A 55,821-nucleotide genomic window follows, 5' to 3' on the forward strand; every position below is an offset into this window, starting at 1 on the left:
GTGTAGCACGGGGGTTTCTTGGGGTGGGGGTTTTGGGGGGTTTCTTGGGGTGGTTGTCCCCATCCCCCCTGTTGTCCACAGGGGAGGGAATGGGGGGTTGATGGGTGGTTGGTGGGGTGTGAGCGTGGGTTGTGCCCGTTGAGCTGACTATCCCTGGGGGAACTTCATGGCTGACCAACTTCCGCTTGTGGTTGCTGGTGATGAGACCGTTCTTGATGAGATTCTGCGTATTGCCGCCGCTGCGGGCTGTGAGGTCGAGCGGGCGGCTGATCTGACTGCCGCGCATGGGCGGTGGGCCGGTGCGCCGCTTGTTGTAGTCGATGAGGATGCGCTGCGAGCCGGGCATCGGTTGCCGCGTCGCGGGGGTGTGCTGCTGGTCTGCAAGGGGACGCCTACTCCGGAGAGTTGGGAGCAGGCTTTTCTTGGTGGCGCCGAGCAGGTTATTTCCTTGCCAGAGGGGGAGACCGAGCTCATTGGGGCCTTTGCCGATGTTGTCGAGGGGCCGGCGGAAGGGCGCGGCTCCGTCATCGGTGTCATTGGTGGCCGGGGCGGTGCTGGGGCTTCTGTGCTCGCTGCGGCCGTCGGGCTGGCCGCGAATGCGGATGGCCGTGGTCTGCTGGTCGACTGCGATTCGTTGGGTGGCGGGATCGATCTTGTGCTCGGTGCCGAGGGGGTGGACGGTCTTCGCTGGCCTGATCTTCAGGTGTCCGGACGAGTGTCCATGCCCTCGCTTCAGGAATCCTTGCCACGCCTTGGTCATCGCGAAAATGGGCTGAGTTTCCTTTCCTGCGGAACAGAAGGCCATGATCCGACCGCGGATGCGGTCACCGCCGTCATCGCGGCGGGTCGCCGGGCCGGGCGCACCGTCGTCTGCGACCTGCCCCGCCACCTCTGTACGGGAGCGGCCGCGGCGGCGGGCGAGGCCGACTTGGTCGCGCTCGTCGTCCCGGCCGAATTCCGGGCCTGTCTCGCGGCCAAACAGGTCCTGCGGCGGCTCGAGCAGCGAGCTTGCCGGATCGGGATCGTGGTTCGGGGGCCCGTGCTCGCCGGGCTCAGTCCCGGGGAGCTGGCCGAGATGATGGGCCTGCCCCTGCTGAGCTACCTGGTGCCGGATCGGCGGATGCCCGTCGACCTCGAACGCGGCGAGTTCCAACTGAGACCCAAGAGCCCGCTGGCCACGGCCGCTGAAGCCATCGTCGCCGCGGCTCGCCTCGGCACGGCGGACGCGGCCCGATGAGCACCGACCTCGTCGATCGGGTCCGGCGACGGCTGGCCGGGTCGTCGGCCCCCGCGGACTCGGCGGGCGTCGCCAGGGCGGTCCGTGCGGAAGCGGGCGGCGCGCTGGGCCACGGCGCGGTGCTTGACGCGGTCCGCCTGGCCAGGGACGAGTTCGTCGGCGCCGGGCCGCTGGCGCCGCTGCTGGAACACCCCGGCATCACGGACGTGCTCGTCACCGCGCCGCAGGAGGTCTGGGCCGACACCGGTACCGGCCTGGTCAGGACGGCCGTCCGCTTCACCGGGGAGGAAGCGGTGCGGCGGCTCGCGCAGCGCCTCGCGCTCGCCGCGGGCAGGCGGCTGGACGATGCCCAGCCCTACGTCGACGGATGGCTCCCCGGCGCGGGTCCCCACGGGCGGATCCGGATGCACGCGGTGCTCCCGCCAGTCGCGGCCAACGGGACCTGCTTGTCCTTACGGGTGCTGCGACCCGCCACTCACGACCTCGCGGCCTTGCGTGCTCTCGGCGCATTCGACGCGGAGGGCGAGAAGCTGCTACGCGCGGTCGTCTCGGGCAGGCTCGCCTTCCTGATCACCGGTGCCACGGGCGCGGGCAAGACGACCTTGCTCGCTGCGTTGCTCGGCGCCGTCCCACCCGGCGAGCGGATCGTCTGCGTCGAGGACGCGACACATCGTCTATACACCCCTTGCCGAGATCGATTCTACCAGCAGAAATGCGTCGTTTCATGATCGTTAGGGGCGAATCTCATAGGGGTCGGCATGAATCGCCTCGGGTGATAGAGACGAGACGTCGCGTCGGGTAGGCGGTACGCGGAAAACCTGATCGGGCCGTCCGTAACGGCGTTTTGAAAGATGCCCAGGGGGTGTGCGTCGCTGTGTGGGTCGGCCCACATCAGTCATATGGGCTGACCAGGTAGAACGATCGGTGAAGAAAGCGGAATTGGGCGCCTGAGGCATCTCTCCCGCCTGTTGGAACTGCAGGTTGTCTGCGACCGATCCCGGCTAAACGGAGGCGTTCCACGCTTGTTGAATATGGAGGTCTAGCAGACCTGTCCGTGAGTCGACGAGTGACAACGATGGCAGGTTGGGCTAGCCTTGCCAAAACAAGGACCACGCCGATAACAGCGGCGTGGTCCTTGTTTCGTTCCTTGGATGGGTGTTCGAACTACCTTCGCGGCAACGCGAGCAGGTTGTCCGTGTACTTGCCGTCGGCGTACGTGCGCAGATACTTCTGGCCGGATGTTGGAGTCACGACACCGACGTCGGCACGGTTGCCCTTGCCATCCTCGACGTACGCCTTACCGTTCTTGTCCTCGATCCAGGCCACGATTTCAGCGCGGCTGTTGTCCCCTGTGTTGCCGTCTCCGGGGTTGGTCCACCACAGGCGCGTGATGTGTTCGTGGCCCTGTCCGCCACTCAGGCGGATGGCAGTGATTCGGATGGTCATGCTAATCCTCTCCTTCCAGACCCTCGGGGGATCTGGTCTGCCCGGTGTCGCCCGTCAAGCCGAACGCTCGCCGGGAGCTGGGACTACTTCTTGCCGCCCTTGCCCTTGGTGGACTCGTTGACGGTCGTCTTCGGGCTGCGTCGGACGGTGCTCTGCTTGACGAAGCGTCCGGTGACTGCGCTGCGTCCTCGCTTGCCGGCCATGACTTACCTCCTGTGACAGTATGAAAAACAATCAGCCAACGCTGACGTTTGCCAAAGGCTACACGTGGTCTCGAACGTGTGCAAGTGAGGCTCTACATACGTTCGGAGGTACTGTTGAGTAACACAAACGTGCCAGTATGCGACTACCCGACAGGAGACGTCAGCCGGAGGAGTGCGCCATGCGTTGGACAGATGACGCAGTTGACCAGCTGTATGTGACTATCGGCGGCAACATCAAGGAAGCTCGCCGGGATGCCAAGGTGACTCAGGCTGACCTCGGCAAGCGGCTTCGTCTGACGCGCTCATCGATCGCCAACATCGAAGCAGGGCGGCAACGTGTCATGATCCACTCGATCATGCAGATAGCCGAGGAGCTGAGCGTGCCGACGATGAGGTTGTTGAGGGTGACGGGCGACACAGTCGAAGATCGCGTCGTCGCCGAACTGGCTGGACAGCCGCCGGGTACGCAGGACTTCGTGCAGGCGGCGCTGAGTCAGGCAGTCGAGGCCGAGAAGGCGCAGGGGGTGAAGGTCGGGTGATCGATCAAACCGTTGAGCAGCATGCATGGAGCCTGCTTGTCCGGCACGGGATCGACCGGCCGCCTGTGCAGGTCGAGGGCATTGCCCAAGCTGAGGGAATACAGGTAATTCGGACCGCAAGCTCCGGGAATGAGTCTGGCTTCTTGCTGCGGGATGGGCAACGCACTGTCATTGGTCTCAATAGTAAGAATCCCGGTAGGCGTCAACGCTTTACTGTAGCGCATGAGTTGGGTCACTGGAAGCTGCATCAAGGCAAGCCGCTTATTGTTGATCACGCCATTAAGATAAATAAACGCGACGATCTTTCGAGTGCGGCTACTGACCGCGAGGAGATTGATGCTAACGCGTTTGCTGCCGCACTCCTCATGCCTCAAAGCTTTGTGCACGCAGCGTTAAATGCTGAGGTGGCTGCAGGTGTTCCGACAGTAGAGCGACTGCTCAATAGTTTGGCAGACCAATTTTTGGTGAGTATTGAGGCAATGAGATGGCGACTCGTCAACTTGGGTCTTATTAACTAGTTGCGAGTCGGATTCAGTGTTTTTGTGTCGGTATTCCGCACCTTCGGAAAGTTGTGATCCACCTCTGCTTTCTCGTGACGCTGGCCTGTGCAACCGGGCCGCGAGGTGGGCAATCTCTATCGCCAGGTTCTCCATTTTACGCGCGGCGAGTTTTCGAGAATATTGCCGCCGGCCGAATGTATGCCTCCGCGTGCGTTTCGGATGTATCGCTCGTTATCGAACGTGTCGAACTGATATGTGATGCCGGGACGTTCGAGAGGCGACGATGTGTGCAGGTGCTGCGCAAGTTCGTCCGGCAAATCGGTGATCTCGGTCGGCTCGGTCGACGGTTCCAGTACGGGGATCTCGTGGTAGGCGTCCGACCTGCCGCTGATCTCCAGTTTGATGTTGTAGTAGGGGTGACCAGTGGTGTTGACGTACTTGATCGCCATGTTCTTTGCGGATGTCCCCGACAGCCAAATCGAAAGCCCGTAGAGGGCTTCATCTTTGCGGCTATGTTGCATCGTTCTGGTCTGATCAGCCATCTCTCGCAGCTGATCTTGCTGTAATCTATAGGTTCGAATGGCCGCCTTGGCGGCACGCCAGGCGGCTATGAATGCCAGCAGTGCGATCAGGGTGGCCAGACCGGCGAAGAGGGCGGACCACCACTCGGCCTTCTTGCTTACTTCTTGAAACCAATCGAGTACATCGCACGGGCCTGCTTGGCACTGCATATCGGAGATCCTCCCTCGCCGTACTGGTCAACTCAACTCTGCATTGCCAAACCCTATCTTGTAGTTCACATCGTTCCCAGATCTAGTTTTTCCCTCAGGAATGCAAGTAATTTTCATCTGGACGGCACCTCGTAAGTCGATGTCGAGCTCCTGGGGGCTGCCACCCGGCTTGATAGTTAAGGTTTTTAGATCGCCGTCAGCGTTGTTTGTAATTGAAACCTCGCACGGTATTCCGTCGGCCCGCCCAGGGCCATTATCTGCGTCATTCAGACCCAATGTGACGTGGAGTTTAGAGTAGTCGCTAACGGCGTAGACGACGCCAGCGGGTTCGCCCGTGACGCACGCAACTTCGATGCTGTGCGTGTAGGGGAATTTGTTCATCTTCAGGCTTGGATTTCTGTTAAGAACGTTGGGACTGCCCAGTGGACTGAGGGCCTGCAGGTAGGTCTTCGAAGGTGGCAGAGGCAGCGATTCAGAGGTTGGTGGTGTGGAGGATGTGGGTGACGTGCTCGTGGGCGTGATCGGTGTGGTTGTAGTGGGGCTTGGTGTTGGATCGGGCGTGATGATAGGCGTGGGCACAGGTGGAGATATAGATGATGTTGGATCGTGTGTCTTGATAGAAATCTTCTCTATCCAACTCGGGAGCTCGATGCCCGCCGAAACCAGAACGCAAAGGACTCCAAGGGTTGCCGTCACCTTGATGGCGGATGGCTTTAGCTGTTCACCCGTATGTCGCCCGAACAATGGGGTGAATCTGACAAGGCCGCCGGTGCCAGCGAGAAGCAGTAGCGCAACTCCCAGGACAAAGACGGCCAGGGTTGACGGGTCAAACCAGCCCCTAATCACAGCATCTCCCAGTAGTACGTTCAACGTACAAGCCAAACGAGAGTACGTAGTCGACGTATCTGCTTACCGCTTCTGCACGAAATACACCTTGTCGCTGCCCATGTTGCCGACCTGCAGCGTGATGTCGCCGGGTGCGTCAACGAAGCCGAGACGGAAGGTAAGGCTCTTGCCAGGGAGAATGTCCTGACTGGGGGTGCTGTCGAGTCCTGCTTCGGTGTCGAAGACCTGCTCGGCAGCGCTGCTTCCGGCTGTGGCCTGGATGAACAGCATCGCCGCCGGCCACGGTTTGGCCGAGTGGTTGGTGACGGTCACCTGGTAGCTGACAGCCTTGGCCTCTTGCTTCGGCGCAGCGAACTTGCCGGTGGTGAAGGCCTTCGGCTCGGCAACCGTGATGTCGACGTCGGTACCGCGGTGCGTGTCGCCCACTGCGTAGGTCTGTCCGGTGGCCTTGTCATCGCCTGCTGAGATACCGAGCTGCTGGCCGAGCGCATCGAGCTTTTTCACGGCCGCGTTCTGGGCGATCACGGTGAAGACGATCGCCAGGATGCAGAGCACGATGCCGATCGAGGTCAGGACCTTCTTTGTGCCGAACAGAGCGATGATGCCCAAGATGAGCCCGACGCCTGCCACAACAGCGGTCAGGTTGTTCAGGAAGATGATCGGCGAACCGACCACCCCGACGATGCCGAGGATCAGGGCAGTCCAGGCCAGCCCGGCGAACTTGGCCGGCTTCGCGACAGAGGCTGGAGTCGGGTACGGGCCACTGACAGGTGGCGGCGCGTAGGGAGCAGTCATCTCGGAGGTCTCCAACCGTGCAGTGGTGAATGCCAACCAGGTCGCGCGGCGGTTGCGCTGTGTTACCGCGCGCAGGTCGACGTGATCGGACTGTCACCGGAGGTCACCCGAACGGGATCGGAGTCCACGCCGGGTCGCCTTGTCAAGAGTATTTTGTGTGAGCCAACCGGAAGATGCGACCGTTTCGCTTCATCTCGTTCTTGGCGGCCAAGATCTCGCGCCGGGCAATGTGGGACTTCAGTTTGCCGTCGAGGAAATCGTCAGCTACGAATTCTCGCGGGGTCGAGCAAAGGACGACGAAGACCAACTCATAGTCGAACCACGACAAGAACGTCGCTTCATCGACAGTCTCGTTAAGACTATGTTTGCTCCACTCTTCCCTGTAGAACTTCGCCAGCTGTTTCTTCTCGTTTACCACGTCAGCCGATATTACCTCTGCGGACACGAGAATCTGCGAGCACGCATCGCGCATCTTCGCGGCAAAATCCTTCTTGGTGTGAATGAGGTATAGCCGCTTGCTGTCACTGTCCACCTTCAGGAGGTCGAACAGCTCAATTTTACCAAGGTCGGAATGCGCGAAGATCTCGTCGCCAAAGTAGAAATCAGGCCGGGCGGCCTGCTTCTCGTTGAAGCTACCCTCGCTCCCGCCCTCCCACGGCAGGAACGCAACCTCAGAGCCGAGCAACAGCGGATTCTCGGACACAAACACTTCGTCAATGAAGTCTCGCTTCAGGTTTTCAAGAAAATCCCCGAGGCAGCGGTACCAAACCCTGTCCATGCGAAAGTAGGTTTTGCCATCATAGTCAACCTGGCCGTGTAGAAAGTCGATCAGCTTACGCCGCGCCGTTCTCGACGTATCGTCCGGGTCAATTCGGTAGCTCAGCGACAAGCGTGAGAACTCTCCAAAGAAAACTTCCTCATCCTGTAAGCACCCTGCAAGCTTGTTGTGCAGCGCTCCCAATAGGTCGTCAAGGTCGGGCACGGTGTCGCTTATTGGGGCGCGGCTAAGCTTGAAGGTCGATCCGGCATTGAAGGAGATAATATCGTACGGGTCGAGAAGATCGATGTCCGGCACACTATCGATCAGCATCGCCTGACGAATGTCTTCGACGAACTGTCGGGTGAGCTCGTCCGTCAGATCCTTGTCGTTCTTGATCGGGTATAGATTGTCGAGGAACGAAAGCTGCCGCAGTTGCTCTGGGCTCGGCTCCGGCAAGTTCTCGAGTTCTGAGATCATCTTGCCGACTTGCTTGAGTTCGAGCTTCTGGCGAAGCACGAAGGACGACTTAATCTCGATGGCAGGCGGCTTGTCAGGGTTGATCAACCCTCTGAGAGGACTGTCTTCGGGTAGGCGTTCTGCGTCAAGCCTGCCCACCAGCTTCTTCCACACCGTATCCATAGCTTCGCTCTTGTCGATCGAGTACGTGCGCCGGTAGGTCTCGGAGCGACTCGTCTTGGAGCCGGTCATGTCGCGGACGTCCGTCGCGCTGAAGTTGTTGGAGATCAGCTTCTTCGCCGTATCGAAAGGGAACGCGTAGTCGACAAAGTTGGCAATAACGTGGTAGCCGCCCCCTGATGTGATGGCGAAGAGTGAAGAGTCAGTCGCTAGGAAGAGGCAGGCATCGGCACCCTTAATCTGAAACTTCCTCGCGTCCTCTGACTGCACTAGGTACCCCTGGACGAACGGCAGCAGCCCGAGGCTGAAGCTCGACCGAACATGGAGGTCGAGCCGCATGCCGGGAAGCGACTGCTTGAGCGGCACCGCGGTCAGCGGCTTATAGTTCGACTCTTCGGTGACCAGCTCGTCGTACGCGCTGAGCACATCCTCTAGTTGCTCCTGCGGTGTCATGCCTTCAGGCACCACCAGCTTCCAGATCGCGTTGTTTGACCGCTTCGCACTCATCTGCGCCACCACCCGACGTCGCCTAAGAACATGCTTAGCACGTCCGGCGTCTCGATGAAGCCCGAGTTCATGCTTCCGTCGGCCGACATGCTGGTTCGCGGGCGCCGCGGCCGTAACCGGGCAGGGGCAGATGATCTGGTCATGCGGCACGCTCCGAGCACATTGACGAGTTCGGCCTGGCGGCCGAAGCGGGTGGGTAGAACCTGACCGCCAAGTCGCCCGTTTGGAGCAAGCTGTTACTGAGGGACATGAGGGCGTGACTAGAATGTCATCAACTGTGACAAGCTGGGAGGTCGCTGCCCTCTCTGCGCCGCTTCCTTTTCTGCACCCAGTATCTCATTTCCAGCTTCTATTAGTTTGGCAGATGATGTCTGTCGATATCACCCAGCCCGCATAGCGATTATGTTAAACTAAATAGCAGCATGAGTAGACCCGATACCAACAAAAAATCTAACACTCTGAGTCGACGAACGGTGAGGATCATTATCGTCGCCGCAAGTCTTGTGGTGATCTATATAATCGGGCTTCTCAACCCGATCACCGGCCCAGGACTCCAGTATCCCTATTATGAGTTCTTCTGCGGCAAGAAACCGGTTGTCGCCGCCGAGTTTTGGACGAAGTACTATATCACGCCTGAAATGCAGAGCTATAGCCCTCCGGGACTCGTAGAGCCAGGTGACAGTAGATTGTATTGCACGGAGAACGAAGCGATGTCACATGGGTACAGCAAAAGTGCGCCGTACTAGCTGAAACGGCGTGCCGCCCAGAAGATTAATTACTCCTGGACGACGCGCCGTTTTTCGTGTACTAATTCAGTGGGTGTTGCGCCAAGTGGTTTTTGATGAGGTCGGCATATGCTCGCTGTCCCTCCGCGTTCGGGTGGAACGTATATTCATCTGGTGCGCCAAGCTGAACATTTGAGAAATAGGTTGCCGCGGTGTCAGTCTTAGGGCGGCACAACTCATGTCCGACAAAGGGAGAGTCCTCACTCGTCGCTGGGACGAAGTGGAACTTGCCGCCAATCGCGTTGACCTCGTTCTCGATGGCCGTGTTGAGTGTATTTGTCACGCTGCGAATGGCGGACAGCTCTTGCGGCTGTAGCCACCAGCACCCCCGGCTATCAGCCACCCAACTTGGTGGTATCAACTGGGGATACCCGATCACCAGCACTGTTGCGCCAGTATTTCGCAGATTGGTTAGCCGATCACGCAGTGTTCCGAGCATAAACTCCATACGAGGGATCACGTTCTTCACTATTCCTGCGATCGCATCCCGGTAGGGCTGCTTGTCACAAGAGTCCACTAGTGGTTTCACGCAAGCCCTCGCGAACGTGCCGAACGGCATGTTGTTCCCGCCGATCGTCATGGTGATAAGGTCTGTATCGGCTGTCACCTTGGAGAGTTGTGGTGGCTGACCGTTGTATCCCAACGTGATTGCCGTCGTGGTTGCCCCCGAACAAGCGACGAATTTATCCCCGAGGACAAAGTCGTTAGCTTGCTCCAGCAGTCGCGGATACGCCTTATTGCTCCGGTGACACCCGCCTTTGCTCCCTGTACCGGCCTCAAACGGCTCGATACTCTCGCCCGACGAGAACGAATCACCCATGGCCACGTATTGAACAGGCGACTTGATAACTTCTGTCAACGTCTCTCCGTATCTCTGGAGAGGCAATCGGCCATCCGTCTCAGGCGGCTCGCAGCCAACAGATACTCGGTACTTCCCCTGCGGAAAGTCACGTGATGAACCAACAGGGTTTTCTACAATTTTAGGTATCGTGAAGTCGGCGACCCAATGTCTTGTGCCAGAGTTAAACACTGCGTCAAAATTGAATATAAACGTGTTGCCATTATCCATGTAGCCTTTGACGCGCGCAGTTCCTGCCGGACATGCGTCACTCGACGCCATGTGAATCTTCTGACCAAGCGGCACCTTAGTTGGAGTTATGCTAAACAATGCTGACGAACCCGTGATGCTCAATACCTTGGAGGCGTACTCCATATCAACGGTGCCAGTGGAAGAGTGTATGCAACGCGCAGCTACAACACCGGAACCCAGTGCGGCTTCGTTCGAGTAGGCCAATGGGTCAAGATTGTTGATGTATCGGGGTGGGGGCATAAGAATAATCGGCCGGATCCAGTGACCTTGATCGTTAGTTGGTACAGAGTAAAGAGACGACCGGCCAAGCGCGTCAATAAAGGTCGCCTCAATGAACTGCGAGAAGCCATCTGGGTTACTGGCTGGACATGGGTCAACTTCGGTCAACTCGACCGATTGGCCAGCGCGAACCGCTGACTGCGACATGGTAAAATTTGCGCTAGACTCGACTGCTGCGACTGTTGGAACAAGGGCGGCCAGAAGCAGCGATATGCAGCCGAGGACGCATACAGTTCCTCTTGCTAGTCTCATATTTCGCTTTCTGTCTAAAGTTGTCAGGATCGTTCGACGATGATGTTGGCTAGCTCTTTGCTTACCAGGTTGCCAAACAGATGCACAGAGAAAATCCTGCGGGCGCATGATGAGCCGTCTCGTAGGACTCGTTCGACGCCCCTCTTCCGTTGCTCGTCCGGCACGACGAAAAGCACTGTCGGGAAGTAATCTTCTTGCCAACAGCTGTACGCCCACCAGTAACGGTCGCACTTCCCTTGAATCTTCCTGAGATGTTCTGTTCCTCGATCCACCTCCAGCCAAAAGCAGCGTTTCTTGCATTCGTCCCGGCTGCCGATCTCCACGTACGCATCCGGCGTGAGAAGAACCCTGCCGGCGGCCTGGTGGCACTCTGGCTCGTTGGTGAACTGGATGACCTCTAGCTCACCACGGTGTTCGGCCTGCTTGAGCCAGGCGTAGCAGTCGGCGATGGCGAGGGTGTGCAAGTTCACCGCTCGCGGCGCCCAGTAAGCACCAGGTTTGTCCAGTAACTTCCAACCAGCCCGGCCGAGCTGGTAGACGTACTGCGCCGACCCTCCCTTGTCTCCTCCCACCAGTCGCGCCAAACGGGTCAGGTGTTTCTCCTCGACCAGGCGTTTGAGCGCCCGATCCAGTGGCGTTGCCGAAGCGTTATTGCTGAATAGGCACGCTCGAAGTTGCTGCCTAGTCATCTGGCGAAACTTTGCGACCAACTCGACGACCTGGCGGTCGCGTTCTGGCAGCTCCACGGAGACGGCTACGGCAGCCACGACGGCTCCGTGGTCAATCCACCCTCGAGAGCCTTTTTCCAGACAGCGATGTACCGGCCTGCCAACTCAAGGTGTTCTTTGGCTCCTTCAGGGTGTGCGTCGGCCGTTGCCACCGCGGCTTCCTGGATGGGCGTCAGCTCTTCGGTGCCATCGACCAGCCTCTCGATTTCCCTGAGCTGGTCGATCAGGATGTCGCAGCCGCGTCGAAGGAAGGCGGCTTCACCGAGGACGTTGCGGGTGGTGTGTTGCATGGCGGCTACTTCTCCCATTTCTGTGCTCCGAGGTTTGGCTTGGGTCGTACTGGATCGTGGAGCAGTCGTCGGCGTGCTTCGATTTCCGCTTCTACCTGCGCAAGGGGGCGTCCGTAAGCTGAGCGACTTGCTGCCCGCACGGCGTTCCCGAAGCCGACCGGCTTTGTGGGCGGATTGGCCACGAGAGTGATCGGCGCGCTGACGCCGTCCGTGGTGGCGATGCGAGCGAGCGCCTCATGCGCGCCAAGGTTGATGAAGTCGTCCTCGTCGACCAGCCGGCCGAACTCCCGCTGCATGACGCGGGCGTCTCGTGCACTGGTCTGGAAGACCAGCTTGCTTCGGGCATTGGCTAGTACAGCCTGTTCGAGCCCACGTACCTTGGAAAGCTGGTCAAGGTCTTGGTGGGCGAGCACCAGGCCAAGGCCGAAGCTTCTGGTCTTGGCCAACATGTCCGCGGCGTTGACCGGCAGGTTGACGAAATCCTGGAACTCGTCCAGATAGAGGAAGGCGGGCTTCGTCATCCGGACGGTTCGGACGGCCGTGTAGAGCGAGTTCATCAGGAGGGTGCCGACCAGGCTCGCCGTCTGCTCACCGACACGGACGCCGTTGAGGTTGATCAGCAGGATCTTCCCGCTGGTCAGGACGTCGTCGAAGGTGAAGCTCGAGCGGCTCTGGCCGATGATGTTGCGGATCTCCGGCCGGACGGCGAGCTGCCAGACACGGTTGTGCACCGGGGCTGCCATACGGTCGCGCTCCCGGTTCTTATCGTCGAGGTAGCGCTCCCAAAACTGTCGGACATCCCGGTTATGCAGCCGTTGAACGAGTTGGTCGCGCCAGGCGATCTCCTCAGACCCCTGGGGCGTGAGCAAGGTGGGCAGATCGATGAAGGTGCTGTCAGTGGTCTCAGCGAGGGCGTGCAGGCCGTAGTACATGATCATCGGCGTGTAGACGCCGCCGTGATCGCCGTAGATGCCGGTGATGAGCGCGCTCAGCTCGTCGACAGCGGCGTGGGAGCTGCCGGAGTTCAGGACGTTGAAGCCGACGGGAAAGGCAGTGTCGTTGACGTCGAGCACGATGACGTCCTTGATCCGGCGTCGTGGCACGCGGTCGAGCGCGGCCGTGAAGAGATCACCCTTGCTCTCCAGGACGATCACGCCGTAGCCCTGCTGCATGTCCTGCGCGACCATGTTCGTGAGCAGGGTGGTCTTGCCAGTTCCCGTTGGCCCTATGACGTGCAGGTGTTTGGTCGCGTCCGGGTAGGACACGGCGAGAGGCCGCTCGGCGCCGGGGAAGTTGGAGCGCCCGATCACACGCCCGGCTTTGGGTATGGCCGCGGTCGCCGGCAGTTGGCGAGTGCGGCCCTGCGGTAGCCCGGCAACGTGCGGCGACCCGATCGGCCAGGCGATCAAGCCGGTCAGCTCGGACACGGAGAGCTGTGCGCCGTAGAGCAGGCTTCCGCTTGCCTGCTCGATGCGCATCGCCACCCTCGCCTTCGTCACGAGCGGTTTTCTCCTGAACCGTATGGCCACAGCGTTTGCGCTGGTCAGGCCTGATCGGACATGGTTGAGCAGGTGTCCGGCACGGGATTCCCCTCCGGCGTGAACCGCGATTCGGAGAACCGCCAGGAAGTTGGGCTCGCTGAGCTTGGCGCGTTTGTCCATGGAATCTCCGTCAGTTGCGCCTCCGTGGGTGGGCGAGCGCCAGGTGCCCGATCGGTCGTTTGTGCCTGCGGGAGGTGGCGTCTCCGGTCGAGCCGGCGTTACGACCCACTGCAAGAGCACCATCTCGCCCGACCGCAACCCCTGGACGCTGGCGAGCAGACTGGTCGACAGCTGTTCGGGGGAGGGGATGCGCAGCGTGCGCAACAGATCCGTGAGCCCGAGCTCGATGGCGACCGTCCAGGCCGGCGCGGGTTGGACAGCAACCGGTACCACCCGGACGCCCGGCACCAGACTGCGCAGCTGCGACACCACGTAGTCGGCTTGGTCATGCGGTATGACCAAGTGGTGCGCCAAACCGTGGTCAGTCGCCCGGAGTTCGAGTCCGAGGACGGCTGAGTGCCTGATGCCGCCGAGCGACTGCAGCCACGCCTGTACCTGGTTTTCCGGAAGGCTGGCTGGCAACGTCAAGGAGTAGACGCGCCGACCAGCCTTCCGGGATTGCGAGCGCGTCACCACCGGCTCTTGCGGTAGTAGAGAAGGCCAGCGATGGTGACGAGAACTAGCCCGACAACGAGATACGGCACCAGCGGCTCAACTGTCCACCACAGCACCCGGGCGGTGACCGCGAGCAGCAGTGCGGTCACGAGCCCAGCTTGAACCTTCCGCAGCGTCACCGGGTGTTCCAGTCGCGAGCGATCCGGTCCATTTCGGCTTCGGACTCTTCGGTAGCTCGCTCGATTTCGTCGCGGACCTCCTCCCCGCGCCTAACGATCGCTCTGAGGTCGCGCTTCGCTCGGACGCCAGGGTGACGACAGATCAACCAGAGCAGAGCAGCAGAGGCGAGGAGCAGCACTACCCACCACAAATTGATCACCACCCAAACGATGCCGTCGATGACAAGCGCAACTGCGGCAAGGACGAGAAACAGGCCAATGAGCCAACCCCAAACCTCATCCATCAGTTCAACCTTCAGCGCCGGGGCGCACGATCTCGCCGAGATCCCGCATGAAGTTGACCTCGACATCACGAAGGGCAACTTGCAACAAGGGGTCGTTGGACGATATGGCGCGTCGGTACGAGTCCACTCGCCACGCAGCGCAGTGGGCTTGTGCAACAGCGGCGTTGTTCGCCACGTAGGTGGCGTCCTCCACCTGGTGCTGGAGCGCACTGTTCCGAGCAGCGGGTGGGTGGATCACGACCGGCCGCGGCGTCCGCTTGCGGACAACCGTCACCAGTAGCTTCTTCACAAGCTTGCCCATGATCAACGCCTTCCGCTAGAACGCGCCACCACTCTGGATGCGCTTGATGTTGGCGACGTGCGTCAGCTCGACCTCGATCAACACACTGTTCAGCCCGGGATCGTCACCAGCGAGTCCCCTTCGATGTCCATCGACCCTGGCCACGCTGTCCATGGCATCCAGTGCGACGTTGGTCTCGATGGCGATCCTGGCCTTCTTGACGATGCCGTCGGCACCCTCCCGCCGCAGCGCTGCCTGAAGCTGGCGCCCTTCCTGAGACAGCACTAGGCCGCCGTGCGTCCGCATCAGCGGCATGACCTCGGCCTGCGTCGAGAGACGCTGAAGCTCACCCATCACGTACTCCTTGCTGGATCGAGTAAGTCGACGGTCTTCCTCGACCGCTGGGCGCAAGGGAACACGGCCCTCTTGGCCTTTGGCGAACTCCAAACAAGGATGGATCGATGTCCTCTGAGAACGATCGCGTCGTCCTCGCTCACCAGCTCCGCTACCACAGAAAGCTCGCCGGGACCAGCTTGAGCACTGTCGCGAAGGCCCTTGGTCGGAGCGTGTCTCACCTCAGCAACGTCGAAACCGGCCGTGACCGGGCGAGCTGGGAGGTCATCGCGTTCTACGACAATAACTTCCACGCAGACGGACAGCTCTGGACGGCGTGGGTGGAAGTAATGACGGCTGCACGGCCACCACAGCGTGTGAGCCCAGGACAGCGGCCCGACTATCCGCTAGCTGGCGATGCTGGAACGTTCGTCGCTGACGTGACCATTCCTGACGGCACGATCATGCCGCCGCTCTTCATCTTCGAGAAGATCTGGCGCATCAAGAACAGCGGGACGGTGCCATGGGTCGGTAGGCGACTGGCTCGTGTGGGAGCGGCCGCGGGCTACGGCATCCCGCACTCACCTAGCCATGTTGCCTTGGCTGACACACCGCCAGGCGCGACGGTCGATATTGCCGTGCCGATCCGAGCGCAGCCGCTCCTCGGCACCTCGCAGGCCAGGTGGAAGATGGTGGATGAAAACGGCTGGGAGTACTTCCCAGATCGCTACCCAGCGGGCGTGTTCATGACCATCGTGGTGGTAGAGGGCGCTCCGTCGCCTGATCTCCGACACTGGGCCTAGCGGCAGCCAGGGGCTCATCACTTGGCGCGATCCTTGTTAGCCACGTAGTGATCGATGGCAGCGTTCCCGAGTGCCTCTTTGGTCTGCTCAGTAGACGTCCTGATCGCTCGCTCTTGTTCTTGACCTTGACGGGTCATGGCGTCGATCTGAGCGGCTGCTTCGTCGTGCATTTCCACGATGGGCAGATCCGGCACGGCTCGAACGAGAATACTCAAGAACTCCCAATACTCTCGCTTCAGATGGTCGGCGCGCTCCTCGGTAGAAAGACGCGGTCGTCCCGGTGTCCGCATCGCATCCAACTCTTGGTTAGAGCGCCTGGCGTGCTCTTTGAGGGCTTTGTCAATCTGCGGATACTGGGAACCTAGGCGCTCAGCCCTGGCCTGAACTTCCGCTTTCAGCGAGTCTTGCTGCTCGGCAACACGGTCTTGTTCGACTTGTTGGTATTTCCTAATTTCGCCTGGTGTCTTATCGACTGTATGTGGTAGTTCTTTTTGCATATATGTCCTCCATTATAGAATGGCGGACAGTTTCAGTAAATAGAGACATCTTGAGGGCGATGAGGTCTGAGGTTACTCCTCATGTCGCACCGTCGGGCTGGCTGCGTGCGACGTGTCAGCGTCGGGTGGGAACGGGGGATCCCTTGGTTTGCGCCAACAGTGTGGCGGCATGCTGGCTCGATTCTCATGGCCACCCGGGGCGACCTGATGTGCAGTGACGACAGTTTCCTCGATGACTTCGGCACTCAAGTCGAACGTTGGGATCTGGGCTCAGCGCTCGGGCTATGGAACCCAAATGGCCCAGTGGGCACGAGGCATTAAGCGCGTCCAGATACACGGCGACCGAGTGGCTGCGACGAACGGTAGCTGTGCCGCGACGAGCTGCACTGCACGTGCGCTTGCAAGTTTGCCTGCAACAGCTAACGTCGTCTGCATTGTGCCGTGACAAAAAATACCACCCGTTAGAGGATGCATAATGTGCACAGTGCAATGCTCGGTAGGTGTTGCTAACCGTGAAACATAAACTACCAGTGCTTTGTCACTCTAACGGGTGTACGCTTTGCAGTGCCGCAACTCGTATAGCCGCGTCGGCATGGGCGGGTTGACGCTGTCCAACCGCTCATCCTGGATCAGGGACCGGTTGGCGCTTTGGTCTGCCTAAACCCAAACTACTTGCCAGTAGGCGGCTGATCTTCGTCAAGATGGTGCCAGCGATGAACTGGGGCGGCGCGCTGCTGCGTGCCGACTTCCTTCCTGCTCCAACAAAGACGTGGCTCCCTGCGCTAACAGGGAGCCACGTGGAGCGTTCATCGCGGACCCAACCGACAAAGATCAGGAGGCAAATGAACATGACGACCGTACCGGTACCTACTGGCGACACGCCAGAGAAGCCATCGCTCGATCCGGTCACACCGGACCACGTTCGTGGGAAAAACCTGCCCGCAGGCGCCCCGCAGTACGTCGGGCTGGACGAGCTGTGGGACTGCACATCGGTGCCGGTGATCCCCGAGCCTCGCCTTACCGCGGAGCTGGCGCTTGTCCCGCCGTGCCGTTGGCACCAGCGTCCCGGGTGGGACTTCCTCCACCGGGTTGTCTTCGGCGAACGAGCCCACACCTGGCGTGTGCTGCTGCTGATGTTGGGCGGCGGATTGGCTCTGTCCGGCGTTCTGCTGGCCGGATCGGTGCTGGTCAAGGCTGCCGCGTTGTCGCTGGTCAGCTTGGCCGTCTTGCACCGCCTGGGTAAGAACAGGACGGTTGTTGTGCAGCAGGCGTAACGCCATCTGCTCGTAGCGTGGTGGATACGCCGTGCCGCTGCTTCTACCAACGGCACGGCGTACCCAGTATTTGGTGGTGACCAGTTGGAGCCGAATCACCACTAGGGCGACGAACGGAACACGCGTCCGTGACGGCGCCGGTTCAACCGGATCGTCTTTCACCCGGTTGCCGTAGCCGCAGTCGACGAGGACCGGCTTACATGGCTCGTCTGTCGGTCCTCGTCAGCCGCCACGTCCCTGAGTGCTCGCATTGTCAGCGAAGTTGGCCTCTGCGCTACAGGAGTGCGACTGCGATGAGGTTGTTCACGAAGATGATCGGCGAGCCAATGGCGCCGACGATGCTCAAGGTCAGAGCAGCCCAGGCCAGCCCGCAGAACTTGGCAGGCTTCACGGCAGGCGCTGGAGCCTGGTGGGGCCGCTGGCAGGTGGTGATGCGTAGGGAGCAGTCATCTCGGAGGTCTCCAACCGTGGCAGTGACGAATGCCAACACGGCGTGCCGTAGTTGCACTGCGTTACCAGATGCAGGTCGACGTCATCGAAATGTCACCCGGACGGGAATCGAGTGTCAGCGGCTGCTCAAGCGGTAATTTCCGCGAGCCGAGGGGTACTACAAGCCAGACAGGCACCCATTCAGATAGTGTCAACGTTTCCGGCATCTTGCTCGCCACTGCACTGAAGGCTTGTCCGAAACGGTGCGAACGCCGCAAGTACCCGCAGGATGCGCGCCGAGCGCACCACTCGTAAGTGCGTCGATTTACAGGTAGTGCTGCAGCGCAAAGGCGTCGTGCCCTGTGAGGAGCCGGGACTCTTCCTCTGTGCCAGTGTGCCATATCTCCAGAAAGTGCTGTTCCACGCCAGCGTCTTCGAATTCGGGGCGGACGGATGCTTCGCTGCGGCCGCGCACTGAAAGGCGTAGTCGGTTCCAACCGGGGGTGACGGGTATGATCCGGGGCGCATCTGCGCTGTAGGTATCTTGGACCGAAATCCGACCGGTGCTGCAATCGAGCGTCTTCTCGACTACCATGTCCCAGTTTTGGTCGACATCTTCAGGCGGGCTATCACGCAGCTGAACAGTCAGTGTGAGTCTGCCGTACTGCGTCCCACACAGGACTGCTATCCAGTTGTCCTCTCCTACGAGGAGCCCGTCTTGCGTGTCAGGCCAGGGGTTGTCTATACCTGGCGTCGAGCGAACATGGTACTGGCCATCCCGAACCGGGATGGCCAGTACCATGTTCTTGCTTGTATCAGCCACTATCGCCCTAGCTCCTTGAGCTGCTCACCACGCCAGCGATCCATCTGCCTTCTGAGCCTGAACCCAGAACGGATCCTTGTCAAGGATGCGGTAGTAGTCGAAGTAGGCACTGGTCAAGCCGCCCTGACTGTTGTTGGCTTCAATCGGCACAGTGCGGGTCGATCGATCGCCGGGAGCTGCGCCGTTGCCGCCCTGGTAGGAACTTGCAAGCGGATACTCGTCGCAAGACGGCGGATTTCCGCTTCCGCAGGAGACGCGTCGATTAGCGTCGATGGCAGCACCATCGGTTAGCCGCGTCAGCGGGTGGTTCTCGGCAGGGCGCCCCCAGTGGCTCGGAAGGGCGCGGATGGCGTCAAACACGTGATCTGCGACAGGTCCGACTTTAGGGTTGTCCACGGCGCTGTAGAACACATATGAAGCACCGTAGTAGTCCACGCACCCGGCCGAGTACCTGTTAGATGTCAGGTTGTCGCAGCGGCCCCACAACGTGTTTTCGTAGTGATCTGCGATAGTCACTGAGTTGGCCGGCGTGTTCACCTCCACCGCGGATCCAAGGTTGCCAGTCTCCGTAAGCACCGCGTTTCCTGTCATGGATGCGGCGTACTGCGTGTACCACTTGGTGATCTGAGCACCTAGTGGAAGCCCGACTGGCTCGTTCTCGTCGTTAGATCCAGCCAGACGTGAGGTAGTGCACTTGTCGGAGTGCCCCATGCATCCAGTCCAGGTTTTGCCTGAACTGCCTGCTGCCAGGGTTCCCCAGGTGGCTGTGACCGAGACTATGGTGTCCAAGTCCCAAGCTGGCGTGCTGCCTTGTCCTTCTTCGAAGTCCACCGAGGAGTTGATATTGATGTTCATGGTTCCGCGGGGGGTTTTGACGCCATTGACGGTCGTGTAATGAGTCACGACCCAATTGTCGTTAGAGCAAGAAGTTCCTCGACTCGGATTAGAATAGCCAGCGTTGCAAGCCGGAGAAATGGCGCGTGGCACTAGCGCGTTACCCGCACGGCGGCTCTTCATCGGAGACCTGGAGGCGGCACTATCAGTCTGGGGCGCAGAGGCAAGCGGTAAGGCTTGCTGCCGGCTTACGGTGGTGCATTCGTAGTGTGAAGCCGAACCTTTTGCGGCGGCTCGGGTGGCGCACTGTTGCTCTTGCTGGGCGAGGGATGAGCGGGAGTCGTTGACTGCTGCGACGTTAGTGCCGTCGGGTGTGCTCGCGAAGGCGGATGGTGTCGCTACAGCTAGTGCTGCAAGTGACAAACCGGTGGCGGCAATTATTGTGGTGGCGCGTCTAGCAAATTTGAACAAGAGGCACTCCTTGAGTGGTGCGTGCAGGACTAAATCCCGGTCCTGTAAAGCAGAACTTGCCCAGGTATAGAAAGCTAATTCATGCCGCTAGGATCAATACATGGTCGACCCATTTGGTGGTGCAAATAGATAGTCGGCATCATCGCGCGACGATCGCGAAATGATGCTGAATCCCGCGCGTCAGATAACGGCGGTACGAATGATCGAAGCCTCCCCTGCCAGTCAACGTCCTCCCCGACTGCTGATGACTAAAGACACACTGTCACGTCAATGGGTGGCTACGCCGCCCCCAAACGAGTGAAAGTCCAACGCGGGGTGCTCGCGTCGATCGAGCGAGTACCCCGCAGCTATTCGGATGCGCGCTTATCGTGGCGAACTCGTGCCTACACCACGTATTTCGCAGGGTTTCTACGCGTTACAGCAGTTGTCACGGGCGTTTCGAGATGTGATTGAAAGAGCGTCCGTCGTGCCAGCGGCCGAACGAGTGATCTGGCCAGAAGGTTGCCATGGTGTCGATCACCGATCAGGGCGACCAGCAGTCGGGGCAGCTTCGGTGCATCGTGACCGTTGTGTCTTGATCTATGGGGACGGGACGCCCCTCGCATTTGGCGATGTGACGGGGCCGCAGTTTATGCGGTACTCCTGCTCGGGAGCAATCGTGCGACCCACCTGTCGAGCGATGGTTGGGCTGAGTCGCAGGGTCGCAGTTGGCCAGCTAGCGATCTCGCAGGTGGGTGCACCATGCCGCCGCACGAATCAGCGGCATGGTGCACCCGGTACTGCGGTAACGCACCGGCTGGGCCGGTGTGCAAGTGCGACGACTTCGAGGGCTATTCACTCGGATAGCCGACGCCGAGCGTGTGGATGCGCAGGCCTCGGCGCATCAGCTAGTCATCGACGCGGACTCGCAGCTGCCGGTACGTCTGGATCACGTCCTTAACGGCGTCGGTGACGGGGAGGTCGCCACCGAGTGCCGCCCACTGGTAGTCGTCGTGCTCCTCGAGTACGACCGGCTCGACGGCGTTCACCACGACGGCGAAGGTGAACTGGCGGCTCTTCTGGCCGCTGCCCGAGGCATAGTCGAAGTGCCCGAGGTAGTCCTCGATCGCCGTGACCTCGAGCCCGGTCTCCTCCTTGACTTCACGGATCAAGGCGGCGTCGAGGGCCTCGTCGGGCTCGACCTTGCCGCTCGGCAGTTCGAAGATGCCGCCCATGAAGTCGTCGAGCGGACGCTGCAGGAGCAGCACGGTGTCGCCGTCCTGGACGACGGCTCCGACGACCAGTTGCTGCACGTCATCGACCGCAGCCTGGGCGGTGAGCTGCTCGAGGATCGTGGAATCGATCATGAATTGTCCTTGAGGTCGTGGTGGTGGGCGACCACCTTACGGAAGCCTGCGACGTACTGGCGAGCGAGTGGTACGTCTTCTTCGCGGTGCCAGACGGGCAGCTTGAGGGTAGTGCGGTGCAGCTGCTCGGCTACAGGGAACTGCCCTGGCCGGTAGGCGATCCGGTCACGGTGCGGATGGTGCGGAAACAGCGGCCCGAGATCTTGGAATAGTGGCAGCAAGTTCAGCGGGCAGGTGGAACCCGGCCGGTCGAGCTCGTCCAGGCCTTCAGCCCGCAACGCGTCGTAGAACCGCTCGACGGGCAAGTCGTCGAGCTCGGCGGGCACGTAGGTGAGCGGCAGGCCGTACCACGCGGCACGAGTACCCAAGGCGAGTTCCGGCACGGTAATTCCCGGCAGCTGCCCGAGTTCGAAGCAGAGATAGTCAGCCATATTGACGCGGCCGATGAGGTACGAGTCGAGCCGTTCGAGCTGGTCCAGGGCGATCGCCGCAGCCAGCGGGTGGATCCGGAACTTCAACCCCATCCCAGTGACAGCGTAACGGTGCAGCGGATGCTCGCCCGGGATCTCGCTGCGACACCGCTTGTTGTAGTGACCGTGCAGCAACAGCCGGTAGTACGCCTCGTCGTCGTTGGTCAGGACGAAGCCGCCCTCACCTGCGGACAACGGCTTCGGCCCGTTCATCGAGAAAGCCGCCAGGTCGCCGACGCTGCCCACTTTGCGGCCGGCGACCGCGGCGCCGTGGGCGTGTGAACCGTCTTCGAGCAGCAGCAGCCCCCGCGCGTCGGCCAGCTGGCGCAGAGCGGCCAAGTCGGCCGGGATGCCCCAGAGATGCGTCACCATGATGGCCACCGTGTCCGGGGTGATCCGGGCGGCGACGTCCGAGAGCGAGAGGTTGCCGGTCGCGTCGCAATCGGCGAGAACCGGCACCGCGCCGAGGTGCAGCAGCGGTGTCACGGTGGCGAGGAACGTGTAGGCGGGCACGATCACTTCGTCGCCGGGGCCGATGCCGCAAGCGGCGTAGGTCGAGTGCAGGGCGGCGGTCCCGGAGCTGGTGAGGACGGCGTGCCGGACGCCGAAGTACTCCTGCAACGCGTTTTCCAGCTCGGCGACGACGTCCGAGCGGTCGTAGACCGAGATGCTGCGGTGCAGCTGGTCGAGGACGGCTTTGTCGGTACGGCCGTCCAGCAGTGGCCAGGAGAAATGTGGCCCAGGTTCAATGACGGCCGGCGCACCGCCGAGGAGCGCGAGTGGTGAGGTCACAGCAGGTCCTTCGGGTTGACGGGGGCGTGGCTGCGGGCGGACTGGTAGCAGCTGGCGATGAAGCTGAGGTGGGCGATGTTTTCCTGCGGGCCGCTGAGGTTGGGGCGTTCGCCGTCGAGGACGTGGCAGAAATAGTTGATCTGCGAGGTCGCCGCCGACGGCCAGGCTTGCTCGCGGGCCAGCGACTCGACGACCTCTCCGCCGTTGGTGAGGCGCTGGATACGGCCGCGTTCCAGCCGGACAATGCCCTTGTTGCCGACCAGTTGAATCTGTTCGGTCTTCGGGCCGATGAAGCGTGACAGCAGCAGTGAGCCGTACAGGCCGCTGTCGTAGCTGAAGTGGATGAGCGCGGTGTCTTCAGCGTCGTAGCTGCGGTCCGGCCTGGCGCTTACCGAGATCTCGGCGTGGACGCGGTCAGGCAGGCCGAAGTACCAGAGGATCATGTCGATGAGGTGGTAGCCCATGTCGATGATGCAGCCACCGCCCGCAGCCGCAGTGTCTCCGCGCCAACCATCCGACGGATCGGTGATGTGCACCGTGTAGGCCGCCTGGACGACGAAGGGGGTGCCGATCTGGTCAGCGAGCTGGGTGAAGCTGGTGTAGATCGGGTTGAACCGCCGTTGCAGCGTCACCATCAGCTGAATCCCGGCCCGCTCGCAGAGTGCCGCCAGTTCTTGGGCTTCGGTCAGTGTGGTGGCGAACGGCTTCTCCTTGAGCACGTGAACCTGGTGGCGAGCAGCGGCTTCGATCACCCGCCGCCCGACATTGTGTGGCACGCAGACCACCACCAGGTCCAGCTGCTCGGTGCGGAACATATCCTCGAAGTCGGTGTACCCAGCCACGCGGAGCTTGTACTGCTGCTCCCGGACAATGTCTTCGGCCTCGTCGCATACCGCCACGAGCTCGACGCCGTCAGCGGCCAAGACGCCGGGCAGGTGGTCCTCAAGCGCTTGTTTACCAAGTCCGACCACCCCGACCCGTCGGCGGTCACCGCGCAAAGGATTTGGTCTTGCCGCGCACACCAGCCGGTGTCGTTCTACGAGCTCCGTCATTGATCGTTCCTTTCGTCGGAGAACTGGGTGAACAAGGAGAAATTGGCGGAGCCGATGCACGTGAGTGGCTGCTTTCTGCCGGGTGGGAAAGGTGGCCGAGTAGCTCTCCCGTCTACCGGTGTTTGCCCGGCGGCTCGTCGGAGAGGTTCCGCAACCCCTCCAGCACGCGCTGCATCAGTTCGTTGTCGGGTCGGCTCTGTGGTGCGCGCGGATAGGGAGTCGGTGGGTTCTGGACGTAGCGCCGAACGCGTCGCGGCAGCGGCGCAGGCGGCAACACTTCTGTCGGTGCGTCCCCTGTCCGGATCACCGGCAGCACGTCGGTGATCTCTGGATCTGCCGTGGGCCACGGCACTGCAGTGTCGGCCCGCTCCTGCTCGACTCGCGCCACGATGGCTGCCACCGACCGCCCCTGTTGCTGGACAAGGAACTGGGCTCGTCTGCGAGCCCGTCGCCAATCCGAGAGCAGCCAGCGAACGGCCAGCAGTACCGGCACCACGACGATCGCTATCGCCCACCAGCCCCACGTACTCACGTGTTCGGATGCGCCACGTGGCCCGACTCGTGCCCCAGCGGTGTGGAGCCTTCCTGCCGCAGCGCGTGCCGTCCCGCGGTCGCCGGCGGAAGAAGCAGGCCGTTCATGACGATCGGAACGTGCTTGGCCACGGTGCCCAGCGCACTCACCAATTCGGTCGTCTGCCGGTTCACGTCGGCGTCTCCACCAGCTCGTCGGCAAGGATTCGCAGGGTGGTGCCGGTGCGGCGCACCGCCAGCGCCAGCCGGTCGGCCACCGAGCGCGTCGGCGACAAATGTCCGTGGCTGATCACCAGCAGGCCAGAAGCTTCCGGCAGCCGCAGCACGTCGGTGGCCGCGGTGAACCCGGGTCGGATGAGAGCAGTTGACTCGATGCCGATGTCGCGGAAAACCAGGCTGAGCCGCCAACCACGAGCGACGCTCCACCAGGTCAGGACGTCGGCGCAGGCATCGGCATAGCCCGGGGTCGCCTGCTCCGCACTGACGTAGCCGTACACCGTTGGGAGTTTGCTGGCCGGGACGTCGGCGGGCGGCAGGGCGATGAGCTTGGTCGCTAGCGCCTGCAGTTCCGGGAAAGCTTCGGTCGTCACGATCAGAACCCCTCGCGCAGCCGGTAGGCCAACCGGGCGGGTTCGCACGGCCAGGTATCGGCGCAGCATTCGCAGTTGCCTGTGGCCGGATTCGGCTCGTGCAGCACGAGCGTCAATGCGATGAGGCTGTAGAGCTGCGCAGGCTCGGGCACCCGCGGCTCGACCACCGTTTCTAGACGATTCATCCGTCGTTGCCAGGCGCACGGCACCTTCGGGGCTTGGTGCACGCCGATTGTTCGTACGGTCACAGTGACCGCTCCGTCCCGTCGCTCGTCGTCGGTTTCTGGAGCGGCATCCGGCGGCGAGGACACATGTTCCGAGCGGTGAGGGTTTCCTTGGGAGGACCGCCCGGTGAACCCCGTGGGGCATGGGGTGTTTCCCCGGCGCCGGATGCCAAGGAATGACCTTGGTCGGGGTTCTAGCCCCTGACCACGGCCACGAACCCCGCAACTACCCGGCCAAACCCTTGCCAATCCGTCCCTGACCTGGGGTAATGTGACCGGCGCGACGGACGGTAGATAAAGGGGCCACGTATGGTAGCCAAGCGCGAGGCGTTGGCGAGAGCGCGTAAGTCAGCAGGTCACACGCAGGAGAGCGTGGCCCGCGAGCTGAACGTCGACCCCAGTTCGATTCAGCGCTGGGAGGCGGGCACCAGGACGCCGTACCCGTACTTGCGCCCCAAGCTTGCTGCGCTGCTTAGCATCAGCCGTGAGAAGCTCGATGCACTGCTGATGCCGCCGGTCGCCACGCCGACGACGAGCGAGGTGACCGTGCCAGATGACGACGGCGCGGAGCGCGCCGCCAAGGCCGTCCGCGACGGCTACCGCTACTTCGATGGCTCAGTTGTCCAGTATTTCCGTTCGCAGCTCACCGCCTGCATGGCCGACGACGGCCAGCAAGGGCCGACCAAAACGCTGCCCGCGGTACTCGGCCTGCTCCGCGCCATCGAACAGCAGGCTCGAGACGTGCGGCCGTCCGTCCGCGTCGAGCTGCTGTCGTTCGGAGCGTGTGGCGCTGAGTTTGCGGGCTGGCTCTACCGCGACACCAACAATCCAGTCTTGGCGGCTTTTTGGTACGACCGGGCTATGGAGTGGGCACAAGAAGCCTGTGACCTGCCGCTGCAGGGATACGTCCTGCTCAAGAAGTCCCAGATGGCCTACGACGAGCGGGATGCGCTGCGTGTCTACACCCTGATCGGTGCTGCCGAAGCCGGACCGTGGCAGCTGCCGCCCAAGGTGCGCGCCGAGGTGACACAACAGCAGGCCCGAGCGCTGGCCATGATCGGGGAACCGCTCGTGGAGGTGGAGCGCAAGCTCGAGCAGTCACGGGTGTGGCTGACGCAAGCGACGGACGTGCCCAGCGACAGTCCGCTGAGCAGCCACTACAGCGCCGTCTCCCTCACGCTGCAGACGGCCAGCTGCTACATCGAGGCTGGCCAACCGCGGCGAGCCGCAGAACTGTACGACGAGACGTTCGGTGGACACACACTGTCTCGCCGAGACCAGGGGTACTTCCTTGCTCGCCGGACATCCGCGTTGGCACTAGCCGGCGAACCAGACGACGCGGCGCAGGTGGGGCTGGAAGCGGCGCAGATTGCGACTGAAACCGGTTCGCTCCGTACCAAACGTGAGCTGCGACGGGCGCTCCAGACGTTGGAGCCGTGGCGCAGCCGACCAGGCCCGAAGCAGCTTCGGGAAGCAGTCCGCGCCTAATCGGTGAGCCAGTCCGTGACGGTGCGGATGACGAACGCCTGCCACTCCTGGGTCTGCGGGTTCTGGTACTCGGGATCCTTGTCGACGGCGAAGCCGTGCTGCGCGCCGTCGATCTCGACAAGCCGGTGTTCGCCGGGTAGCTGAGCGGCCGCCGCTCGCGACGACTCGATCGGGACGAAGGTGTCCTTCGTGCCGTGCACGATGAGAGTCGGCAGCGCGATCTCGCTCATGACCTCGTTCGGCCTGATCCAGAAGACCTCGTTCAGGAACGCCCGGCTGTGCTTCACCGTGGACGAATGATCCAGATAGCCCTGCTCACGGAGCGTTTCGGCCGCGGGCTCGTCCAGATGGCCGTCCACCCAGTGCGGCTTCTGGTTGATGTACCGGTCCTTGTAGTTGAGCTGCGGGTTCAGAAGTACCAGGCGATGCAGCTCGTCAGGGCGCTTGGCGGCGTAGTACGCGGCGAGGCCGCCGCCGAAGCTGGCGCCAAGGAGACTGATGGTGGTTGCGCCAGTCTCCGCCTGGAGGTGCTCGATGGCTGAGGTGATGTCGTTGAGGTGTTCGGCGAGCGTCCGGGTCTCCTGCTCACCATCGCTTGAGCCGTGGCCGCGCTGGTCGTAGCGGAGAGAAGGCAGTTCGGCTTCGCCAAGACCTTCTGCCAGACGGGTGAAGAAACCACCTTCCTCGCGGGTGACACCGCCACCGTGAACCAGGACGACGGCGTGCTGAGCGGAAGTCTCCGCGGTGGCGAGTGTGCCCGAGAGTCGGAGGCCGTCGATGGCGCGGAAGGTGGTTTTGCTAGTGGTCAGAGCCATGAATCGGCCTCCGGGCATGTGAGTGGCAGATTGTCCAGATCTTCGCAGCTCTAGATCCAAGAGGAGTATGCCCCGCGCTGTCAGCTGACGATCTTCTTCAACGGGTACTCGGGCGCGGCGTGCCAGTCGATCTGTTCTCCAAGCTCTCCGGCAAGCAACGTGGCTATGTGGCGCGCGGTGTAGACGTGCAGGCGAGCGCACGACAGCGCACCGGTGAGTCCGATGGAATGCTTGCCGCCGGGCTTTGCGCGCAGCACGCTGCTGGACGTCGTTGCGCCAGCACCCTTGAGCGGAGCAGGCCATACCTCGCTACGCCAGCCGCTCGCTAGTCCGTGAGTCAAGCAGTGGCGTACTTCCATCCGGCCATCAGCCCTCTCGAGTGCCAAGCTCCAGTCGATGGTCTCGGTCGCGGGGTGGCCGTTTACCTGGGGGATGTTCCATACCTGGAGCGTGAACCCGTCGCCAAGCTGTGCCTTGACGGCCGGGACCTCGGCGCTCATTTTGCTGGCGAATAGCCGGGGCGTCGGGTTGTTGAGCGCCACCTTCCTGGCGACCTGTGCGAAGCCGTGTCCCTGAGTGAGCAGGACCGCGGCCAGAAACTCTTCAACGAATCCTTCGAAGGCGGCTACCACCGAGAGGGTGACGGCAGGCGTCAGGGCAGCGGTAATTGCCAGAGCCGCCGGCATTGCGCGGGTGGAGAGCGATCAGAAGCTGGGACACCTCGAGTGAACGGAAGTACCGATCCGCTGACGCTTGCAAAGTTGGGAAGTGCATGTCGGTTGCTCCAAAGAGATGAAGGGGCGTTTTTGGAAACCTAGGTTAAGTCGCCAGCAGGACGACGTAATATAGACGCATCAGTCTACGGGCGTTTGCTGCTGGCACCTGGCCGGAGCTGACTCCGACAGATATCGTGGACTGTTCGGTTGTCGCGAAGCGATTCCAGGTAGCCATGGCGTGGACGATACGGTCATTACGGTGCTAAGGGAACCCTGCTATCTCTCTTCGGGCACGCACGGTCCGTTAGGTGTCCTGGCTGCGGGTGCAGGTCGTTCGCGCTATTGAGGTAGTGCCGCCGAAGCCCAGCTCCGTTTCGGTAATCAGTGCCATCAAGCATGTGGGTGATCTGATCAATTCCACCTACCAGTCCCACCTGAAACCGGCAACCGCCTGCTCTGCGTAGGAAATAAACTGATGTAACTCTGACCCGTTCTCTAATTTTGCCGGTACGTCGCTGACTATGTTTCCTTCATCGTAGGCATCCCATGTGGACCACCACGCTTTGACTGGATAGACATCTTCAAAAATGACACGCATGTCGATGTTTTCCATACGCTTGCGTGTGGCCCGTCGGAGATGAGTGCACGGTTTTTTACTCTCATTGTGGAGGGTAGAATACTGAAGCGATGTTTGCTGCCCCTTACGCAGTGGACGATCTAACTTAATCTCGACCCCGGTAAAACCGGGAGCGCTGTCGTGAAATCGAACGAATTTTCCACCAGCGATGACGTCAACTTCGCTGGCTGTAGCTCTGGGGCTGTACGCGTAGGTATCAACGCCGTCCTCGAGCGCTACGACGATGTGGCTCGTTTCGATCTTTGCGAGGGCGCGATTCCTGTTGACGTAGTATCTCGCAAAGAGCGCGGTTGTCTGAAGCTGCTGTGGTTTAATGAGTGGGATTGGTGGTGTGCGAAGTGTAAACGCGATGCCGTCGCCATCCAAATCTGTTGCGCTCTTTCCGGCGAATGCATCCCAGACTTGAGAAGCGTCTTCGCGCGCGAATCCGAATGCCTGGGTAATCCAGGTTAAGGTCTCATAGGTGAGTAACTCGCCCCGCAAAGCCTGGCGGATGCGGTCCCGTAACTTTCGGGGCAGGTCAGTGTCGGTATCCGATTTCAGGCCCTGATCCCATAGGTAGAGGGCGACAACCTGCGAGACGGCCGCGTAGTTGATCTCCGTTGTTCGCATCCGTTGGGCGTGAACGAGCCATCGTCGGCGGTAGTCGAGGTCAGATCCCAGCAGGCGGCGGAGCTGCTCGGACGCTGCGGCCAGCCCGGCCGGGGATGCGTTGTCGGACATCTAGCCCTCCTGAACTGTAGCCTTGAGACGAGGCCGCAGTATGTGGTGGTTAGGTCGTTCCTCGGAGTGTAAGGCTGGCAGGCGATGGCAGACGAACCGGATCCTTATCATGGCAGAAACGTTTATGATCATGAAGCCAGCGGTCGCGGCGCGATGCCCGGACGGTATGGGTGGGGTGAAGAATCGGTTGTTGAAGGTGAGGCGTTCGACGTGACTCCTGAGATAATGCAGCGCGCCAGCTATCTCTCACCGTATCGCATGGACCACATCGCTGAGCTGCATTCAGATCGGGCATCAAGGCGAGAGCTTGGGAAAAGCCTATTCCCGAAATCTTGGTCCGATGATAAAATATTTGAAGCGGTGCAAGCGGTTATTGTCGACCCTGATTCGCGATGGACGCGTGAGGTGGACAAGAGTAAGGGTGGCGGAGTACCTGGCACTCTCGTGAACCCCTGGCATGACCGTGAAGACATCCCATGGGAAATCCCAGCTCGCCTAAAAGTCGATGGATATTTTGACGGCGTGAAGCTGCGCGTCATCGTCGAACCGCTCGGCGAAGGGATCATCTCAGCCTATGCGCTACAGAATTAACCACTAAGCAGGACTTTTTTCTGGAAAATCAACCACCCGAATCACGTGAACCGACTGAACCAGTCGAGCGCACGCCGTACGAAACGTACTGGCGCCAGCTTGTCGACTGGATGCTTCGCTTCGAAGATAACGGTGGACTCGATCCATCTTGCTTCGACCTGATACACGAGTACATGCAAGTCGGCGAAATCACTGAAGCGATCCGCCTCTTCTCTGGTGCAGTGTTCGACACAGGCCGGAGCGACGAAGAGATCGACGGGTTCGCCGACGAGCTTGAGACTATCTGTCAGCGACTACAGACAGTTGCCCCGTTCGTCTTCTACGGCGAGGCTGTCGCCGCCTTCAGGCGGAACGTCAGGCGACCGTAGCGGCACTCGCCATAACCCCGCCATAGCTTTCGTACCTTGAGACCACCCCCCCACGCCGGGTGGTCTCACTTTGTATGGAGGTAACAGGATATGAGCGGCAGCGACCTTGAACGCTTCGCAGCGCACGCCGACTTGGCGCCCGCCATGAGGACGCACGGTGGTCTGGTGCGCTCCCGTGAGGGTAAGGCCCTGATGACGCAGGTCCGTGAGAAGTACAGCGAAGCCGTGATCGCGTCGATGGAGCTGGAGATCGCGCGGAGCGTGGCCGAGCGGGGCATGCAGGACACGTCCGATCTGATCGACCGGGCGATGGCGCTCGCCAACGGCAACGAGGGCAAGTTCCAGGAGCTACTGAGGATCGTGCTCCAGTACGGCAACAGCGTCGGCAAGGTACAGCGCCGGCTCACCGATCCGTTTGCGCTGTGAGGAGGAGACGATGAGGAAACTGCTGATGCGGCTCGTCCAGCGAGTTCGCCGGTCGCCCAAGCCGACGGTCTACACGGTCTGTTCGAACTGTGCCCTGGTCGTGCCGGGACTCGATGATGGCGCGGTCACGAGGCAGCTGAAGCAAGAAGCTGCGAGGGCACTGCGGGACGTTGACGGAACCCTTCGTCGATACGCGAGTGGGGACACCACCCGTGACGAGGCATTAGCACGGATCGGAGAGGGGTTCCTTCAGAACGTCGCTGACGTTGGACAGAAATTCGCTCCGGAAACGAAGCGGCACGGTCTGCGATGACGGGCGTCGTTGTACTCGTCGTTGTTGTTGGTCTTAGCCTTTATGCAGTTACATGCTGGGTGGAGCGGCATCCCGTCGTCAGGCAACGGCGCCAGATTCACGCGCTGATTGAGGCGGAGCGGCGAGCTCAGCAGCAGCTCGACGAGGCATTCGAGCGGGCGAGTTCTGAGATGCACGATGCCGCCGAAGACTGGGATAACTCGTGATGCTCGGGAAGCTTCGTGCTGGGCTGGTGACCGCGATCCTACTGGCGGTCACCGTTCAGATCCTTTGGTGGACCATTGAGCCCTTGGTGCCCTACCTCGTCGTCGGGCTGGTGCTCGTCAGCATCTTCGGCTTCGTCTACTACCGCAAGACCAGGTGGTAGGCGTGGCAGCCTTCGGTGATCGAGATCTTGAACGACACCACCCGCGACGCCGAACGTATCGCTTGACCCTGCCGACTGACTTGTCAGTCGATCAAGTGCAGGCATGGCTACGGTCGGCAAGCGGGACGCTGCGATCGTCTCTCAGGCAGATGCCAGCACTGGCCTTCGAGCTGTCGGCGACCGAGCGTGGAATCACGCACCATCTCGCTGTACCGGCTGTTCACGCCGATTACCTCACCTCACAGTTACGGACGCAGGTACCGGGTATCCGCGTTGTCCCATCCGACGTTGTGACCGGCCGCCGTTGGACGGTTGCCGTCGAACTCGGCATGACCAGGCCGGATCGAACACTACGCATCACTTCGGCGGAGCAGGTGTCGGCGAGCCTGTTGGCCAGCGTCCAAGGGCTGGTTCGAGGGGAAACGATCCTGGTCCAGTTCGTGGTGACGCCAACCCGACCGGTTCGGGTTCCGGCTCCAACGCCCGTCCGCGGACGCGAGGGTAGGTGGGGTTTGGCCAGTGTGCCTGGCAGTGGCGTCGACAAGGAGGTGACTGCAGACCGCCGGACTAAGCTCAGCGAGCCCAACTTCACGGGCGTGCTGCGCATCGCAGTCCAGTCAGACGGACAGGAGCGCGCTGGTCGCTTGCTTGAGCATGTTCGATCCTCACTTACCAGCGTGAGCAGCCCGGATACCCGTTTTCGCCGGAAGCTGACGTTCTTCAAGGCCAACTTGCTGAGGCGGATCGACCAAGGCAGTGGCAGCCTCATCTACGGGGCGCAGTTTTCCACGGCTGAACTTGCCGCGCTCGTTGGGTGGCCGCTTGGCTCACCGCATGTGGCCGGCCTGCCGCAAGGCCGTACGCGCCAGTTGCCCGCCTCAGCCAGCGTTCCCCGCGTCGGCAGGGTGATCGGCCGCAGCAACTTCCCAGGTAGCGAACGTCCCGTCGCGATCTCAGCGCTGGATTCGTGCAAGCACGTACACGTCGTTGGCCCCACCGGGACTGGGAAGACGACGTTGCTGGCGAACATGGTCAAGCAGGACATGGAACAGGGCTACGGCGTGATCGTCCTGGAGAGCAAGGGTGATCTCTTCACGGCCGCGCTCGACTGCGTGCCGCGGCGTCGGATCAAGGACGTCATCGTGCTCGACGTCAACGAGTCCGACTTCCCGGTGGGCTTCAACGTCCTGACCTCTGGCACCTCCAGCTCCGCGGTCGACGAGTTGAGCGCGCTCATCATCGGCATCTACGGCGACCATGGTGGCGTCTATGCGCCGATGCTCATGTACTACGGCCTGCATGCCCTCGCTGGGACGCCGGGCAGCACGTTCATCGACCTTCCGGCCATGTTGACGCCACAAGGTCCTGAGGAGTCGGCTTGGCGCGACCAGGTTGTACGCGCGGTCCAGAACCGGGACGTCCGCCAGTTCTGGGAGCGGTATCTCGCCGACAAGCGTGCCGAACAAGACCGCATGGCCATGCCGGTGCACAACCGCATCTGGCAGCTGGCCGTTCGTCCGGAGATCCGGAACATCATCGGCCAGAGCACCAGCAGTTTCACCTTCGAGGACGTGCTCCGCGACGGCAAGATCCTGCTGGTCAACCTCAACGGCGTCCGCGTCGGGGAGCAGACCGCGTCGCTGACGGGGACGCTCCTCATGAACGCTTTGTACTCCGCGGTACGCAGCGTAAAGAAGTCCAAGCCGTCCTTCCTCTACTTGGACGAGTTCCAGGACTTCGTCAACTTGCCCGTGAACGCTGCTGACATGCTCGCGAAGGCCAGGAGTTTCGGGCTCGGCCTTGTACTCGCACACCAGGATCTTGATCAACTGTCCAAAGTGCGGGGGCTCGAACAGGCGGTTCTCTCCAACGCCAGGAGCAAGGTGGTGTTCCAGACGAGCGCGCGGGACGCCAGAGCCTTGCAACGTGAGTTCGGCCGGCTAGTCGACGAGGATGACTTCCTCAATCTCGGCGCTTATGAAGCCATCGCACGGGTCGCCACCAGCGAAGGCGTGAGCGCGCCGATCACCTTGGTGGCCGAGCCGCCCTCGAAGGTGACCGGAGTCGCCAACGCCGTACGTGCAGCCAGCCGCACCACGTACGGGCGCCCGATTGCGCAGGTTGAAGACGAAATCCGGGCGCGCCGGCGGATTGTGGACGGTCGAGCAGGGAAGAAACCGAAGGTCGGGCCACAGAAATGGACGCCCGATGACTGACGACCAGGCGTTGCAGTCGGCCATAGAGATGATCAGTCGGCAGATCGACGGCTTTCGGGACGAGGCGCGCAGGATCGGCGACGCCATCGAGCTCCTTGTTCGAGCGACTGACCGTCTGGAGCAGCCAGGGAGAGCAGCCGTGAAGGGAACGCCGGAGCATGTTCGCCTCCACGCCACGTATCACTACCCGATCTGCGCGACCGACCTCGATCGTGCGGCGAAATCGTTCGTCGAGTTCGCACACGCTCTTCGAATCCTCCGGAGGTAGATCGTGCATCACACGACCGGTGACATTCTCGGCCAAGCCGCCTACCTGCGGCGCTCGTGCGAAATTCTGCTCGGTCAGCTGCGAACGATCGATGGGATGGTCGTGGGCACCGAGGAGCTGACGCCGATCCAGGAGGCCGCGGTCAGCAACGCCAACGAGGGCCTGGCCGAGCGGGCGAAGGAACACGTCGAACTGGCGACTCAGTACGTCGAATCTTGGCGTCGAGCATTGAACGCAGCGTTGAGTATGGAGCCGTCATGGCGGCGCTAGAGCAACAGGGCGACCTCTCGGACCGTGACGAAGCGGTCGTACAGTTGGTTGCCAAATTTCGGCAGATGACCAGGGCGCAAATCGGCGACAGCTTGTTTTCGGGTAACGCTTCGGCTACACCTTTGGACCGAACGCTGAAACGTTTGCTGGAACGGAAACACCTCAGCCGCTTACGACGACTGGTAGGGGGAGACCAAGGAGGGTCGGCGCAGTATGTCTATCAGCTGGGGCGGGAGGGATGGCGGCTGGCCGACCGAGCTGGCACATATTGGGCGCCGCACGCTGTCAACCTGCACACGCTCGCAATAGCGGACTGCTACGTCCAACTCCACCGCGGAGCACGACGAGGGGAATTAGAAGTGCTCGAGTTCGTGACCGAACCTGACAGTCATCAATCGGTCGGCAACCTGCTGCTGACGCCAGACGCCTACGTTGAGACCGGCGCGCGACCAAAGCAAACCAGATTTTCCTACTGGCTTGAGGTAGATAGGGGAACCGAGCACCCCAGCACGATCGAAGAGAAATGCGAGCGGTATTGGTCTGCGTACCAGCGCTGGGCACACGAATTCTACCCGCGCGTACTCTTCGTCGTTCCTGATCAAAGACGCAAGACATTGATCAGCAAGAGCGTTGAATATCTAGCGCCAGATACACATGAAATCTTCTCCGTGTGCCTCCAAGGCGAAGATATTTGTAGATCGATGTTGATCTAGTGTTCGTCGGTCGAATTCATAGGAAGGTAGTGGTTGTTCATGGCCATCATGTACCGGGCGATCTGGAGTGACAGCGCTCCAAATCTAGTCGACACGGTCCGGCGCCAATTTTTCGAGTGGGTTGGAGCTAAAAGCGCGGGCCGACTTTCGCCATCTGAATCTGAGTCAATCACTCCGGATGGAGCGATGAGCATCACTGTCGAGACAGAACGTAACGACAACGATAAAGCTCCAATTCGGGCGGCGTTAAGAGCATGGTTTGTCGAGGTGCGAGACGATGGATCTCGCTGGACTACGTCAGTTCGAAGCTGGGATGGTCCAGGGAACGCGGCCGACGCCGGGAGTCATGGGACTTGGGTGTGGGTCGACGTCGAAGCGGTAACGCGTGATTCCCTCGAGCAAGTGACTATTGCTGCTCCGAAGTTTATGGGCGCACTCCTGGTGAACGGATCCAGTCCTCGCCGACTTGATGTCCCCGTCTCGAATAGCCCGCTGTTCTACCGTGGCGAAGCAGGCGCCGAAGAGTTGGCTTCTCTGATCACCGATGCTGAGCGAGACCTCCCGATTGTGGTCTTTGCTCCCCTTCCAACATTCTTCAAATTTACCGATCTCCCGGAGGGGATGTCTGTCTTCGATAGGTTTAATGACGCAGTGCGGCGCGCGGCCACTATGGCGACGGGTATGGCTGCTGTGTGCCAACTAGACGAAGATGCTACGCAGGTATTTGGCAAAATCATGGGTGATTCGTATGCTGTTCGCGACGGTGCTTTCCGGATATACCTCCCGGACGTTGATCCAGCAGTGGATGAAGCGTGGAGACATCGGTATACAGTGCCCGCGCGTTTTATTCGCTACCGAGACACCGCCGGCAAAGCTATCAACCGTGCTATTTCGCTCCGAGCTGGAGCTAGGCGTGCCCCGGACAGCTACAATGCAGCAGTCAATTTGCTTGAGTCGGCACGATCGAGAGAACCTGGCGAACTCCAAGAGCTCCTAAAGATCGCCGACGAAGAATCTGCGGAGCATCGCATTGGACTTGCTGCACTCGACCAGAAGTATCTTAGTGTGGTCGAGGATAGTCAGCAGCTAGAAGAGGAGAATAATAGACTTCGTGGCGATCTGGACGAAGCGCGCAAGAAATTGGCCCTGGCTGGCCCCGGTTTGTGGAGCGAGCAAACGGAGGCGATGGCGTTAATTGAGCACGAGCGCCTGCCGGATAGCGCTGACTCACCAAGTGTTGCTGCGTTGTTAGCGCAGGAGCATTTCCGACGGTATCTTAGCTTTCCAATCGACGCATGTGTCGATATTGATGATATTGATAGCGCGGTTGAGGCGAGGTCCTGGGGTGAAACAGCGTGGTGGGCATTCCGCGCACTCAACGCCTATGGAGAAGCGTTGGCAAGCGGGGTTGATCCAGGTTCCTTTTGGTCATGGTGTAACAACTCCAAGCATCCGTACGCCTGGCGTGCGACTAGCAAGAAGTTGGCTATGGGTGAAAGTAGCGCAGTAATCAATAGTACTAAGCTTTGGCCGAAGAGGATATTCCCTGTGGGCACGGATCTGGATAAATCTGGACGTATGCACATGCAGGCGCACATAAAGATTGCCGAAGGTGGCGGACCGTTGGCGCCGCGAATCTATTTCTACCCGTCACGCGAGATGGCGAAGGTGTACGTCGGCTACTTCGGCCCACATCGAAACGTGCCGAATACGATCAAGTGAGATCGTTAGTGCTTCACAATCATTCTGCTAACGGTAACAACCGAAAGTGAGCGTGTTGTGCCAATACCGCGCTACGAGGTGCCAGCGCATCCACGGTTCCAGTTGGGATCACATACAGTCCATATGCTGAAGGTTGTCGATTTTCTACGGTATGTCATCGACCGAGATAAACTGACGATCGTTGAGCATCTCCAGCATATGGGTCGGGATCCGTTCTTCCTCGTGGCGGCGACTGGGCTCGGCAAGACGGTTGCGGTACCCATACACGTCCTGGTCCGTCTGATGGAATCGATCGGCGCTGATCCTGGTCCCCAGCCGCGTGTCTGGGTGGTCGAACCGCGTATCCCAATCGCTGTCGACCAAGCTCAGTTCATGAACTCGTTGTGGAAGAAGTATCTATCCGTCAAAAAAGAGCGCGCTCTTCCACCGCTGTTCGGGTCCATAAGCTCCCGCGGAAAGAGTAATCCTGATGCTCCTATAAAGTTTGTTACCACGGGAATCTTTGAGCTGATGGCAAAGGGGGAGGAGTTGACTCCGGCCCGTGATCGAGTCATTATTGACGAAGCTCATGTCACCGTCGAACAAAATGCCGGGGTGGAGCTTGGTATAGCGTTAGCGCGAAAGGCCGGCGTGCCTGTGGACTACATGTCCGCGACCGTAGACACAACATCGATTTCTGAGGATCTGTATGTCCGCGATATCGTCCGAGCGGATAAGCAGCGGTACGTTGTATGGAAGCATAACCTGCTGCAACCGCTTCGTGACGCCCTGCCTCAGTTGATCATGGAAACGCTTTTGAAGCCCGACACCTCGTCGGCGTACTTTCCGAGACGCAATGGCTACCAGCAGACTGATGATGTAATAGCTGCTGTGAGTGAATCCGATCGGTCACACGGAATGCTGGCTATCGTGAACTCCTTTGCTGGTGAGAACAGCGACGTCAAGCGCCTGGCAAGCATCATTCAGAAGGTCGCCCCCGACTTGCCGATTTTGCAGCTTGCGGGCGAAGTAGTACGCGACGAGCGACGAAGCGCAGAGTTCGAACGCAAGCTTCGACATATTGAGCAGGAGAAGAAGAATTACATCATATTGGCAACCAGCGTTGTCGAAATGGGCATTACTTTCCCAACGTTGGACTTTGTGGTGACTATGGACAGCGGTTATGATCAAGAGACCATTGGTGACCAAACCTTTCCGGTCGTAGCGCCACTTGGGGTCAATTCCTTGCTACAGCGAATCGGACGAGTTGGGCGCCGTCGTCCCGGGATCGCTTACATCAGTCGTGAGGTTGGCGCAGATTATGCTGATCTTGACGACGACGAACTCAACCGCAACGGCCTGCAGTACGAAGCTATTAGCTTCCCGCTTGCGGCGGCTCCACTTACTGACTTGGCGTACTATGCTTGCAGACATGAGTGGGATGATCTCGGGCAATGGGTTGCGGGTCTAGGACTACCGTCTCGACTACATGAGAACGCAGATCGCCTAGTGTACCTACAGGACCAGATCGAGATGTTTGAAGGTCTGGGTATAGCGGCCGATGCCAGGATCACGCCTTTCGGTGTTCATATGGAGCGCTGGATCGGTCAAACCGACCTCGCCTATGCAGTGCAGCTACAAAAACGGTTCTTTGAAGACGCCAGTCTTACTGAAGTGATGTTCTGGGTAGTCGGCACCGCGTTGAGTAATACATCGGTTCGCGCGCTGCGCGCGTCACACGACTTCTTTGTCGATTACACGGGCGAGCATGCGGCGATAGCACATGAACTGGAATTTTGGCGTGGTTTCGATCATGAGGATATCGCTGTATTTTCGGTGGTATGCGCTGCAGCAGCAGCGATCCCAATGGCGTTCTTCGGGGGTGGCGACGTCGTATTTGACGATTGGGATGATCTGGAGTTTCGACGCTGGTGCGGTCTGCTCAGCATGGACAGCAGAAAATTCCGCAAAGCTGCAGTATCAGTTGCGGACACGCTGAAGTTATTCGCCAAGGTCAATGGAAAAACTCCACGGTTTGCCGAGTTATTCGGCAGCGCAGCGATGCCGACACTGAAAACGCTCCCGTGGGGCGCTATGCTACGAGATTTTCCAGAGGAGCAGCTTCGTCGGCAACTCTCCAGTCTGATCGGTGCAGCGGTCGTCGTCCTTGAGAAAGATGATCGAGGGAATTTCACGTGGGAAGACAGTGTGCACGGGCGCAGCGGTTCGTTGGCGCAGGATGATACTCCAATTCTCCTTCAAGGGGGCATGTACCTGGCCCGGCTCATCCCTGGTCGGCAGGCAAAAGGTGAGATCGAGAGTTGGCGGCTTACACACTTGGCTACTTTGCCGCCACCCATCGAGGTTGAGAAGGCTGCGGAGGTTAAGGAGGAAGCCGGAAAGAAAAAATGGTGGTGGCGGGTGACTGAGTGGCTTGACGACTAGGAGCGGGCTGATCACTAGTTTCTGTGCCAAATTCTTGTTGCTGGATTCGGAGGTCGAAGTGCCCGAACGTCCTAGCCAGGTATACAACTGCCAGAACCGCGGCTGCCTTAACGGATATAATTCAGCATTTCAGGATGCTCCCGAGGAGTACTTTCGAAGCAAGGGAATCTCTTCTCCGAAGAACTGCAAGGACTGTCGCGAGTGGAAGAAGGCTCAGTCGGATGAAAGAGTGCGTTGCGCCAGTTGTCGATCCCCGTTTCCAGTGCCTAAAGGGCGCAAGCTAGCGCATCATAAAAACGTCGGTTCGTATGTGTCCCCGGAAACATGTGACGCTTGCGCGTCGGGAAATGTTGCGCAGCAGAGTTCGAAGAAGAAGTTGCCAAAAAGTGACGGTAAGAAATCTAAGAAAGATAAGCTTCAGGGGTCATTCGATAGCCTGCCGTTTCGTCACGTAGGTGCTCGCGACGTGGTGGTTGAACTTGAAGCGTACCAGTACTCAGTTAAGGAAAATTTCGGTAGTCGGCAGATCGTGACTCGGCAGGTTCATCTGGAACGTCATCTGGAAAGCTCGCCCCATGCCTTAACTGATCCCGCAGTGGCGAAATCGTATGGCATGATTGGTCCTAAGTCGCCTAGCTCTCTTGTCGATTCGCGCGCGGGAGTGCAGGAGCTCCTGGTAAACGTAGCCACGTTCGCGAGTCTCACGGATAGCAGATTTATCCGCGAGTACTGGCAGCGTGAACGTATAGTGCGCATCACTTTTACGGGTAATCATGATGGTCTTGAGGTATCGATACTCGAAAGAGTTGACCTGAGTAGCAAGTTCAGGCTGATCAGTTCTTATGATGGAATTTCGGTTAATAAAGTCGAGTGTAAGCTTCGTCGAGAATGGACACTAGATCACGCAAAGTGATAGAATTGAGGAGCTATGTCAAATGGATACAATGAGTGGGTTGCCAAAAATAGTCCTAATGCTCAAATGATGCATGCTGTCGAACGATGGCGTCAGGCCGAGATTTTCGCGGACGATGCAATGCTGCTGGCGCATGATGTGGAGGACTGGCTACTGGACGGTTCCTTGTCTAAACCTGATCTTGTCAAGTGTCTTGCTTTCTATGGCAAGTCTCGGCTATTTACCCAAGGTTGGATACATTTGCCGATTGCTATTCCAGAATCTGAGCGTGATAGATGGATTGAGAGTGGTCTTCAAACGACTATTTCTGCCCATCGTGAGTATCAGGCTTCTGCAATAGGAGGTTTTCTGGAAGTGGCGAGTCGAGTTCCCGCTCTTGTACACGAGCTTGATCGACAAATTCAGCGGAAAATTCTAACTTTGGCAAATTTGCTGGCGAAGTCACTCGACCACTATACGCCCGAGGATTGGCCTGCTCGTATAACTGAAGGGTTCGAAATTGATGATGGGCAATTTTTGGAGCAGGATGTCTTCGATGAACCAGTTGCTCTATTTGAGGAGCTTACCTGCTTCGCGTGGGCTCTCGAAAAGGCCCGCATGTTTTCTCTCAGTGAGCACAATGATGAGCTAGGTCTGCCCAATCAAGAGCTTCATGACGCCCTAATGAAGATTGACTTGAATGAGCTTAATGCTCGGCTTCAGGACGCAGAACCCAAGCTGCGTCGTATCCTTAAGCATTTGGCAAGTCACAACTACTTCGACTTGAACTACGACGTCGCTCCTGACCAGTTCTGGTGGCGACACTGGAAGGGCCGCCAGGCCGACAATCGGCGTTCGAAATAGTCGGCCGAAGTTCGTTGCGAGGCTGATTGTGGCTCGGTGATTGACTACGCTAAGTTCTTCGATCCTCCTGCGCTGACTACTTGATGCGATGTGGCCTGCATGGATGCGACGTTCGCCGTGCCAGGTCCGAGCGCCCGAGAGGCCCGCATCTTAGGGTGCGCCTCAGGATGATGGACGACTTCCGCGAGTTGGGGCGACATCATGCACGAGATCGACCTGACTGTCGGTAGCTGGTGACGTTGGATCCTTTGGCTATGTCGGCGCGTTCGTTGGCCAAAGCTGCTCGAGTGTCGCCCAGAGGGTGGTTCCGAGCGCTGTTGTGACTTGTCGCAGCTCGACCACGTCCAGCCGCCGCTCGCCGGCCTCGTACTTGCTCACGAACGACTGTGGTTCGTCCAGCCGCTCCGCTACCTGGACCTGGGTCAGGACAGCTTCCAGCCGCAGCTCGCGCAGGATTGCGCACAGTCGTCGGTATTCCGCAGAGTGAATGGATTTGTCCACCCCGTAAGCGGACAGTAACCCTTGCGAATATCCCAAAATAGGATATTGTGGCGATCGGGCGCGGATATGCGCCCGTGACCAGCGATTTCCAGGGGAGGTGGGGGCATGCGTATCGGACGCGACGGTGGTGGCAACACCTGAGAGATAGATCGGCAGTGAGCGAGAGCCCCTGGACGCCGTACACGTCCAGGGGCTCTCGTTTTGCTATTCAACACGAAAACAAAACTTGATACAATAGAGTGTAGATGAACCGCCTGCTCGACCAGCTCTACAAAACCAAGCTCCGCCTTGCCGGGCTGGTCACTGCTGTCATCGGAGTAGCTTTCCTCTTCCTCTCCCATGCAGTTGCCAGTACGCCAGCCCTGGGCTGGCTGCTCGGCTGGCCGACCAACGAGCTCGGCACCGCGCTGCTCAGTGCCGGGGTCATCGCGGTCATCTTCGAGTACTACGCCCGCAAGGAAACTGACGCCCGGACTGATGCACATCTTCGCCAGGCGATCCGGCACGAAGCCCCCGCCATCCGCGACGCTGTCCTTGACAGCTTCGCCTTCAACGCTGACGCGTTGAAGGACATTGCCTCAGATGAGACCCTCGATCGAATCGCTACCAACGCCATCGGCTTGCGGCTTGGTGACCAAGCTCTTGCTGCGGAGGCCTACGCCGATCTGCGCGAGCAGGTCATCCGTTCACCGGAACGATGGCGTGATCTACGCATCTCGGTCAGCCTTGCTCCTCAGACTGAACCAGCCGATCCTGCGGTGCCCATGTTCATCGCAACGATCAGGCGCGAGTATCGAGTGCGACCGACGACCACCACGTTGCGGTTCGTCAGCACTGGCGACCCCGCCGAGTATCGGAGCCTGCTCCGCGACAGCACCGTGGCCGGGCAGTGGTACTTCCAGCCCAAAGGGCAGGTCGATGCCGGCGACAAGGACGCTTTCCAGCTCGTCCAGTTCAGTGTCGACGGTGCCGAGAAGACTATCCGCCGTACGGAACGTCGCGGCAGTCAGACATATACCGTCGCGTTCGACAAGGCCGTGAGTGCTTCCGAAGAGGTCGTCGTGGCGTACACCTACCGTGCGCTCGTCCAGCAGCGCGGCCATCTGCTCTATGTGGATATTCCACGTCCAACCAAGGGCGTCGAGGTTAGCTTCGACTACGCAGCGACAGGAATACGAAATATTAGCTACCTCGACTTCGTCGCTAGCCCCTCTCAGGCTCGGGTTAGCAGTAGTCCAAAAAATGTTCCGACGAAGACGGTAACGATCAGTTTTGACGGCCAGGTCTTCCCGCGGGCAGGAGTGGCGTTCGTGTGGGTGCTCGAAGATGAGCTGAAGGCAACGAAGTAAGAACGTCACAGTTCCGCTATTGCTTGTAATTTCTGTCCATTTTGCTACGCTGAATAGTAGCGATTGATTAATTCTACTCTCGTCATCTTGTGTCGGTACTGGCTGGCGCGCTGCGCTTGTCGTAAACGGATGCGAGATTCGCACTTCACTCAACATCTCTGGAAGAAGGTGACAGGTATGCGCAATGGTGGTGGTGGCGGAACCTGATCAACCCAGTGAGCCACGCTCACCTCAACCAGCTCCTGGGCGTCTTCGGACGTCCAGGGGTCTTCTATATATGGAGTTCGGGTACCAAAGTTGGCGCGCCGGAGGTTCGCTGCAGAGCCGCACTGCGGCGCAGGTATCACTCGATCGGCCGTTGAGGCCCGCTACCTCTTTAGTTGATCTTAATGTCAGCCGACTGCTCACCTATGGCATCCGAAGACCTGCGACCAATTGACCTGTACGAACTCGTTCGGAAGCACTGGGGCACGTTTAGTCCGAGAGTGACTGCTAATGCGAACCTCGCGACGTACGCCCTGACAGAAATGACCAACTTCCTATGGGGCACGTTACCCGACAAGAGTCGACAGATTGACATTGAGTCGCTCATGCAGCTCGCGCAGAGCTGCCAGTACCTCGGGCTCACGGTCGGCTGTCTGGGCCCCGACCAACCGTCGGCCGACGGCAAGGAAGCGCCGAAATGGACCTACCGGCCACAGGTCAACGTCCTGTTGGCGGAGTCGTCTGATTATCTGATGAGGGCAGGACGCCTCCTGGAGCAGGTCAGGGACCTCATCCACAACGTCGAGCTCGAGACATCGTTCCCCGCCCTCGCCCAGGTGGAACCACCGGCCGCGCCGGCGTTGTCCCTGGCGAGCGCTGCCCCGACCATGCCGGTGAGTGCCGACTCGCGCCTTGACGACTGCCGCGCCGTCTTCACCGCGCTCGGCGTCACCCAGTTGCCCTCGGGCGCTCTCAGGCAGGCCCTCCGGGGGATGTTCACCGAGCGCTGGCACTCGATGAGCAAGACGGCGATCGTACGGACCTTGTCCGATGTGGGAATCCGACCCGTCGCGTACGCCAACAACAAGAACCGCTACCTGCGGGAGCAGTTCTTCGGTGACGATGTCGAGACGTCTGACCTGCCTACAGCCTCGTTCTTGCCATGCATTGCTGGCGTCTTCGCTGGGCGGACCGAGGAGGCCTTGCCGCTCGACTGGGTACATGACCACTGGATCCAGCAGTGCGCCGATGCCCGGCACGGTCACCATCACGGAGTTCGCCGAGCTCCTCCGTATCCATGAGACGCGCCCTGAGTGGACCAAGAGCGGACACTTCCTGCGAGCGGCTCCCTTCAAGCGGTACCTGCCCGAAACCGGGCCGGAGCCCATCGCAAGCTGACAGTCGGGCATGGCGTGCCACCTCGTGACGCTCCAGCGCCCGACATGGGAGGATCTACTTCTGCGGGGATGGGGATCTGTTCGCTGCCCACTGGTGGCTCCGAGCCGTCGCTCCCGCATAGTTGCCCGCCTCATGTCACCGGGTTGGTTGAAGATTTGAAATCCGACACCATCTGTCTGCAGCTCGTTGGCATCGGCGTGCCGTAGACTGTCGTTGCCCCGGCGCGCCACCTCCCCCTCGTGTGCGCCGGGGTTTGTCTTGACTAATTGGCCTGGTCAGCGGGGTGTCGGGCTCAACCAGGCTCCGCCGATCAGGTTAGGGTCTGGCTCAAGTCCTGGCCGGGAATACGGCCCGTCCTGTTCGTTGAAAGGTAGACCCGCTATGGCTCAGCAAGTACACGTCGAGATGGTCGACGACATCGACGGCGGTGAGGCGGCTCAGACCGTCCCCTTCATGCTGGATGGGGTCTCCTACGAGATCGACCTGTCCGACGACAACGCGTCCAGGCTACGTAGCGAGCTGAGCAAGTACATCGGTGCGAGTCGCCGAACGGGCGGCCGCAAGATCCGGGTTGCGCTTGGCCAGTCGACGACGGGTGAACACAGCTCGTTCAGTGCGCCGACGTCGGCCAACCGCGCGCACAACCAGGAGGTGCGTGCCTGGGCAGCAGCCAACGGATACGAGATCTCGTCCCGGGGCCGCATTGGTATGGAGGTCACCGCTGCGTATGAGGCTGCCATGGCAGCTCCTGCCGCCGCCGAGCCGGAGGAAGAAGCACCCGCCAAACCGGCCCGCAGGCGTGCCCCGCGTAAGAAGAAGACGGAGGAGTGACCCTCAGCGCGCGCAGGGGCACAGGCAAGCCGCTATTGGCAATCGAGCTTGGCCTCGTAACTCGTTAGTTCTGCTTGCCCGCGGAGTCGAGGCCGCGGGCAAGCAGTCCGAGCTGATACCAGCTAGCGGCCTGCGCTGTCCCGTATGCTGCGAGGCAAGCCATCCCACCACGTCGCTGCGCTGCGAACGCGTGTCGGGAGCCCAGGTTGGGCGATTATTTCAGCTAACAGATTCCGCCTGCCGTTGATTCCCATGCAGTACACCAAGCGATCCATTACCGAGATCGACGGCAAGTCGTGGTTGTCACGGGAGTGTTCGGCGTACCTTGAGAAGGCGTAGCGATAGAACTCGTCGCTGCTAGCACCGCCGACGTGCCCCAAAGCGTACGCGGCCGAGTCGCGGACATCGTCGGCGAGTTGGCCAGACAACACCATCCGCTCGATCAGACGCCGTTCCTCGGATCCGCCAATTATGCGCAGGGCCTCAAGGAGTGTCTGCATCACCTCAGGCCGGCCACGTCGCCGGATCGTGTCGACGAGCTCACGAGCGAGTGCCCGAGCCAAGGGGGCGCGGTACGGCGTCGCATACAGCAGGAACATCGTGCAAAGCCGTACGTCAAACACTGGATCATGCAGCATCTCGTCGATGAACTTGGGAAGCAACAAGTCGGGTCGCGCTTCGCCCAGGGGGTCGACGTCCTCGAGCGTTCGAGCGCAGAGTCGTTCAGCGATCGGAACCATTGGCGGCTGCAACGTTGCCATGGCCATGGCCCACAAACGGCGCGGTACCTTGCGTCGCACATCTTGAGGTAGGAGCTGCAGCATACGCGCTGCAAGAGGGGACCTCTCTGAGCTGCCGGACTCCACAAGGCTGCACAGGATCGGCAGCAACGCGTCCGTCTGAGGCCGGGTGAAGTGACCAAATCTGAGCTTCTTCACGCTCGTGAGCAGGGCGCCGTAGAACGTTCGGTCAGTCAGCGGATCAGTGAGATGCTTGGCGACCGAAGAGCTTGCGTCAGGGTGCGCGCTGGCACTGAATACGCCAAGCGTGCCGATCAAGCTCTGGACTGTGGGATCAGCGGCTGCGGCGGCGGCCGTGGCGATGGCCGCTTGCTGGCCGACCGGATGGACAATGAGCCGATGGAATGCCTCGGCCCGGCGCATCCAATGAACGCCATCCGCGATACACATCTCGGTGAGAAGCCGCTCGGAGAGTCGTTGCCAGGTCGTAGCAGGGCTCAGCACGATGTTGGGACGGCGAGCGAGAAGATCGGTTAACCGATCCCATTCGTCGCTGCTGACGACGCCGTCGCCACAAGCCTGCTCGACCAACTCGTCGAGTGGGGAACCGGGGCTCGGCCGTCGTCGCCTGGCCCAATTTGGGACCGTCTGTGTCGGCGGCAGGAGATACCGAGCGACGGTATCGTTGACAGCCATCAGGAGGCCTGGCGCAAGACCAAGTAGCCGTTCGTAGCGGTGTACCGCGGCGCTCGGTACGACGGTGAGGTTGTTCTCCCAACGGGACAGGGTACTGATGGACACCGAAGGAGTCTCGTCGTCAGCGCCGAAGGCTGCGCCGAACGTGGCCAGCCGACCGTACTGAGGTTCTGGGCCAAGAATCCGATTTGTCCGAAGCAGCCAACCGACCCGTTGGCCAGCGCTCACGCTCTGCATCACTGGCTCCTCCTAGGACTTAGGGATACACCGCGGAACCCTCATGAGCGAGCAGCGTTGCAGAACTGCATCCGATGGACTCACCGTTTCCTCCGGTTGCCCTACGCTGCTTCCGCCATACGTGTCTGTCGCTGGCGTGAAGCAATGATCAGGTCCTCGTTGTCAAGGCCTATTACGTTTTATTATTCGGCCGCAAGCATCACCAAGCCTCATCCTTTCTCTCCGTACCGTCAAGTGTGCTAGTCCGGCGAGATGCAAGGAGAAAATGATGAAGGAAGCGGAGATCTACGTTGCCAAGGCACGGCGTCGTCCATGGCGGGGACGTGTCGTCGGCATCGTTGCGGCGTCAATGCTGCTCATGATGGGCGTCGCGACTGGGGCTAACGCTAGCTCGTATCCGGTACACGTCGGCAGCACAAGTGTCTCTCTGCGCGACTGTTACCACCCGGCGAAGCAGCCGTATCCCAAGCAGACCTGTACTTTTCAAGCCACCTTACCGGCCGGTCTGAACATGACCCTAATTTGTCAGCACGACGGCCAGGACATCTCCGGCGACCCTGTCTGGGACTATGTCAGTACGCCTTACGGATATGGATACGTTTCCGACTACTACGTGTCTACCGGCTATTCGAGCTGGGTCCCCGGTGTGAACTACTGCCAGTACTAGAGTAGAAGGGTCGCCATCTTGCGAATTTTTGAGTTGGCCCACTTCGTGATTCGTGGATAATGCAATCTGGGATAAATAGGCGGCTACCGAAGGAGAACGATATGTCGGACGTGGGATCTTCCGCTGTAAAGGCGACGGTGCTTCACTCGCGACGAAGGCGGCAACTATCGCGGCTGGTTGCCGTGTTCGCGGCTGCTGTTGCGGTCGGCGGAGCTGGGATTGTGGCCGCTGAACCGGCCCAGGCTGCAAGCCTGAACTGCCAGACCTGGGGGCAGGGAACAAACGTCGGTCACGCGACGTGCACCGGGTGGGGCACCTGGCAGGTGACCGTCCAGTGCTACTACTGGGGTGCCAACAGCAGCGGCTACCAGTGGCAGTCCGGCGGAACCCAGACCCGTACCGCAACGTGCCCCAGTTGGAGCTACGTTACGAAGGTCGAGGTGCAGTCGTACTGACAGCAGATTGCCTGCAGCGCTTTCCTGGCGAACGGGCCTTCGGTCATGCCGAAGGCCCGTTCGCCAGCTGCGCCATGATGGTTGTCGGAGGTCCACGTGTCCGCTGTAGTCAGTCGGGTCCTCCCAACTGTCATCGGACGTTGCTCCACTCGGGTGACGACAGTCTGCCTCCCGGTGCCCGTTAACGAGGTGCACGGCAAGTCGCTTCGAACTGCCTGTTCCCTGGACGGACAGGTGCGGCATCATCAACCTAGTGAACGATGACCAGGGCGGCGCGGAATCAGCGGTTGAGCAGCAAGGCTACGGCGATCAGCTGCGAGCGCGCGCGGCGTGGGCCAAGGCGCTGGCCGAAACTCAGCGCGAGGTCGCAGACGAGTTCGCCGCATTAGGCGAACATGGGTTCGATACCGCCCAGATGAGCGAACAGGCGGCGCGGGCGGCGCAGGGGCTCGATCAAATCGGCTCGCTGCACGCGGAGGCTGCCCTGGCCCACGACGACATGATGGCCGCAGGTGGCCCGGAGGATTCCCGCGCCTACGTCGAGTACGAGGCAACGCTGCGTCGGCACCGCACACTCTGGCCGGGCGAAGACTCTTTCGGCTCGTGACCAGCAGGATTGAGACGAGCTGTCACCAAGTCTGCAGATACAGATAGTGATCCTTCGCTGTCTACCAGACAACCGGTGTCCATGCGGCTACTATCGGTTCGTTCGACAGCTATAGGCGGTGAGGGCCGCCAGGGGAGGACGTAGTGGGAAACGAGCAGCAGCCAGCAACATCGGGATCAAGTCAGCCTCCGCCGCAGCAGGCACCTCCAGAGCCCAAACGGGCCGGATTCCTCACGCCGGAAGAAGCGGCGAAGCGGAAGGCTCAAGACGACCAGTACGACCAGTACATGAACTCGGCTGGCGCCAAGGTCTACCGGGATCGTGAGGCTGCCGACGCGGCTGCCAACACCGCAGCTTCGGGTGGCGGTTTTGTCATGGATGCCGACGCGATGCGGGCGATCCTTCCCCGGTGGCAATCCATCGCTGACAAACTCGGGGATGCTGTCACGTTGGGGAGACGGCTCGTACATCTGAACAAACCCGCCGAGGACGAAGGCAGCACGGTACAGAAACAGGCAGCCGATGCACACGCTGAAGCCTACGTAAAGAACGTCACGGACCAGCAGAACTATGCGCAGGCATACGCCAACAAGCTCAAAGACGCCATCGGCGTTTACGAAAAGCAAGAGCAGGCCAACAAAGATGCGCTTCGTAAGCACGGGGGCCGTCAGTGAATCGGGCCTTTGTGGTCGGAATTGCGGCAACCGCATTGCTGACTTTGGCAGCGTGTTCGACGCCTGTCGACAACCAGACGCCATCGGCATCGTCAGGCCCGTCGACCTCGGCACCTGCGAGTGGCAAGTTGGCTGCGCCGCAGGTGGCGAACCCGCTGGACGCCTCCAAGTTCGAACAGGACCCCTGTGCCGTGCTCAGCCAGGCTCAGGCAAGTCAGGTCGCTAACCTGATCACGAGCCGCAAGGCGACTGGCGACGTTGCACCGATCTGTACATGGTCAGACACTGACCACAATACAGTTGCCTTCGGTTTTATCCCGGGCAATGGCGGTTTGAGCACTTCATACAAATCTCAGGACAGTAAGTCGGGCTACTTCGCTGTGGCTCCCGACGTTGTAGGGTACCCGGCGGTCTACGGGGCGCCATACGACGATCGAGGCGACGGTGGTTGTCAGGTTGCTGTCGGTGTTAGCAACGACGAAGTGATCACTGTCGGCGTAACGTTTCGCAAGCCGTCACCATATTACAGCGATCCTTGTTCGCTGGCGGTCAAAGCTGCCGAGGCAGCGGTCACGACGATTAAGAGTGGTGCGTGATGGCCTACACCGCACAAGAGATCGTGGCCCTGGTGAATCAGGGCAAAGGTCCCACCGATATGTACGCGGGTGGCGACCATTCCAGCGAGCTGTCGAAGCTGCACGACAAGATCGCTGAGGAAATGCTTCAGTTGCAAGGGGCGATGCAGGACCATTGGCAGGGCGACGGTGCCGGTCAGGCATACGCTGGCGCTGGGCCCCTCGTGCAGGCTTCACAGGTGAGCGGTCAGCACCTCACCCAGGCCGAGCAGCTGTACCAGGGCCAGGGAAGTTCGTTCAAGGACCTGCAAGGCAAGGTCGCAGAGGCCAACCACCCGGAACCGCTTGGTGACAAGCCGAAGGACGACTGGGTGAGCGGCACCTGGGTGTCGTTTATGTCGAACCGCTCGAACGAGATCGACGCCTGGAATCAGAAGGCTCAGCAGGTCGTCGACGGATACAGCACCTACCACGGCCAGTCGACCGATAACTCTGGACGGTGGGCAGCCCCATCGCAGTACGGCGAGCTGGGCCTGCCTCCCGGTGGAGCTGACATCACCCCTACCTCGCCGGACACCGGACCGGGGTCTCAGTCGCACGTAACCGGTTCTGGCTCCGGTCGGCACAGCGCCTCCAACTCGTTCGGTGGTCCCGCGGGCCACCCCGGCGGTGTTTCCGGCCCCAACGATCCTGGTCACAGCGGTGGGTCGGTTGATGGTGGCGTGCCGCAGCAGGGTGGTCACTCAAGTACGCTGCCTCCTGGTTCGCAGAGCCATGGCGGGCCGTCACAGGCCGATGGCACCAAGACGGCCGGCTATTTCCCGCCCACGACGACGGGTGTCGGCATTGGTGGCAGTGACTACGGCACGACAGGTGGCTACGGCGCTACCGGGTTCGGTCCTGGAGGGTCAGGACCAGGCGGCTTCGGGCCGGGTAGCGGCTCGGCCAGCGGGTTCCTGCCCGGCGGTGGTTTCGGTCCCGGTGGTTCAGGGACAGCTTCTGGGGTTGGTTCTGGCGCAGGTGGCCTTGCTGGCGGGAAGGGCTCCGGCGCGGGGGCGCTGGGCGGCGAACCAGGGGCAGGTGGCCGTCTCGGAAGTGGCGCAGCTGGCGGTTCGGGTCGGCCTGGCGGGTCGGGCATGGGTGCTGGTGGCGGTATGGGACGCGGCGGTAAAGGCGAGGGGGCCGAGGACTCCGAGCACAAGACCGCGGACTACCTGCTCGAGCACGATCCAGACGACGCCTTAGTGGGTGAGTTGCCGAGGGCGACACCGCCCGTCATCGGTCTGTAGGGGCAGGCAATGCTGGTGATTGACCGTCAGATTGTGCTGCCCTTGGACTGCCTCCTGGTCGGTGCGGAGGCCGCTGGGGTGACGTTGCCAGCCACGTTGGTTCCAGAACCGGTGTGGCGAAACCCCTCCGAGGTGCAGGCACACCAAAACAGCGTTGCTGAGCAGCTCGTCGAGCGCGGCTTGTGGCGCGCTGGCGGCCCGAGCGAGGAGTTTCTCCGCACGATCACTGTGCTCGGCCGCGCTGGGCAGGCATTTTCAGCGACGGTGGAAGCCTCCGACGGGCCGTATCACGTCCATGTCGCGGCCAGCGGTCGGGACGCGGTGCTGGCGTGCCATGTGCCGTCGTCGGGCAACGTGGTCCTCGGCCCCGCGCGTCCGGAGGCGCTCGCCGAAGACCTGGTGGTCGAGTTGCCGACTGTGTCGCCGGGGGTGGGGCCGGCGTTGTCGGTGCCTGAGTCGGATCTGCGGGATGCCATGAACGGCGGGCAAGCTCGTCGTGACGTGCGGCGGGTGCTGGAAGTCGCTGGGCTCCCTCGTTTCGGCGGTGGCCAAATCTACGCCAGCTACCGGGATGGCCTCGGCAGTTATCGTGCCACCGGGGACAGCTGCTGCACGTTCTATGACACCGATCAGGGCCGGTACCTCTTCTCGTTCACCGAGGAACCCGGCTACGAGCGGTACGTCAACGTGGCACCCGGGCGTACCGAGACGCTGATCAGCAAAACCTACGACCTTCTGGAGCAGCTACGCCACGCGCGTTAGACGTGCGTTTGCTGGATGGTCGACGCCAACGAGGGGAAACGTGGATGTCGGGTGGCTATCGGGTTGATCTGGGGCGGATGGGGTCACTCATCACGACACTGGAGCAGGCCAAGGAACGGATGACCAACGCGAACAACGCGCTGAAGAACTCCTCACCCAGCGATATGGGAAGCCGGGACATTGATTCGGCGGGTGGGGAGTTTCAGGACCGGTGGGAGTTCGGCATCGGCAAGATCGCCGAGTTCTCCGGGACGGTGGCTGAAGGGCTGTCGAAAGCGAAGCAGGTCTACGCGGAGATGGAACAGAGCGTGATCGACGCGCTCGGTCAGGGGCAGAGCGAACAACCGGCACCTCCGCCTGCCGCCGCACCACAAGCAAGGCAGTCGGAAATTGGTGACAGGTTGGGTGGGCAGAAAGCATGAACTGGGATCGCGTCGCGGATGCCGTTGCGCCGGTACAGACCGGCAACTACCCCGCCCTCGGGTTCGACCCCGCGCCCGGCACGGTGGCAAAGGTGGCGGACGTTGCTGCCACCCTGGGGAAGGTCGCGACCGAGATCGGCCAAGCGTACGAGGATCTGACCAAACTCGGGAAGTCCGATAGCTTTTGGGAAGGCGACGGTGCGCAGGCCTTCGAGGGCACGGTTGGGCAGGTCCCCGACTATCTGAATAAGGCACACCAGTCGCTCTCGAGTGCGTCGGGAACGTTGACCAACTGGGCTGACGACCTGCGCACCATGCAGAACCACGCCGCGGACCTGGAGCGCCAGGCCGAGGCCGCCCAGTCGCAGGTGACCTCAGCGCAGGCCAACCCCAACTTCCGTCTCGCCGGGCAGACCTTCACCGATCCCGCGCAGTTCCAACGGGCGCAGGACGCGCTCGGGCAGGCCCAGCAACAGCTGACCCAGGCGCAAGGTGGGCTGGACGCACTCAAGGAAGACGCGCAGCGTCTCCTCGCTCAGCATCTGGATGTGGCTGGGCAGGTTGCCGCGGCACTGCGCAAAGCGAAGGACGAAGCCCCGGAAGAGCCGGGATGGCTCGACAAGCTCGGTGACACCATCAGCAAGATGGTCGATGGCATCAAGGACCTGGCGGGCAAGGCCTGGGACTGGGTCAAAGAGCACGCCGACCTCATCGCCAAGATCGGCGACGTGCTCTCGACGATCAGCAGTGTGTTGGGTGTAGTCGCGTTGGCCACCTCCTGGATTCCAGGGGTTGATGCGGTCACCGCCGCGGCCGCGATCGGGGTCAGTGCCGCCGCCGTGGGAACCAAGCTGCTCGCCAAAGCTGCCGGGGCCGATGTGTCGTGGGGCAGCATCGGCATGGACGCCGTTGGCATCATCCCCGGAGGGAAGGCCTTGGCAGGCGCCAAGAACGCGGTCACCCAGGCCGCAAAGGCCGGTGGGATGGCGAAACTGGCGGCGAAGTCCTCTGCGCTCGGAGGAGTCGCCTCGAAGATCCCGGGCATCGGCATTGAGGCCGTGTCCTACAGCTCCAAAGCTGTCGATGGTGCCGGGAACGTGATGAAGGTGACTGGGCACATTGCGGAACCCATCACGATGCAGGCACTCAAAGAAGCCCCCAAGGACGCGATCGAGCAGGCTGCCCGCTACACCCACATGAAGTCGGTCGGCCTGGTGAACAAGCTGCCCGCGGTGAGCATCGATCCGTACTCCACAGCAGGCATCGTCACCGGCGCGGCCGTGGAGAGCGCCAAGAAGATCGCCATCGGCGAGGCGAAGGACGTCGCAGTGGACCACGTCGAAAGCTACGTCGAGAAGAAGACCGGTTGGAAACCGTGAGCGCCCACGAGCAAACGAGCAGTGCTCAAGGCGCGGAAGCGGTCCGCGCCGGGCTCGAGCGCCAGTACCAGCAGGCGTGGGGTGTGCCTGCGGCGGCGATCTTCTTCCGGACCCGGCGTTTCCGGCTGGACTATCCCGGGCGGTCGAATCTGGGGGCGATGAGCCTTGCGGGCCGGATCGTCTGGGTGTTGTGCCTGCCGTTTTTCGCGATCTACGTGCTGGTGGGTTCCATCCTGTCCGAGGTAGGGATCAACATCCCCGCGTTGGAGGATAAGGAGACCGTCAAGCCGGGCACGGTGCGGGTTCTGGGGATGGCCAAGGCCGAGCCGGTGACCAGCCTGATCGACGCATTGAGGCGCGGGCGCCGCGGTGGGTGGTTGGTACTTGCGCACAGTCGTGCGGTGTTCTTGAAGGGCTCCCTACCCAAGTCAGTGGACCGGCCGACATGGGTCTGTACCGACGGCAGTACGCGGCTGTCATTGAACAGCGACGGTCACAACGAAGTTCACCTTGCATGGCCTGAGATGGCACGGGCCAGCCTGTATCTGGATCCAGCCGAATGCGCGATCGCCTTGCGCCAGAGCCGAAAGTTTGCGTGACATGACCAGTCCGTCCGTCTCGACTCCGCAGCGGCACCAGTTCACGCTGGTACTGCCGGGAGGCTTCATCGACCTGCCGCGCGGCGAAGCGGGCATGGAGGACCTTCAGCTGCTGGCGCGCGAGCTCGCCGACCAGTTCGGACTCGACCCCGACGTTCCGATGGACCAGGGAATGGCTGAAACGGTCGTCATGCTCACCTCGGCCGGCGCCGCGGCTCAGGCCGGTGGTTCCAGCTACACCGCTGCCGGGATCTTTCGGTCTCCCGAGGACATGAACCGACCGATCATGGCGTTGGTGAACTGCTTCTGCCTGGAGTCCGGCCACATGTCGACCAACGTCGCGATCGCCGGCTTGGGGGAGGTGCATCGCAGCACCGCGAAGGGGAACGTCGAGGTTGTGGAGCTCCCGGTCGGCCCGGCGGTGGTTGCGCAATCCGTTACGCAGAGCAGCATCTCGATCGGCGAGGACACCGTCGAGATCACGGAGCACGCCATCACCGCGTGGATTCCCGGGACGAAGGTTGTGCTTGGCCTGGCGGTGACCAGCAACAACACCGAGGACTGGGCGCACGTCGTCGACTTGGCGCGCGGTATTTTCGACACGTTCGAGTGGGCGGATGCCTTGACCGGTAAGCCTAGTAACGGTGACTAAATTCGGGTCGAAGGTGTAGGTGAAACTTGCCAGCCGAATCTAGGGAACAGGGCGCGCTGCGCCAGTGATCGGCAGGGATGGGGCCCCGGTGCACACGAGGGGGAGGTGGTGCACCGGGACGTAATCCAGTCCAGTGCGACCGGACGACTCCCGCTCGAGGACGGCATCGCCGCATCCCATTTACGTGTCACGGCGCTTGGTTTCGGCCGACCGTTATGGTGAGCTGCGGGGATATTTAGCGAAACCACTTCGCCGTCGGGTCCCTCTTTCGTGGGAAGTGGGACCCGACGGCGGCAGCGTGCGCTGCTAAAGGAGATATGGTGCGCGGTGACACGGAAAATCTGGATTTGGTAGGTCGAGGTTACCGTGTCGTGGCCGCTGCCAGCGGTGCGATCCGCTGGCAGCGGCTCTCCCGACGCTACTTCAGTTTGCGTATTCCGCCACGCGTGGGCCAGCCGAGTACTCAGCGTTGCTATTCTTCTTCAGGGCGTGATCCTTATGTACGTAGCTGTCGAGACTGGTGCGCAGGCTCTTTTCGTTTTCGATACCCAGCTCTTGGGCGATGTCACGTACTTTGAACAGTCGCTCCGGGCTTTGGGCGGCAAGCTTACATACGCGAGCACGGCGGTCTCGGGGCACGTCTCCGGGCTCGGCCTCTTCAGCGCTGCGAGCCTGTCGGTTGGGGTGATCGGGAATCCCGTCCGACTTCCAGATATTGAGTTCCTCTTGTTTGTCGAGGAGGGCTTCGGCGAACTTTCGTAGCTTGGTGAACTTGTAGGCGTGTCGACGGTGTTCGTCCTCTTGGCTGCGGAATAGCTGCGCGTACTTACCTGGGTCTGTGGAGATTGCTTCCCAGGAGACGTTGGGTAGGTCAAAGGTCATGCCGGGGAACGTAGCGGATCGACTGAGGTTACCTGCAACCGGTGAGGTCATCATCACTCGAAAGGTTACATCGCGAGCGTATAAGTTCCTGACCCGAACTTGTTGCGAGGTAAGTGGCTTGGCATCGTGACCCAGCAGCCTGGGTACCTGGATCTTATAACTGTGCGGAAAAGAACTTGTCAGCAACTGGCAAGGGTTACATGTGGCCTGAATCAGTCAGCGTTCGGTGAACTGAATTAGGTCAATGTCGTTCGTAGTCAGGCTCTTAAAGTCGATGAACATGGCGACCTGCTCACGGTTGCCGGGCGGTGAAGTG

Annotated in this window: 60 protein-coding genes and 1 pseudogene; 33 read left to right on the forward strand and 28 right to left on the reverse strand. The window is 60.8% G+C overall.

The features are described from left to right. Positions 1–166 precede the first annotated feature (166 nt). Together ssd and QMK34_RS22930 are read left to right on the forward strand one after the other, a co-directional pair. A complete protein-coding gene (gene ssd, locus QMK34_RS22925) occupies positions 167–1,237 on the forward strand; it encodes a septum site-determining protein Ssd (RefSeq protein ID WP_326416286.1) in 1,071 nt (356 codons plus the stop codon). Continuing rightward, positions 1,234–1,902 (forward strand): annotated as a pseudogene (locus tag QMK34_RS22930) (ATPase, T2SS/T4P/T4SS family); the annotation flags it as partial. The gene ssd and the pseudogene QMK34_RS22930, both read left to right, overlap by 4 nt. A 499-nt stretch (positions 1,903–2,401) precedes the next feature. On the opposite strand, the gene QMK34_RS22935 reads toward QMK34_RS22930, so the two are convergent. Continuing rightward, positions 2,402–2,683 (reverse strand): DUF3892 domain-containing protein, encoded by a 282-nt coding sequence (locus tag QMK34_RS22935; RefSeq protein ID WP_326416287.1) that lies wholly within the window; start codon positions 2,681–2,683, stop codon positions 2,402–2,404. A 382-nt stretch (positions 2,684–3,065) separates the two neighbouring features. Here QMK34_RS22935 and QMK34_RS22940 point away from each other — a divergent pair, with 382 nt between their 5' ends. Together QMK34_RS22940 and QMK34_RS22945 are read left to right on the forward strand one after the other, a co-directional pair. After that, positions 3,066–3,425: a helix-turn-helix domain-containing protein gene (locus QMK34_RS22940; protein ID WP_326416288.1), complete on the forward strand. Its 360-nt coding sequence runs from the start codon at positions 3,066–3,068 to the stop codon at positions 3,423–3,425. Continuing rightward, positions 3,422–3,943, forward strand: coding sequence for an ImmA/IrrE family metallo-endopeptidase (locus tag QMK34_RS22945; RefSeq protein ID WP_326416290.1), 522 nt, complete (start codon positions 3,422–3,424; stop codon positions 3,941–3,943). The genes QMK34_RS22940 and QMK34_RS22945 overlap by 4 nt, the downstream gene beginning before the upstream one ends. A 116-nt stretch (positions 3,944–4,059) precedes the next feature. On the opposite strand, the gene QMK34_RS22950 is transcribed toward QMK34_RS22945, so the two are convergent. From QMK34_RS22950 to QMK34_RS23005, 12 genes are all read right to left on the reverse strand, one after another. Then, on the reverse strand, positions 4,060–4,656 hold the full coding sequence (locus QMK34_RS22950; RefSeq protein WP_326416291.1) for a hypothetical protein: 597 nt from the start codon (positions 4,654–4,656) through the stop codon (positions 4,060–4,062). Between the two features lie 27 nt (positions 4,657–4,683). Beyond that, the gene (locus QMK34_RS22955) at positions 4,684–5,526 is read right to left on the reverse strand and encodes a hypothetical protein (RefSeq protein WP_326416292.1); all 843 of its coding nucleotides are present in this window, start codon (positions 5,524–5,526) and stop codon (positions 4,684–4,686) included. Positions 5,527–5,565: 39 nt separating this feature from the next. Continuing rightward, the gene (locus tag QMK34_RS22960; protein WP_326416293.1) at positions 5,566–6,297 is read right to left on the reverse strand and encodes a hypothetical protein; all 732 of its coding nucleotides are present in this window, start codon (positions 6,295–6,297) and stop codon (positions 5,566–5,568) included. Positions 6,298–6,439: 142 nt separating this feature from the next. After that, positions 6,440–8,200 carry a DUF6119 family protein gene (locus QMK34_RS22965; protein WP_326416294.1) on the reverse strand — a complete coding sequence of 587 codons (1,761 nt, stop codon included), beginning with the start codon at positions 8,198–8,200 and terminating at the stop codon, positions 6,440–6,442. 807 nt (positions 8,201–9,007) lie between these two features. Further along, entirely contained in the window at positions 9,008–10,501 is a 1,494-nt protein-coding gene (locus QMK34_RS22970; protein WP_326416295.1) for an SGNH/GDSL hydrolase family protein, read from the reverse strand. 128 nt (positions 10,502–10,629) lie between these two features. Further along, positions 10,630–11,373, reverse strand: coding sequence for a replication-relaxation family protein (locus QMK34_RS22975; protein WP_326416296.1), 744 nt, complete (start codon positions 11,371–11,373; stop codon positions 10,630–10,632). Next, positions 11,361–11,624 carry a hypothetical protein gene (locus QMK34_RS22980; protein ID WP_326416297.1) on the reverse strand — a complete coding sequence of 88 codons (264 nt, stop codon included), beginning with the start codon at positions 11,622–11,624 and terminating at the stop codon, positions 11,361–11,363. The genes QMK34_RS22975 and QMK34_RS22980 overlap by 13 nt, the downstream gene beginning before the upstream one ends. A 5-nt stretch (positions 11,625–11,629) precedes the next feature. Next, positions 11,630–13,753, reverse strand: a complete 2,124-nt coding sequence (locus QMK34_RS22985; RefSeq protein ID WP_326416298.1) for a type IV secretory system conjugative DNA transfer family protein — start codon at positions 13,751–13,753, stop codon at positions 11,630–11,632. Between the two features lie 41 nt (positions 13,754–13,794). Further along, a complete protein-coding gene (locus QMK34_RS22990) occupies positions 13,795–13,929 on the reverse strand; it encodes a cytochrome b6-f complex subunit PetG (RefSeq protein ID WP_326416299.1) in 135 nt (44 codons plus the stop codon). Between the two features lie 26 nt (positions 13,930–13,955). Next, positions 13,956–14,243, reverse strand: a complete 288-nt coding sequence (locus tag QMK34_RS22995) for a hypothetical protein (protein WP_326416300.1) — start codon at positions 14,241–14,243, stop codon at positions 13,956–13,958. Positions 14,244–14,247: 4 nt separating this feature from the next. After that, the gene (locus QMK34_RS23000; protein WP_326416301.1) at positions 14,248–14,544 is read right to left on the reverse strand and encodes a hypothetical protein; all 297 of its coding nucleotides are present in this window, start codon (positions 14,542–14,544) and stop codon (positions 14,248–14,250) included. A 15-nt stretch (positions 14,545–14,559) separates the two neighbouring features. Beyond that, on the reverse strand, positions 14,560–14,877 hold the full coding sequence (locus tag QMK34_RS23005) for a hypothetical protein (RefSeq protein ID WP_326416302.1): 318 nt from the start codon (positions 14,875–14,877) through the stop codon (positions 14,560–14,562). A gap of 107 nt (positions 14,878–14,984) precedes the next feature. Between QMK34_RS23005 and QMK34_RS23010 the strand changes: the two genes are divergently transcribed. Next, positions 14,985–15,659: an NBR1-Ig-like domain-containing protein gene (locus QMK34_RS23010; protein ID WP_326416303.1), complete on the forward strand. Its 675-nt coding sequence runs from the start codon at positions 14,985–14,987 to the stop codon at positions 15,657–15,659. A gap of 17 nt (positions 15,660–15,676) precedes the next feature. Here QMK34_RS23010 and QMK34_RS23015 read toward each other — a convergent pair whose 3' ends face one another. Beyond that, entirely contained in the window at positions 15,677–16,156 is a 480-nt protein-coding gene (locus QMK34_RS23015; protein ID WP_326416304.1) for a hypothetical protein, read from the reverse strand. An 842-nt stretch (positions 16,157–16,998) separates the two neighbouring features. Between QMK34_RS23015 and QMK34_RS23020 the strand changes: the two genes are divergently transcribed. Next, a complete protein-coding gene (locus QMK34_RS23020) occupies positions 16,999–17,430 on the forward strand; it encodes a hypothetical protein (RefSeq protein WP_326416305.1) in 432 nt (143 codons plus the stop codon). 1,276 nt (positions 17,431–18,706) lie between these two features. On the opposite strand, the gene QMK34_RS23025 is transcribed toward QMK34_RS23020, so the two are convergent. The 8 genes from QMK34_RS23025 to QMK34_RS23060 form a co-directional block, all read right to left on the reverse strand. Beyond that, positions 18,707–19,585, reverse strand: coding sequence for a NucA/NucB deoxyribonuclease domain-containing protein (locus tag QMK34_RS23025; protein WP_326416306.1), 879 nt, complete (start codon positions 19,583–19,585; stop codon positions 18,707–18,709). A gap of 1,289 nt (positions 19,586–20,874) precedes the next feature. Next, positions 20,875–21,333 (reverse strand): NUDIX hydrolase, encoded by a 459-nt coding sequence (locus tag QMK34_RS23030; protein ID WP_326416307.1) that lies wholly within the window; start codon positions 21,331–21,333, stop codon positions 20,875–20,877. Then, positions 21,330–22,595: a DegT/DnrJ/EryC1/StrS family aminotransferase gene (locus QMK34_RS23035; RefSeq protein ID WP_326416308.1), complete on the reverse strand. Its 1,266-nt coding sequence runs from the start codon at positions 22,593–22,595 to the stop codon at positions 21,330–21,332. Before QMK34_RS23035 ends, QMK34_RS23030 begins: the two co-directional genes overlap by 4 nt. Next, the gene (locus QMK34_RS23040; RefSeq protein ID WP_326416309.1) at positions 22,592–23,593 is read right to left on the reverse strand and encodes a Gfo/Idh/MocA family protein; all 1,002 of its coding nucleotides are present in this window, start codon (positions 23,591–23,593) and stop codon (positions 22,592–22,594) included. The genes QMK34_RS23035 and QMK34_RS23040 overlap by 4 nt, the downstream gene beginning before the upstream one ends. 166 nt (positions 23,594–23,759) lie before the next feature. Beyond that, a complete protein-coding gene (locus tag QMK34_RS23045; RefSeq protein WP_326416310.1) occupies positions 23,760–24,047 on the reverse strand; it encodes a hypothetical protein in 288 nt (95 codons plus the stop codon). A 128-nt stretch (positions 24,048–24,175) separates the two neighbouring features. Continuing rightward, on the reverse strand, positions 24,176–24,352 hold the full coding sequence (locus QMK34_RS23050; RefSeq protein ID WP_326416311.1) for a hypothetical protein: 177 nt from the start codon (positions 24,350–24,352) through the stop codon (positions 24,176–24,178). Further along, on the reverse strand, positions 24,349–24,768 hold the full coding sequence (locus QMK34_RS23055; RefSeq protein ID WP_326416312.1) for a recombinase family protein: 420 nt from the start codon (positions 24,766–24,768) through the stop codon (positions 24,349–24,351). Before QMK34_RS23055 ends, QMK34_RS23050 begins: the two co-directional genes overlap by 4 nt. A 2-nt stretch (positions 24,769–24,770) precedes the next feature. Next, a complete protein-coding gene (locus QMK34_RS23060; protein ID WP_326416313.1) occupies positions 24,771–25,016 on the reverse strand; it encodes a hypothetical protein in 246 nt (81 codons plus the stop codon). Positions 25,017–25,301: 285 nt separating this feature from the next. Here QMK34_RS23060 and QMK34_RS23065 point away from each other — a divergent pair, with 285 nt between their 5' ends. Beyond that, positions 25,302–26,480, forward strand: a complete 1,179-nt coding sequence (locus tag QMK34_RS23065; protein ID WP_326416314.1) for a helix-turn-helix domain-containing protein — start codon at positions 25,302–25,304, stop codon at positions 26,478–26,480. Here QMK34_RS23065 and QMK34_RS23070 read toward each other — a convergent pair. The 3 genes from QMK34_RS23070 to QMK34_RS23080 all read right to left on the reverse strand — a co-directional run bounded on the left by QMK34_RS23070 (position 26,477) and on the right by QMK34_RS23080 (position 29,371). After that, the gene (locus QMK34_RS23070; protein ID WP_326416315.1) at positions 26,477–27,295 is read right to left on the reverse strand and encodes an alpha/beta hydrolase; all 819 of its coding nucleotides are present in this window, start codon (positions 27,293–27,295) and stop codon (positions 26,477–26,479) included. The two genes, QMK34_RS23065 and QMK34_RS23070, sit on opposite strands and share 4 nt — an antisense overlap. Positions 27,296–27,375: 80 nt before the next feature. Next, the gene (locus tag QMK34_RS23075; RefSeq protein ID WP_326416316.1) at positions 27,376–27,981 is read right to left on the reverse strand and encodes a hypothetical protein; all 606 of its coding nucleotides are present in this window, start codon (positions 27,979–27,981) and stop codon (positions 27,376–27,378) included. Between the two features lie 451 nt (positions 27,982–28,432). Beyond that, entirely contained in the window at positions 28,433–29,371 is a 939-nt protein-coding gene (locus QMK34_RS23080; protein WP_326416317.1) for a hypothetical protein, read from the reverse strand. A gap of 84 nt (positions 29,372–29,455) precedes the next feature. Here QMK34_RS23080 and QMK34_RS23085 point away from each other — a divergent pair, with 84 nt between their 5' ends. From QMK34_RS23085 to QMK34_RS23145, 13 genes are all read left to right on the forward strand, one after another. Beyond that, on the forward strand, positions 29,456–29,962 hold the full coding sequence (locus tag QMK34_RS23085; RefSeq protein ID WP_326416318.1) for an EndoU domain-containing protein: 507 nt from the start codon (positions 29,456–29,458) through the stop codon (positions 29,960–29,962). A 110-nt stretch (positions 29,963–30,072) separates the two neighbouring features. Then, positions 30,073–30,330, forward strand: a complete 258-nt coding sequence (locus QMK34_RS23090; RefSeq protein ID WP_326416319.1) for a hypothetical protein — start codon at positions 30,073–30,075, stop codon at positions 30,328–30,330. 90 nt (positions 30,331–30,420) lie between these two features. Next, the gene (locus QMK34_RS23095) at positions 30,421–30,756 is read left to right on the forward strand and encodes a hypothetical protein (RefSeq protein WP_326416320.1); all 336 of its coding nucleotides are present in this window, start codon (positions 30,421–30,423) and stop codon (positions 30,754–30,756) included. A gap of 309 nt (positions 30,757–31,065) precedes the next feature. Next, a complete protein-coding gene (locus QMK34_RS23100) occupies positions 31,066–31,275 on the forward strand; it encodes a hypothetical protein (RefSeq protein WP_326416321.1) in 210 nt (69 codons plus the stop codon). Between the two features lie 26 nt (positions 31,276–31,301). Beyond that, positions 31,302–31,436 (forward strand): hypothetical protein, encoded by a 135-nt coding sequence (locus QMK34_RS23105; protein WP_326416322.1) that lies wholly within the window; start codon positions 31,302–31,304, stop codon positions 31,434–31,436. A 149-nt stretch (positions 31,437–31,585) separates the two neighbouring features. Continuing rightward, positions 31,586–33,652 carry a type IV secretory system conjugative DNA transfer family protein gene (locus QMK34_RS23110; protein ID WP_326416323.1) on the forward strand — a complete coding sequence of 689 codons (2,067 nt, stop codon included), beginning with the start codon at positions 31,586–31,588 and terminating at the stop codon, positions 33,650–33,652. After that, on the forward strand, positions 33,645–33,920 hold the full coding sequence (locus tag QMK34_RS23115) for a hypothetical protein (protein WP_326416324.1): 276 nt from the start codon (positions 33,645–33,647) through the stop codon (positions 33,918–33,920). The genes QMK34_RS23110 and QMK34_RS23115 overlap by 8 nt, the downstream gene beginning before the upstream one ends. 3 nt (positions 33,921–33,923) lie before the next feature. Beyond that, a complete protein-coding gene (locus QMK34_RS23120) occupies positions 33,924–34,190 on the forward strand; it encodes a hypothetical protein (protein WP_326416325.1) in 267 nt (88 codons plus the stop codon). Further along, a complete protein-coding gene (locus QMK34_RS23125; RefSeq protein WP_326416326.1) occupies positions 34,178–34,903 on the forward strand; it encodes a replication-relaxation family protein in 726 nt (241 codons plus the stop codon). The genes QMK34_RS23120 and QMK34_RS23125 overlap by 13 nt, the downstream gene beginning before the upstream one ends. Before the next feature lie 186 nt (positions 34,904–35,089). After that, positions 35,090–36,625 (forward strand): hypothetical protein, encoded by a 1,536-nt coding sequence (locus QMK34_RS23130; RefSeq protein ID WP_326416327.1) that lies wholly within the window; start codon positions 35,090–35,092, stop codon positions 36,623–36,625. A 123-nt stretch (positions 36,626–36,748) separates the two neighbouring features. Then, positions 36,749–39,049 (forward strand): helicase-related protein, encoded by a 2,301-nt coding sequence (locus QMK34_RS23135; RefSeq protein WP_326416328.1) that lies wholly within the window; start codon positions 36,749–36,751, stop codon positions 39,047–39,049. Positions 39,050–39,107: 58 nt separating this feature from the next. Further along, complete coding sequence (locus QMK34_RS23140) at positions 39,108–39,962, forward strand: hypothetical protein (protein ID WP_326416329.1); 855 nt, start codon at positions 39,108–39,110, stop codon at positions 39,960–39,962. 15 nt (positions 39,963–39,977) lie between these two features. After that, positions 39,978–40,805, forward strand: coding sequence for a hypothetical protein (locus tag QMK34_RS23145; RefSeq protein ID WP_326416330.1), 828 nt, complete (start codon positions 39,978–39,980; stop codon positions 40,803–40,805). A gap of 252 nt (positions 40,806–41,057) precedes the next feature. On the opposite strand, the gene QMK34_RS23150 is transcribed toward QMK34_RS23145, so the two are convergent. Next, a complete protein-coding gene (locus QMK34_RS23150) occupies positions 41,058–41,306 on the reverse strand; it encodes a helix-turn-helix domain-containing protein (RefSeq protein WP_326416331.1) in 249 nt (82 codons plus the stop codon). A gap of 245 nt (positions 41,307–41,551) precedes the next feature. Here QMK34_RS23150 and QMK34_RS23155 point away from each other — a divergent pair, with 245 nt between their 5' ends. From QMK34_RS23155 to QMK34_RS23165, 3 genes are all read left to right on the forward strand, one after another. Beyond that, complete coding sequence (locus QMK34_RS23155) at positions 41,552–42,655, forward strand: hypothetical protein (RefSeq protein ID WP_326416332.1); 1,104 nt, start codon at positions 41,552–41,554, stop codon at positions 42,653–42,655. 527 nt (positions 42,656–43,182) lie between these two features. After that, positions 43,183–43,941 carry a hypothetical protein gene (locus tag QMK34_RS23160; protein WP_326416333.1) on the forward strand — a complete coding sequence of 253 codons (759 nt, stop codon included), beginning with the start codon at positions 43,183–43,185 and terminating at the stop codon, positions 43,939–43,941. Between the two features lie 478 nt (positions 43,942–44,419). Further along, the gene (locus QMK34_RS23165) at positions 44,420–44,869 is read left to right on the forward strand and encodes a histone-like nucleoid-structuring protein Lsr2 (protein WP_326416334.1); all 450 of its coding nucleotides are present in this window, start codon (positions 44,420–44,422) and stop codon (positions 44,867–44,869) included. 122 nt (positions 44,870–44,991) lie between these two features. Here the strand turns inward: QMK34_RS23165 and QMK34_RS23170 are convergent, their stop codons facing one another. After that, complete coding sequence (locus tag QMK34_RS23170; RefSeq protein WP_326416335.1) at positions 44,992–46,200, reverse strand: hypothetical protein; 1,209 nt, start codon at positions 46,198–46,200, stop codon at positions 44,992–44,994. 610 nt (positions 46,201–46,810) lie between these two features. On the opposite strand from QMK34_RS23170, the gene QMK34_RS23175 reads away from it, so the two are divergent. The 10 genes from QMK34_RS23175 to QMK34_RS23220 all read left to right on the forward strand — a co-directional run bounded on the left by QMK34_RS23175 (position 46,811) and on the right by QMK34_RS23220 (position 54,623). After that, complete coding sequence (locus QMK34_RS23175) at positions 46,811–47,209, forward strand: hypothetical protein (protein ID WP_326416336.1); 399 nt, start codon at positions 46,811–46,813, stop codon at positions 47,207–47,209. A 708-nt stretch (positions 47,210–47,917) separates the two neighbouring features. After that, entirely contained in the window at positions 47,918–48,271 is a 354-nt protein-coding gene (locus QMK34_RS23180; RefSeq protein WP_326416337.1) for a hypothetical protein, read from the forward strand. A gap of 143 nt (positions 48,272–48,414) precedes the next feature. After that, a complete protein-coding gene (locus QMK34_RS23185) occupies positions 48,415–48,945 on the forward strand; it encodes a hypothetical protein (RefSeq protein ID WP_326416338.1) in 531 nt (176 codons plus the stop codon). Continuing rightward, the gene (locus tag QMK34_RS23190) at positions 48,942–49,541 is read left to right on the forward strand and encodes a DUF3558 domain-containing protein (RefSeq protein WP_326416339.1); all 600 of its coding nucleotides are present in this window, start codon (positions 48,942–48,944) and stop codon (positions 49,539–49,541) included. Before QMK34_RS23185 ends, QMK34_RS23190 begins: the two co-directional genes overlap by 4 nt. Beyond that, on the forward strand, positions 49,541–50,809 hold the full coding sequence (locus QMK34_RS23195) for a hypothetical protein (RefSeq protein ID WP_326416340.1): 1,269 nt from the start codon (positions 49,541–49,543) through the stop codon (positions 50,807–50,809). The genes QMK34_RS23190 and QMK34_RS23195 overlap by 1 nt, the downstream gene beginning before the upstream one ends. A gap of 9 nt (positions 50,810–50,818) precedes the next feature. Beyond that, the gene (locus QMK34_RS23200) at positions 50,819–51,571 is read left to right on the forward strand and encodes an ESX secretion-associated protein EspG (RefSeq protein ID WP_326416341.1); all 753 of its coding nucleotides are present in this window, start codon (positions 50,819–50,821) and stop codon (positions 51,569–51,571) included. A gap of 44 nt (positions 51,572–51,615) precedes the next feature. Then, positions 51,616–51,993: a hypothetical protein gene (locus tag QMK34_RS23205; protein WP_326416342.1), complete on the forward strand. Its 378-nt coding sequence runs from the start codon at positions 51,616–51,618 to the stop codon at positions 51,991–51,993. Then, positions 51,990–53,372: a WXG100 family type VII secretion target gene (locus QMK34_RS23210; protein WP_326416343.1), complete on the forward strand. Its 1,383-nt coding sequence runs from the start codon at positions 51,990–51,992 to the stop codon at positions 53,370–53,372. The genes QMK34_RS23205 and QMK34_RS23210 overlap by 4 nt, the downstream gene beginning before the upstream one ends. Beyond that, positions 53,360–53,971: a hypothetical protein gene (locus QMK34_RS23215; protein ID WP_326416344.1), complete on the forward strand. Its 612-nt coding sequence runs from the start codon at positions 53,360–53,362 to the stop codon at positions 53,969–53,971. Before QMK34_RS23210 ends, QMK34_RS23215 begins: the two co-directional genes overlap by 13 nt. Before the next feature lies 1 nt (position 53,972). Beyond that, the gene (locus tag QMK34_RS23220) at positions 53,973–54,623 is read left to right on the forward strand and encodes a hypothetical protein (RefSeq protein ID WP_326416345.1); all 651 of its coding nucleotides are present in this window, start codon (positions 53,973–53,975) and stop codon (positions 54,621–54,623) included. 423 nt (positions 54,624–55,046) lie between these two features. On the opposite strand, the gene QMK34_RS23225 is transcribed toward QMK34_RS23220, so the two are convergent. Next, positions 55,047–55,505 (reverse strand): hypothetical protein, encoded by a 459-nt coding sequence (locus QMK34_RS23225; RefSeq protein ID WP_326416347.1) that lies wholly within the window; start codon positions 55,503–55,505, stop codon positions 55,047–55,049. Positions 55,506–55,821: the final 316 nt, after the last annotated feature.

Source organism: Amycolatopsis sp. H20-H5 (assembly GCF_035828755.1).
In the GTDB taxonomy this organism is placed as follows: domain Bacteria; phylum Actinomycetota; class Actinomycetes; order Mycobacteriales; family Pseudonocardiaceae; genus Amycolatopsis.

What these genes read in the sequence shown, in the direction of transcription:
- ssd (WP_326416286.1), top strand. Translation starts at nt 167, where the DNA reads ATGGCTGACCAACTTCCGCTTGTGGTTGCTGGTGATGAGACCGTTCTT.
- QMK34_RS22935 (WP_326416287.1), bottom strand. Translation starts at nt 2,683, where the DNA reads ATGACCATCCGAATCACTGCCATCCGCCTGAGTGGCGGACAGGGCCAC.
- QMK34_RS22940 (WP_326416288.1), top strand. Translation starts at nt 3,066, where the DNA reads ATGCGTTGGACAGATGACGCAGTTGACCAGCTGTATGTGACTATCGGC.
- QMK34_RS22950 (WP_326416291.1), bottom strand. Translation starts at nt 4,656, where the DNA reads ATGCAGTGCCAAGCAGGCCCGTGCGATGTACTCGATTGGTTTCAAGAA.
- QMK34_RS22960 (WP_326416293.1), bottom strand. Translation starts at nt 6,297, where the DNA reads ATGACTGCTCCCTACGCGCCGCCACCTGTCAGTGGCCCGTACCCGACT.
- QMK34_RS22965 (WP_326416294.1), bottom strand. Translation starts at nt 8,200, where the DNA reads ATGAGTGCGAAGCGGTCAAACAACGCGATCTGGAAGCTGGTGGTGCCT.
- QMK34_RS22970 (WP_326416295.1), bottom strand. Translation starts at nt 10,501, where the DNA reads ATGTCGCAGTCAGCGGTTCGCGCTGGCCAATCGGTCGAGTTGACCGAA.
- QMK34_RS22980 (WP_326416297.1), bottom strand. Translation starts at nt 11,624, where the DNA reads ATGCAACACACCACCCGCAACGTCCTCGGTGAAGCCGCCTTCCTTCGA.
- QMK34_RS22995 (WP_326416300.1), bottom strand. Translation starts at nt 14,243, where the DNA reads ATGGATGAGGTTTGGGGTTGGCTCATTGGCCTGTTTCTCGTCCTTGCC.
- QMK34_RS23000 (WP_326416301.1), bottom strand. Translation starts at nt 14,544, where the DNA reads ATGGGCAAGCTTGTGAAGAAGCTACTGGTGACGGTTGTCCGCAAGCGG.
- QMK34_RS23005 (WP_326416302.1), bottom strand. Translation starts at nt 14,877, where the DNA reads ATGGGTGAGCTTCAGCGTCTCTCGACGCAGGCCGAGGTCATGCCGCTG.
- QMK34_RS23010 (WP_326416303.1), top strand. Translation starts at nt 14,985, where the DNA reads ATGTCCTCTGAGAACGATCGCGTCGTCCTCGCTCACCAGCTCCGCTAC.
- QMK34_RS23015 (WP_326416304.1), bottom strand. Translation starts at nt 16,156, where the DNA reads ATGCAAAAAGAACTACCACATACAGTCGATAAGACACCAGGCGAAATT.
- QMK34_RS23020 (WP_326416305.1), top strand. Translation starts at nt 16,999, where the DNA reads ATGAACATGACGACCGTACCGGTACCTACTGGCGACACGCCAGAGAAG.
- QMK34_RS23030 (WP_326416307.1), bottom strand. Translation starts at nt 21,333, where the DNA reads ATGATCGATTCCACGATCCTCGAGCAGCTCACCGCCCAGGCTGCGGTC.
- QMK34_RS23065 (WP_326416314.1), top strand. Translation starts at nt 25,302, where the DNA reads ATGGTAGCCAAGCGCGAGGCGTTGGCGAGAGCGCGTAAGTCAGCAGGT.
- QMK34_RS23070 (WP_326416315.1), bottom strand. Translation starts at nt 27,295, where the DNA reads ATGGCTCTGACCACTAGCAAAACCACCTTCCGCGCCATCGACGGCCTC.
- QMK34_RS23075 (WP_326416316.1), bottom strand. Translation starts at nt 27,981, where the DNA reads ATGCCGGCGGCTCTGGCAATTACCGCTGCCCTGACGCCTGCCGTCACC.
- QMK34_RS23080 (WP_326416317.1), bottom strand. Translation starts at nt 29,371, where the DNA reads ATGTCCGACAACGCATCCCCGGCCGGGCTGGCCGCAGCGTCCGAGCAG.
- QMK34_RS23085 (WP_326416318.1), top strand. Translation starts at nt 29,456, where the DNA reads ATGGCAGACGAACCGGATCCTTATCATGGCAGAAACGTTTATGATCAT.
- QMK34_RS23090 (WP_326416319.1), top strand. Translation starts at nt 30,073, where the DNA reads ATGCTTCGCTTCGAAGATAACGGTGGACTCGATCCATCTTGCTTCGAC.
- QMK34_RS23095 (WP_326416320.1), top strand. Translation starts at nt 30,421, where the DNA reads ATGAGCGGCAGCGACCTTGAACGCTTCGCAGCGCACGCCGACTTGGCG.
- QMK34_RS23100 (WP_326416321.1), top strand. Translation starts at nt 31,066, where the DNA reads ATGACGGGCGTCGTTGTACTCGTCGTTGTTGTTGGTCTTAGCCTTTAT.
- QMK34_RS23110 (WP_326416323.1), top strand. Translation starts at nt 31,586, where the DNA reads ATGCCAGCACTGGCCTTCGAGCTGTCGGCGACCGAGCGTGGAATCACG.
- QMK34_RS23115 (WP_326416324.1), top strand. Translation starts at nt 33,645, where the DNA reads ATGACTGACGACCAGGCGTTGCAGTCGGCCATAGAGATGATCAGTCGG.
- QMK34_RS23125 (WP_326416326.1), top strand. Translation starts at nt 34,178, where the DNA reads ATGGCGGCGCTAGAGCAACAGGGCGACCTCTCGGACCGTGACGAAGCG.
- QMK34_RS23130 (WP_326416327.1), top strand. Translation starts at nt 35,090, where the DNA reads ATGAGCATCACTGTCGAGACAGAACGTAACGACAACGATAAAGCTCCA.
- QMK34_RS23135 (WP_326416328.1), top strand. Translation starts at nt 36,749, where the DNA reads ATGCTGAAGGTTGTCGATTTTCTACGGTATGTCATCGACCGAGATAAA.
- QMK34_RS23145 (WP_326416330.1), top strand. Translation starts at nt 39,978, where the DNA reads ATGTCAAATGGATACAATGAGTGGGTTGCCAAAAATAGTCCTAATGCT.
- QMK34_RS23155 (WP_326416332.1), top strand. Translation starts at nt 41,552, where the DNA reads ATGAACCGCCTGCTCGACCAGCTCTACAAAACCAAGCTCCGCCTTGCC.
- QMK34_RS23160 (WP_326416333.1), top strand. Translation starts at nt 43,183, where the DNA reads ATGACCAACTTCCTATGGGGCACGTTACCCGACAAGAGTCGACAGATT.
- QMK34_RS23165 (WP_326416334.1), top strand. Translation starts at nt 44,420, where the DNA reads ATGGCTCAGCAAGTACACGTCGAGATGGTCGACGACATCGACGGCGGT.
- QMK34_RS23175 (WP_326416336.1), top strand. Translation starts at nt 46,811, where the DNA reads ATGAAGGAAGCGGAGATCTACGTTGCCAAGGCACGGCGTCGTCCATGG.
- QMK34_RS23195 (WP_326416340.1), top strand. Translation starts at nt 49,541, where the DNA reads ATGGCCTACACCGCACAAGAGATCGTGGCCCTGGTGAATCAGGGCAAA.
- QMK34_RS23200 (WP_326416341.1), top strand. Translation starts at nt 50,819, where the DNA reads ATGCTGGTGATTGACCGTCAGATTGTGCTGCCCTTGGACTGCCTCCTG.
- QMK34_RS23205 (WP_326416342.1), top strand. Translation starts at nt 51,616, where the DNA reads ATGTCGGGTGGCTATCGGGTTGATCTGGGGCGGATGGGGTCACTCATC.
- QMK34_RS23210 (WP_326416343.1), top strand. Translation starts at nt 51,990, where the DNA reads ATGAACTGGGATCGCGTCGCGGATGCCGTTGCGCCGGTACAGACCGGC.
- QMK34_RS23220 (WP_326416345.1), top strand. Translation starts at nt 53,973, where the DNA reads ATGACCAGTCCGTCCGTCTCGACTCCGCAGCGGCACCAGTTCACGCTG.
- QMK34_RS23225 (WP_326416347.1), bottom strand. Translation starts at nt 55,505, where the DNA reads ATGACCTTTGACCTACCCAACGTCTCCTGGGAAGCAATCTCCACAGAC.